Here is a 56,602-nt window from a genome sequence, read left to right on the forward strand (position 1 = left end):
ACTTCGGCCAATCGCCAGCTGTCTGGCAAAGGATCAGGCCACTTGATCAGGTCCAATTCATTTTCTTCGTGACTCATTTATTGCTCACCTCATCGACGCTATGAAACGGATCTTAGCTTTGTCGAGCTTGCCCGCGCCATTACGCGGAACATCTTCCAGCAGCATGATCTCCTTGGGCAGCTTGTAGCGAGCCACATGCGAGGTCGCGTAGTCGCGGATTTCCTCAACGGTCGGCTTCACTCCCGGCTTGCAGCTGATCACGGCAACCACTTTCTCACCCCACTGCTCATCCGGGCGGCCTATAACAGCCACATCGGTCAGCCCTGGGAAGCCAGCCAACGCACGCTCTACCTCTGCCGGGTAGATGTTCTCGCCGCCCGAGATGATCATGTCCTTCAGGCGGTCAACGACGTACAGGTAACCGTCTTCATCCCGGTATCCGATATCGCCGGAACGGAACCATCCATCGCAGAAAGCGGCTTCGGTTGCATCCGCGTTCTCCCAGTAGCCCCCGGTGATGTTCGGACCCTTGGCCCACATTTCACCTGTCTCGCCAGGGGTTTCCACATCCTGCAAGGTTGCAGGGTCCACGATGCGCACCTCGGTGTACGGCATTGGGATGCCGCATGACCCTGGCTTGCGGTGGGTGAATTCTGCTGGCAGATAGGTTGCGAATGGCGCAGTCTCCGTCAATCCCCAGGCCTGCTGTACATTCACGCCTTTGGCCCTGTACTGCTCCAGCAGCACCGGCGGAACCGGGGCGCCGGCGCAGATCAGAGTGCGAAGGCTGGAGATGTCGCACTTTTCGAACTCGTCGGTCTGTTGCATTGCGCCAAGCATCGCGGGCACCAAGAAGCTCTGGTTGATCTCGTACTCTTCGATGTCGCGCAGTGCCTGGCGGGGATCAAAAGTACGCCGAATGATGGTGCGGCCACCGCGCACGATGCTTCGAATGGTCAAGGCATTCAGCCCACCAATGTGGAACAACGGGGCTACAGCCAGATTGCTGTCTCCGCGGCGCGTGTCTACCAGCGAATCAACGTTCACTGAGTTCCACCAAACGTTGCCGTGGGTCAGTTGCACGCCCTTGGGCACCCCGGTAGTTCCCGAGGTGAACATCAAGATCCCCAGATCGGATTCGTGGCGTGCTACCGGATCGCCCAGCTCGGCGCCGCCGCCGGCAGCAAGGAATGCGCTGAGCATCTGGAAGTACTCTGGCACTTCGCGCTTGATGGGTGCCAGCTGGTCATTATCGACCATGATCAGCCCGGTGGTTTCACGCAGCTGATCGAGGCTGGGGATCAATTCGATGACCTCTTGGTGCCCGTTCTCGACGATGAGCACGTTGGGCCGGGAACGCTCCACTAGATCTTCGACTTCCAACGGTGCCAAGCGGAAGTTCAGTGGCTCGTAGACGGCACCAACCCACCATGTAGCGAGATTGATGATGAGGAAGTTGGCGCTGTTCAGGCCCAGATAGGCAACTCGGTCGTTTTCCTTGACGCCGCGGGCTACCAGCGCTTTGGCATAACCGCGGATTTCCTCCACCAGCTGCGCGTAGGTCCAGGTCCGATCTCCGTAGACCAGTGCTTCCTGGTTCGGGAAGAACTTTGCCTGGCGCACTACCCCGCTGGCGGCATTGATGTCGATGTCTTTCACAGCTTGTCTCCTCCTGCTGCACGGTCACCGAAACCACGGATGCCAATGCCGCCATCGGCTTGGATGATCTGTCCGGTGATATTGCTTGAATTCTTCTTCGAGGCCAGCAATACGTATGAACCTGTGAAATCGACTGGGTCGGTCGACGCGTCGTGCAGCGGAATCAGCGGATTATTGCCGGTGATGGTCGATTTGGCGAAGGATTCACTAATCGAGCGATCGGCCAGTCCTATGGATTCCGGGCCACGCAGGTCGGTATCCATGCCACCGACGGCTACGCCATTGACTCTCACCTTCGGGGAGAGCTCATAAGCCAGCTGGTTCACTAGGCCGCGGGCAGCAAACTTGCTGGCCGTGTAAACGGGTCCACCGCCTGCGGTGTAGAAGGATGCGTTGGACAGCGTCATGACAATGGAACCGCCACTGGCCACCAGATGGCGCCATGCGGCTTCAACGGTCAGCAGGTAGCCCTTGACGTTGATGGAGAACAACTCGTCGAAGGAATCCGAAAGCTGTTTTCCGTCCAACTTGGTCACCGGGCGGTTGTAATCCCAGATCCCCGCGTTCGGCACGAGGATGCTCAACTTGCCGAAGTGCTCAACGGCCTGCTCCACTGCGGCATGAAGGGCTCCGGAATCCCGCACGTCCGCGGAAATCGCCAGCATATTCTCCGGGGCCGCCGATTCCGCAACGACCTTCTCGAGCTTGTCCTGGTTGCGCCCGAGGATTGCGACCTTGGCGCCTTCTGCGAGGAAGCGAGCGGCCACCGCGCGTCCTATGCCGGAGCCTCCGCCGGTGATCAGGGCGACGTCGCCTGATAGCCAGCCGGCTGCGTTCTCTTTAGTGCTCACGAGTTGTTCTCCTGAAGATTTAGTAGAAGCGCGACCAGCCGTTTCCAGGTCGGCCACACTTCCAAGGCAAGGGTTTAGAAGAAAGTACTCAGGTTCTTCGCCTGCAGAACGTTCTGGTCGAAGAGCAGCTCGCGGCGTGCAACGCCGAAGCTTCCATCTTCACGCACGCGCACAATGTCGGTGCGGCCGCCGCAGTAGATATCGGTTTCGGTCTGCAAGCGATTGCGGTAGACCAAAAACGCGCAACGCACCGACAGTTCGTTTTCGCTGACCCAATGTGCGGTGACATTGGAAATCAGGTGGCGGGTGCGGGAAGGAGGATCTTCAGCCCACGCCATGCCTGAGTCGTAGCGGCGGATACGCCACGCCAGCGACTCCTTGGTTTCGTCGAAGTACGCTGCTTCGCCTTCGCGGCCGATAGCCAACGCAGCTTGGCGGCGCAGGCGGTTGGTGCGCAGCGGCGCGAAGTAGAACAAGTCCTCTTCAAAGATTTCCAACCAGTCGGCAAAGCGGCCATCATCTAGCAGTTCGGCTTCACGGAAGTAGAACTGGGAGATGCGATAGTGCAGTTCCGAATCAACCAACTCGCCAGCAAGCTCGAATTCGGGTCTCTGGCTACCTGCAATTGCTTTTTCAGTCATGGTTTTCCCTCAATTCCTATCGGCAAGCCCTAGCGGGCCAGCTTCTTCAGATCAATGGATGGGTCAGCCAGTTGCTGCGCGTTCACTGGCTTCTGCTTGTCGATGATCCGGCGGGCAGCGCGCACCATCAGACCACCGTCAATCGCTGCGCAACCAGCGAGCAGGCCTTGGTCGTCGATGCGGAACGCGGCGACGGGAATGCCGTCGAGTTCACGGGTCACCAAGATGCCTTCGCCGAGCATGGAGCCCACTCCTTCGACGTGCACGCCGTGGCGGTCCGACCAGAACCAGGAAGCGCCGTGCGATGGCAGATCTTGTCCGAGCAGGGCCGCGGCAACGGTAGTGCCGGTGTTCATGGCGTGTTCCCAGTGCTCTGCACGGCGCAGCAAAGTGCCATCTGGCAAGCGGGTGCGCGCGGTATCGCCGATGGCATAGACGTTCGGGTGGCTGGTGCGCTGGGACTCATCGACCAGGATGCCGTTGTCGGTGTCCAGCCCGCTGGCCGAAGCCAGTGCGGTGTCGGCAACAATGCCGATTCCCACCAGCACCACGTCGGCTTCGACCCTGCCCTTGTCCCTGAGCTCAATGGTGTGCACGCCAGCTCCATTGACGGTGATCTCGGTGGGGACTCCGGTGACGACCAAGACCCCGTTTTCGCCGTGCATTTGATGCAGGCGGGTAGCCAACACTTCGCCCACGGCCGGAACCAATGGCGGATCGATTGGATCAATCAGGGTCACGTCGGCACCGAGTCGCAGGGCCGAGGAGGCAACCTCAGCGCCGATCAGCCCCGCGCCAACGATAGCCAATCGAATACCTTCGCCAAGCACCGAACGCAGGTGATCCGCATCCTTCATCGTGCGCAGTTCGAGTACCGTGGGCAGTTGCCCGCCGGGGATTGGCAACCGGCGGGCGGTACCACCGGTAGCCAGGACAATCTTGTCGGCGTGCAGCTTCTGGCCATCGGAGAGCACCACCGATGGTGCGTCAGCATCCAGTTCGACAACCTTGGCGGTGATGACCTCGACGCTGTTCTCGGTGAACCAATCGGCGGCACTGAGCAGGATCTGCGTTGCATCGCGCTTGGCCAGCAAGTAGTCCTTGCTCAGCGGCGGACGGTCATAAGGCAGCCCCTCCGGGTCTACGATTGCCAGTTTGCCGGTGAAGCCCTTTTCGCGCAGCTGGCGGGCTGCGGTGAATCCCGCCATGCCTCCGCCTGCAATGATCACTGATTCCGGTGCCATGATCTTCCTGTTCGTTAGTCGTTCTTCGCGCGCCTATTTAGGCAATTGCGTCCACGTTCGGGTGCAGCAGCAATTCCTCGCCATTGACCTCGACCTTATGGGTTCGGGCAGCGATGGTTGCAGGCATGCACAGTGCGGTGCCTGCCTTGAGGCAGAACTTCGCCGAGTGAACTGGGCATTCGACCTCCGTACCTTCGATCCATCCGTCAGCCAATGAGGCATCCTCATGGGTGCACGTGTCGTCCAGTGCGTAGAAGTTTCCATCCTCGGCGTGGAAAATCGCAATGTCGTTGCCGGTGCCGTTCTCGTCGCCCGGAATAACCTTTGCTTCGCCTTCTTCGATGTCCTCAACGGAGCCGATGCTCAATGGGGTGCTCATGGTTACTTGTTCCTTTCGTGCCATGCCGGGGTGTTCATGATCTTGGCCCAGTGCTTGTAGAAAGCGCGGCCTGCGGCGTCCGAGTACAGTTCGCTGGTGGTGCCCGGGTAGACACCGTCTTCGCGTTCCGAACCGATGCCCATCTGGAAGTTCAGCGGGACGCGGTTGGTGACGAAGCCACCGGAGATGGCTTGGATTTCAGACCAGTTCTCTCCGTCATCTGCCTCGAAGATGCCCGAGGGGCCGAAGGTACGCAGATTGTACAGGCGCTGGGCGTCTTTCACATCGTCCGGCATCGATTTGTCGACCAGGACCCACGCCCAGACCTCGATCTTGTCCGGGCCTTTCGGGTGCCAAACGCGGATCGAACCGTTGACCGGAAGATAGGAGAAGTTCGGGAATACTGTGGCGTGACCGGTAGTCATCGGGCCTTCAACGGCTGCATCGCCGAGGCGTTCGCGCAGCATCTCGTAGTCGTAGTACTCATGTACCGGACGCGCATCGAAGCGGGACTTCGGGTGGGTCGGGAAACCAGCACCATGTCCGTTTTCGCTGACGAATTGGCGGCCCGGGGTGGCTGCGATGTCCGACTTTGGGCCTTTGCCAGTTGGCGAGAGGACCATCAGCGCCGATGCGTGGGACATGTTCACGTGGTACCAGTCGGTGGCGAACTGCTCGGCAGCGAGTTTCCAGTTGCCATCCAGTTCCCACTTCATCACACCGCCCATAACCTCGGTTCCTTCCGGGTCGCGGTCCAACATGGCATCCATGTAGTAACGCATATCGCCCAGGGCTTCCTCCAGCGGCTCAGCGTCGTGGTCCCAATTGCCGAAGAGCAGACCCTTGTATTCCTGGACGTTGGGAACCTCGATCAGGCTCCACTTATTCCTGTCGAAATCTTCCGGGTAGGCCTTCTCGTTAGGCACGGACTTCAATGCACCGGCCAGGTCGAAGGACCAGCCGTGGTAAGAGCAGGTGAACATCTTGGTGGCACCGGCGTCAGCGCGGCACAGTCGCACGCCGCGGTGTCGGCAGGAGTTCAGGTATGCGCGGATCTTCTTGGTCTTGTCCATGGTGACAATGATGGGATCTTCACCCATGAAGGTGGTGAAGAAGTCGCCTGGCTTCTTGAACTGGCTGGTATGCGCCAAGAAGAGCCAGCTGCTGGCGAAGATGCGTCGCTGCTCTTGGGCGTAGATTGCTGGTTCGCTGTAGATGGCACGGTCAATCAGACCGCCATCGGAGTCGACAAGGGAGCTGACATCAATGTTGCGATTCAGCTCTTGCGGGCGTTTCATGCGACCGATGGAAGCGTTGGCTTCCGGCTGTGTCGAACAGCTATCAGCGGATGGACAATTATCAGCGGTGCTCATCTGCATACCGTCCTTGCTCTGGTGTGGTGCCGCCTAAGCTCCGGCGACCTTGCTCGTGATCCATTGACACATGCGGGTAGCGAATAACGCCACCCTGCGTTCCGAACCATAAGAGCTCCCCCGATGTCAAGGGGCGGCGTGGCGGGGGTCACGATCTTCCAGGCATTCGCGTCTCAGGACCGTAAATCTGAGCAAAACAGCCCGCCGGACCCTGCGCCCCACGCACGCCGGAATCTTGACAGGGCTCCGTTCGAAATATTTCCAACCCCAAACTCAAGGCGTAGCCGCCAAGGTGCTCAAAAGCAGTCACTGCGATGCACTCCAACACTCACCAACGCCACCTGCTAGCCCCGACAGTCATCGGACGGCCATCTAAATCCGCAAGTAAAACGCAGATTTCAGCTCATCTTCAAGCTCACTCCTGGCGACAAGATCTCGCTACCGTTCCGGTGTGCGGAACGATGCTTGGCAAGTTTGCCGTAACTCACCTCACACTATTCAAAGCGCAACTACATGCCGGGGACTGCGCCCCCAAGCCTTTCATCGTCACCCTTTACGACACTCGGAGCTCGCAATGGATCAAGCATCGGCATCGGCCTCAAAGCCGACAACAACCAAGGAATCCCGTCGGGCGCTGATTTCCAGCTTCCTCGGATCGACTGTGGAGTACTACGACTTCCTGCTTTACGGCTCGGCCGCAGGCTTGGTCTTCCCGCACCTGTTCTTCTCGGACGAGATGGACCCGACCTTGGGCATGGTGCTTTCGTTCGTGATCTTGCTGGCTGGCTATGCCACCCGACCAATCGGCGGCGTGCTCTTCGGGCACTTCGGCGATCGGTTCGGCCGCAAGAACATGCTTTTCATTACGCTGATGATGATGGGCCTGGTTTCGGTGGGCATCGGTCTGATGCCAACCTACGACACCATTGGCTTCGCTGCACCGCTGATGCTGGTACTGCTGCGCGTAATCCAGGGTCTGGCCGTTGGCGGCGAATGGGCTGGCGCTACGCTCATGGCCGCCGAGCACGTTCAGGAAAAGAACCGCGGACTGGCAGCTTCGATCGCGGTAACCGGAGGTCCAACCGGTTCCGTTCTGGCAACCTTGATCCTCGGCCTGTTCGCAGGTTTGCCACAGGAGCAGTTCCTGTCCTGGGGCTGGCGCATTCCGTTCCTGCTCTCGGCCGCGCTGGTTATCATTGGCTTGTACATGCGTTACCGCGTAACTGAATCTCCTGACTTCGTAGAAGCCCAGAAGTCCGGGAAGATTCATACCGGTGTGCCAATTGTCCGCGTGCTGACCCAGTACCCGCTGTCTTCGCTGTACGGAATCCTTGCCGCTGCCGGCCCGCTGTTCATGCAGTCCCTGCTAGCTATATTCATGGTTCCCTACGTTGTCGAATCCGGTGCAGTTGATCGCCAGCAGGCGCTGATGATGCTCACCGCTTCCTCATTCGTTCATATCTTCGCAATTCCATTCTTTGCGGGCCTCTCGGACCGGTTCGGCCGACGTCCTGTGATGATGGTTGGCGCCGGTATTTCTATCGCATTGGTCTTCCCGATGTTCGCTTTGTTCAACTCCGGCAGCTTCTGGCTTATAGCGTTGGCATTCATGGTTGGCAACCCAATCATCCAGGCATCGATGTACGGCCCGATCGGCGCCTTCCTGGCCGAGAAGTTCGACACCCAGGACCGCTACACCGGCGTATCGCTGACCTTCCAGCTCGGCTCGCTGGTAGGTGCAGGTACTGCTCCGCTGATGGCTACCTGGTTGATAAATCTAGGCAACGGCGGCGGCACCAGTAACATCGCTTGGTACTTCATCTTGCTGATCGTTCTGGCTGGGCTGTCGGTCTACCTGTCCAAGGAAACCCGTAGCCGAACAGCACGCGCTACGCTGCGCGCCGAGGAAACCATCGACGACAAGGTTCTCGGCCAGTAATCCAATCAAACCGCAGATGGGACGGACCTGAACCCTCAGGTCTGTCCCATCGGCACGTTCGGCGCATCCGTTTTTTGGCAAGACGACGAAGTCTAGTGAAATCTGAATACTCGAACCACTGCCTGCACCCTACAGTTGTGTGCGGGCTCGTCCCTAGTTCAAGATCTTTAGGAGCAATCATGGCAATTCCGAACAGCGTAGAAGAGCTCGACGCTCTCGTTGACACTTTCCTCTCCCGTTTGGGTTTCGATGACATTGTCACCACCCTTGGCCTCGTGCCGCATGCCGCCGATGGCAAGAGCATCAGCCTGCGTATGCCTTTGAAAGATCCCCTGGCCCAGGCCAACGGCATGTTCTCGGCCGCCGCACAGTTCGGCGCGGCCGATATCACCGGAACTTTCTTGGCCATGGCGGCTTACGCAGACAGTGGCCAGTTCCCGCTGGCGGTGCAATCGAACCAGAACTACATGAGCAATTCCAAAGCAGATTTCGCCGTAGCGACCGCGCGTATCCTGCGCGGCGGCGGCTCCGTTGCGGTCACCGAGGTGACCGTGGCCGACAGCGAAGGCAAAGAGCTAATGCATTCGACGTTCACCTATGTCATCAAGGAACGCAAAGTAGGCAAGTAACCTGCTTCGTTCCGCTAGATGGAACGAGAGGGCGCATTGCTCAGGCAATGTTCCTATCGTGGAAATTAGGATTCCCGCCGTGCGCAACTTTCATCGTTGCCCGGCACCCGTGAGCAAGTTTGAAGGAGCCTCCCATGACTGAGACCGCAATTCCGCAGTACACCACCGACAAGTTCTTCGGTTTGGAAGACAAGTGGCTGCAAACCGCAGAAGGCGAGCTGACCCACTACCACGAGCTCGGTGATGGCACCCCCATCCTGTTCCTTCATGGTTCGGGCACCGGCGTCACCGCAGCAGCTAACTGGTGGCTTAATCTGCCGGAGCTGTCCGAATCCGGCCGCTGCATTGCGATTGATTCGGTGGGCTATGGCCAGACCATCGCCCCTGAAGGCATCCAGTACGGCATCAAGGAATGGGTCCGCCACGCGGTACGTACCCTGGATGCCCTGGGCATCGAGAAGACCTGGATCGTTGGCAACTCGTTAGGTGGCTGGCTCGCATTCCAATTCGCCATCGACTTCCCTGAGCGCCTACTCGGCGTGGTGTCCATGGGTACCGGCGGTGCCAAGCTCACCGGAGCTTTGAAGGGCCATTCCAACCCAGTGCTCACCGAGGAAGGCATCCGAAAGACCTTGGAAATGTTCGTAGTGGACAAGTCCCTGGTCACCGACGAATTGGTGTCCCTGCGCTACCAGTCGGCGCTGAACGATACCGCTTCGGAGCGCCTGGCGGACGTAGTCGCAGCCCGCGACCGCGACCGCACCGACCTGCCCTTGGACTTCGATGTCCTGTCCAAGCTGGAAATCCCGGTATTGCTGATCCATGGCGTCCAGGATGTAGTCATCCCGGTATCGCGCACCTGGGAACTGCTGAACTTGATTCCGAACGCCGATGCGCACATCTTCAGCCAGTGCGGCCACTGGTCCCAGGTGGAACGCGCCGAAGAATTCAACCAGGTAATTTCTTCCTATCTGGCACGCCACGCCTAATCGGCATAGTTTCCCAGTGGCGGTGTTTGCCCAAGTCAGCAGGCTTCGGCAAACACCGCCACTGTTGATTAACCCAGAAATCGCCTGATCCCTGAGACGAGCAGTACGTCACTTTGAACAGTATTCGCTCAGTGTTCCGACTGATGGAACGCGAGCTAGCTCAGACGTGAGATAGCGAGTGAAATAGAACATAGAACAAGCGACACGTATCGGTCTGCTTCTACCGCAAGGAGAACGTCATGCCACAGGCATTGCTCTGCATGTCCCACAGCCCGCTGCTGGAACACACCAATCCGCCAGCTGAGGTAAAAGCCGCAGTTGAAGAGGCCTTCGAGAAGGCTCGCGCCTTCGTCAAGGATTTCGATCCAGATCTGATTATCAACTTCGGTCCAGACCACTACAACGGTTTCTTCTACGACCTGATGCCGCCGTTCTGCATCGGCTACGAGGCGCTGGGCACCGGCGACTACAACTCGTGGGATGGACCGATCAACGTTCCAACCACCATCTCCCAGGACCTGGCAGAATATGTCATCTCCCAGGACATCGACACGGCCATCAGCCGCAAGATGGAAGTTGACCACGGTGCGGTGCAGCCCGTGGAAATCATGTACGGAAATCTGTCGGACAAGCCGATGATCCCCATTTTCGTGAACTCCGTGGCCCGCCCCTTCGTCAAGGTTTCCCGCGTTCGCAAGTTCGGCCAGGCTGTCGGCGAGTTCTTCAAGAACTCCGACAAGAAGGTCCTGTTCATCGGTTCGGGCGGGCTCTCCCATGATCCCCCTGTGCCGCAGATCGCCACCGCTACCGAGGAGCAGCGTGCTTTCCTCACCGATGGCCGCAAGCCGACGCCGGAGGCCCGTGCGGCACGCCAGCAGCGCACCATCGATACAGCCGTTGCTTTCGCCAAGGGAGAGGCCGACATCATGGATCTGAATCCGGAGTGGGACCAGGTGTTCCTGGAAATCTGCAAGTCCGGTGATGTCACCGGGTTCGACGCTCTGAATGCCGACGAAATGGATGCCGTAGCAGGCCATTCCTCGCACGAAGTTCGCACTTGGGTTGCCGCTTACTCGGCGCTCAAGGCCTGCGGTGACTACGAGGTCACCTACGAGTTCTACAAGCCAATCAAGGAATACATTGCCGGTTTCGGCGTAACGACAGCGGTGATCAAGTAATGACTCAAGCTCCTCAGGCAGGCGCAGCGGATTGGGCAAGCAACCATTCCTCCGAAGCCCCGCGCAGCGAACTAATCAAGCGACTCGCCAATGAACTTCTGGCCGCGACCGAGACCAGGGTCGCGGTTCCACCGTTGCGTGATCGTGTACTGGAAATGACCCTGGAAGATGCATACCAGGTTCAGGACGCGCAGTTGCAGCATCATGTGGCTAACGGCCGTGTGCTGGCAGGCCGCAAGGTCGGGTTGACTTCGCTGGCCATGCAGCAGCAGCTGGGCGTCGATTCGCCGGACTTCGGCTACTTCTTCGCTGACATGGTGCACCACGAAGACGCGTCCATCCCAGCAGGCAGCTTCATTTCGCCAAAGGTAGAACCAGAATTCGGTTTCGTGCTCAAGGAAACCCTGACCGGTCCGGGTATTACCCGCGAGCAGGCAGCTGCAGCGATCGGTGAAGTCTACGCAGCCATCGAGATCATCGATTCGCGAGTTGCCGATTGGAACATCAAGCTGGTGGACACCGTGGCTGATAACGCTTCCTGCGGGGCGATTGCCGTCGGCACCACCCCCTTGGATGTCGCGATCGAGGATCTGGCTGTTGTGGAATGCTCGCTGCTCATCGACGGCAAGATCGTTGCCAGCGGCAAGGGCGAAGCGGTCATGGGCGACCCGGTAGCCCCGCTGGCTTGGCTCGCGAATGTCCTCGGCGAACAGGGTGTAGCCCTGGAAGCCGGCCAGCTGATCCTGCCAGGCTCCTTCACCGGCGCCGTCCCGGTCGAGCAGAACACCAGCGCCACCGCGGATTTCGGTGCGCTCGGTTCCCTGACCATCAACTTCTCCTAGCAACGCGCGCCGTTGCCCCACGAACTCATTTTTGCCCAGTAGCTAAGGAAGCTCTCTCATGGCCAAGAAAACTGCCGCCATCGTCGGTTCCGGAAATATCGGTTCCGACCTCATGTTCAAGATCATGCGCCGCTCGACTAACGTCGAGGTCAAGTACATGATTGGTGTAGATCCAGCATCAGACGGCCTGGCTCGCGCCGCCCGCCTTGGCATAACCACTTCCGCCGAGGGCGTTGACTGGCTGCTAGCCCAGGAGGAGCTGCCGGACTTCGTTTTCGAATGCACCTCGGCCAAGGCCCACGAGGCCAACGCACCGAAGTACAAGGCCGCCGGCATCCACGCCATCGACCTGACCCCGGCTGCGGTTGGCCCCTACCTGGCTCCGGTGGTGAACCTGGATACGCTGACCGACACCATGAACGTCAACATGATCACCTGCGCCGGCCAAGCCACCACCCCGATCGTTGCCGCGGTGTCCTCCATCGTCCCGGTGGAGTACGCGGAAATCGTTGCTTCCATCGCGTCGAAGTCCGCCGGCCCGGGCACCCGTGCCAACGTGGACGAGTTCACCGAAACCACTGCCAAGGCCCTTGAGGTGGTTGGCGGTGCGAAGCGCGGCAAGGCAATCATCATCATCAACCCGGTGGAACCGCCGATGATGATGCGCAACACCATTTACTGCATGATTCCGGCAGAAGCTGCAGCACCCGGTGATACCCGGGAAGCGATCCGCGCCGCCATCGACAAGGCTGCCGAGCAGATCCGCGACTACGTCCCGGGCTATCAGCTGCGCCTGGAACCGCAGTTCGAGGAAGCCCGCGAGGACTGGGGCGGCTTTGGCCGCGTCGGCATCTGGGTCCAGGTAGCTGGCGCCGCGGATTACCTGCCAGAGTACGCAGGCAACTTGGACATCATTACCGCTGCAGCCACCCGCACCGCGGACCTGCTTTCAGAGAAGATCTACGCCGCGCGTTCCGCCGCGTCGGTGAACTAAGGAATAGGGGACGCAATCATGACTGCACCTATGGATACCGCTTTCGACATCCGCCTGACCGACACCACCCTGCGCGATGGATCGCACGCCATGAGCCACAAGTTCACCGAAGAGCATGTTCGCTCGGTGGTTCGCGCGCTGGATGACTCCCGTGTTGAGGTCATTGAAGTAACCCACGGCGATGGCCTGGGTGGCTCCTCCTTCAACTACGGCTTCTCGCTGACCCCGGAATTGGATCTGATCAAGGCCGCTGTGGACGAAGCCAAGCAGGCGAAGATCGCTGTGCTGATGCTGCCTGGGCTGGGCACCATCCACGACCTGAACCAGGCCCATGAGGTTGGGGCATCGGTAGCCCGCATCGCCACCCATTGCACCGAGGCGGACGTTTCGATCCAGCACTTCCAGCACGCACGCAAGCTGGGTATGGAGACCGTCGGCTTCCTGATGCTCAGCCACCGTATCACCCCCGAGGAACTGGCCAAGCAGGCACGCATCATGGCTGATGCAGGTTGCCAGTGCGTCTATGTGGTGGACTCTGCCGGCGCGCTGATCCTGGATGATGTCTCTGACCGCGTTTCCGCATTGGTTTCCGAACTGGGCAGCGACGCGCAGGTAGGCTTCCACGGCCACCAGAACATGAGCTTCGGTGTTGCCAACTCGGTGTACGCAGTGCGTGCCGGTGCCAAGCAAATCGATGGCACCTTGATGGCTCTGGGCGCAGGTGCAGGCAACTCCCCTACCGAAGTTCTGGCTGCCGCTTTCGACCGCCTTGAGATCAAGACCGGTGTCGACATCCAGGGCGTCATGGCTGCGGCTGAAGACGTCGTCAAGCCTTTCATCACCCGCATGCCGGTAATGGACCGAGCTTCGATCATGCAGGGCTATGCAGGCGTGTACTCCTCATTCCTGATCCACGCGGAACGAGCAGCAGATCGCTATGGCGTTCCTGCCTATCGCATCCTCGAAGAAGTTGGCAAGGCCGGATACGTTGGCGGCCAGGAAGACATGATTGTTGACGTGGCGGTGCAGTTGGCTGCGCAGAAGTAGGACGCCTCCGAATGCAACGGAAGCCGCAAAGTCTCGGACTGCGCGGCTTCCGTTTTCCGTTCTTGATGCTATGCGCTGAGGAAGGTCACGGTGATGCGCGCCGGGGTCTGCGCGTACACAGCATGCAGGACATTGGCTTCAACGAATATGCTGCCGCCAACGGCCAGCGGGTATTTGCGCCCTTCTACGGTGAACTCGATTTCGCCTTCAATGACCGAAACGATGATCGGGGTGCGGGCCACATGTTCTTTCAACTCTACATTCGCGTCAAAAGCAATTTCCGTGATCTGCGCTTTTTCGCCGGCGAAGATTCGTTTGGCCGCATATTTTCCTGGCTTCATCGGATTGCGCTCCGCATTGCCGGCCGCTGAAAACGAAATCAGTTCGGATTGTTCAGCAGCAGTATTTTCGTTCAAGGGAATTCCCGCTTTCCGGCGCATTTGTATCGACGTCGATTTACCTACCAGCATGCTCCTTTTGCCCTTCGGGAGCCAACGGCCGCCTGAAACCTGCAGTCCTCTGCACTGCAGCACGTCATGATGGCAGCTTCCGAATCCGGGAACCGATCGCTGGAAGCCGCACCCCGCAGCGCCATGCCCCTGTTTACACGGGGTTTTCCGTTCAAGAAGCGCGGTATACCCGGACTATGCCATGATCAGAGCGTGAATAAAGACGCTACCTCACCTTCTCGCACCGCAGGGTCGCAAACTTTAGCGCGCGGCCTGGCGATTCTCCGCTTGGTCACGGAAGCTTCCGATGGCTTGTCTCCTGCCGAGGTAGCCGCGGCAGCCGACGTGCACCGCACCGTGGCCTACCGGATTCTCAATACGTTGTGCGAAGCGCAGATGCTGCGCCGGGGATCTGATGGCCGCTACCGCGGCGCTGCCGGATTACTCCCCTTGGCCGAGGCTGGTCACCAGCACCTTCGCACCGCGGCTTTGCCGTTGCTGCGCGAAGCGGCCGATGAGTTGGGCATCACCGTTTCGCTATTGGTGCGCGAAGCAGATATCGCGGTGGCGCTCGCTGTGGTCTCGCCACGTCACGGCACCTATCACGTTGCCTTTTCCGAAGGCTCGCATCACCCCATTACGCAGGGGGCCGCGGGCCTGGCACTGCAGGCCGCCGAACCCGAGCGCGCCAACGATTCCGAGCAGATCCGCGATGTGCGCAAACTTGGCTATGCACAGACCTTCGGGCAAGTGGAAGAGAACATGCACGGCTTGGCTGTGCCCCTGAAGCTTGGTGCCGGGCAGCCTGTTGCCTGCCTGAATGCGATTACCGTTCGCGAGCAGCAAGCTGCGGATTCGGCCAAGACCCTGCAACGCATCGCGGCCGAACTGTCTCGGCTTATCCGCATCTGATCCACATTTCGGCAGCAAGCGTTCTGCCATGCGGAACGCCCGGTTGACCCACATCACAGACAGTGGTGTTATGGAACTCAAAAGCGGTGCACATACTGTTCAAAAGTGTGCGTTATTGACACAAAAGTGAGTTCTCAATGGCTGATTCCACACCCACCACCAGTGAAGTCCTGATTGTCGGCGCCGGTCCAACCGGCCTCATGCTCGCCAATATTCTTGGTGGCTACGGCCATTCGGTGACCGTGCTCGAAGCACGCGACACCCTGATCGACTATCCACGAGGCGTGGGGCTGGATGACGAGTCTCTGCGCACCATCCAAAGCATCGGCCTGGTTGAACAGGTCCGCCCGCACACAACCCCGCAGCACATCATGCGCCTGGTCAATGGCCGCGGCAAGAGCATCATCATCAATAACCCGCAAACCGATGAATTCGGCTGGGAACGCAAGCACGGATTCATCCAGCCAGAAGTAGACCGCGAGCTCTTCAACGGCCTGAGCCGATTCGCTAACGTCAACGTTCATTTCGGCCACGAAGTCCTGGACGTTGAAGAGTCCGCAGGCAGCGTTACCGCCGTTGCCCGGACTACCGACGCAGCAGGCAACGATACAGAGACTCGGTTCGAAGCCCAGTATCTCGTTGGTTGCGAAGGCGGCAAGTCCCCGACCCGCAAGCGTTTGGGCGTGAGCTTCGACGGCGAATCGCCATCCACTCGCTGGCTCGTGGTCGATGTAAACAACGACCCGTTGGGCACGCCAAACGTTTTCCTGGGCGCCGACCCGGAGCGCCCTTATGTTTCCATCGGATTGCCGCACGCAGTCCGCCGCTGGGAGTTCATGCTCCGAGACGATGAAACAGAAGAGCAGGCAACCGATCCCGAATTCGTGAACCAGATGCTGGCCTCCCACGTGCCGGATCCAAGCACCCTGAACTACATCCGGCGCCGCGTATTCACCCACCACGCCCGCGTGGCCGGCTCCTTCCGCAAAGGCCGGCAGATCATCGCCGGCGATGCCGCGCATCTAATGCCAGTGTGGATGGGGCAGGGTTGGAATTCCGGCATGCGCGATGCCACGAACCTGGGCTGGAAGCTGTCCACCATCCTCTCCGGCCAAGCCTCCGATAGGCTGCTCGACACCTTCACCGATGAGCGCCGCGACCACGCAAAGGCGATGGTGGATCTGTCGCTGACCATGGGCAAGATCATCAAGATCACCAATCCACTGGGTGTCATCGCCCGTGATACGGCATCCAGCGTGCTCAATCTCTTCCCATCCGTCAAGAGCTACTTCGCGGATATGCGCTTCAAGCCGATGCCGCGCTATGTCAAGGGCGTGCTGGCAGACCCGAGCACTAAGACTTCAGGGACCGCCAATGGCAAACTGACCAGCAAGCTGATTCCATTCACCACCGCGAACACTACGATTTCTCCAGTGGGCGTGCAGTTCATCCAGCCTAAGGTAAGCACCGACGAGCTGGGCACCGTGCTGCTCGACGAGGCTGTCGGCAAGTGGTGGACCTTGCTAGTCTGGGGCAACGATCCAGCAGATGTCTTGCCGGCGCGCACACTTGCCAAGCTCAAGGAGCTGGGAGCATGCCTGGTCGCCGTTGTTCCGGAAACCCAGTATGGATGGGCCAAGCGTGACATGCACGAGGGCACCCTGGTTCTCGCGGATGCCACTGGCCGCTTGAAGAAGTGGTTCGACGACCGCCCGACTCCAATGCTGCTGATCCGTCCTGACCGCTTCGTTGCCGGCGCTTGCCTGAACCAGGACGGGCCGCAAACTATTGATGCCGTCTTGGAAGCAATGAATTTCCAGAGCTCAGCGCGCTCCGTGAAAGATCCAGCACCTGCATTAGCAAACTAACACCAATAACGCGGGGCTTCACTGATCATTGGACCAGTGAAGCCCTGCACTTTTTGCCACGCAATGGCCTAGCGCCGCCGCACCTTGCGAACAATCAGCAAGATGACACTGGTAAGCATAGCCGTCGCCAAGCTGACCAGCAGCGGAGTCTGCCACGGAATTTCCAGGACACTTCCGGTGAATTGTTCCCAGAAGGAGCCGACGGTCTTCCAGCCAGTGGTCTTCGATCCAATAACTCTGGCCGCGCTTTCCACGACTGCCGGCATCATCCATTGGATAGCCAATGCGAAAACCCACATCAGCAGGTTCATGATCCTCGAGAACCCGACGAATCCCAAGATGAGGCCGAGGATCAGCGGCCCGGAATACCAAAGGTAAACGTAGTACGACTGGGCGCCCGCAACGAGCGATGCGATGATCTGCAGCCAATAGCTCACGCCTACAGTGAGCGTTGCATAGAAGAGCACCGCTATGGGCAGCCGCAATTTAGTGGCCAGGAAATACCAGGCTTGGCTGACCAGCAGCAGGCCACCGAAAACCCAAAGATGGCGAATCGAACCTGGGGAGAGTTCCCCGTCCAAGAGCCCCGGTTCGAATGCGTGGAGTCCTTGGAACCCCAGGCCCAAGAGTCCCAGGACCATGCCCACGGCAGTCACGATGGCAAAGCCGGTGCGGCTATATCCAATGCGTCGGGCAAACCAGCTGCCCCAGAGGGTGATCACGGAGAAAATCACCAGTAGCCCTTGGGCGTCGTCGCTGGCATGCGGGAGAATTGAGCGGTCTTCCTGACCGATCCATAACCACGGCAACACCACGATCGCAGTGATCAGCAATCCGGCGACCAATTGCATCCACCAGTTTTGCCAGACGCGCCTCATTGAACCCACTCTTACTCCTCGGTGTACCTACGCGCTCATTGTTCCAGAGCCAGAGCGAAGCATCGCGAATGCCGGCAGGCGTTTCCTCCAACTCGCTCGGAGCTTGTGATTCGAACGTCAGCGATTTTGGCAGAAATGCCAGATGGCCCGTGGGCATTCCACCCAACTGGAATGCCCGCGAGCCATCTGGACTATGTCTTCTACCTTGCCTTGGCGTGGGTGGCCAGGGCTCCTTGATCCCGTAAATGCAGATGGTTTACGTCATCAGGCGGTCCTCGTTGATTTCGGCGGTAACCTGTTCAACTTCATCTACCAACAGTGAACTACACATAGATCACACTGTGCAACAAGCGTGCTAACAATTAGTCAATATGATCAATCGGACAAGGAATATCTCGTTATTATTCACCATTTTGTCGTGAGATCTGAATCACAAATTTTTGATCAGGAAATGCGGCTGGGACTATTGACCTTGACGTTGCGTCAACCATTAGCGTGGTAGCCATGAAGGATTCAACTAGCCACGAGCCGGCAGTTCACCACTCGATTGCGCATGTCTCAAAATCCGCTGGCATCAGCAGCCGTACCTTGCGGCACTACGACCAGATCGGCTTGCTGAAACCTGACTACCTGTCCGCCAACGGCTACCGGTTCTACACCGACGGGCAGCTGGTCCGGCTCCAGCAGATTCTCCTGCTCAAGCAGCTGGGCATCAAGCTGGAGACCATCGCTGAAATCCTGGACGAGCAACGCGATGAACTGGTCGCGCTGAGCACCCACAAGGAACAGCTCCATAGGCAGCGTGCGGCGCTGGACCGGCAGATCGCGGCCTTGGAGCACAGCATTTCAACACTAACGACAGGAGGAAACATGGAACTGGAAAAGAGCTTTGACGGCTTCAACGAGCAGTACAAGCAAGAGGTCGCCGAACGCTGGGGCGCCGACGCGTATGAAGCATCGAATCGCTGGTGGCGTTCCAAAACCGGGGACCAGCAAAACGCATTCATGGAAGAGGTGAGAATGCTCAATCAGGATTGGATTATGGCGGGCAAGAATTCCGTCCCAGCGGACAGCTTCGAAGCCCAGGAATTAGCGGCTCGACATGTGCGCTGGCTCCAGAGCGCCAAGGGCACCCCGCTGGATTCCGGCGATCCGGCACAGCACAAGGCATATATCTGCAATCTCGGCGAGATGTATGTCGCTGATCCGCGGTTTGCAAAGAACTACGGCGGATACGCGGAGCTGGTTCGCGACGCATTGCGGATCTTTGCAGAACGGGCTATCGAGCTGGACTAGGCCGTGGCTGTTCCCGATGGACTCGGGAACAGCCAAGGTCAGCGCATTCAGCTCTGGGACTCGTTCGCGATATCGTCGCGGGCCTGCGCATAGCGTTCTTGGATATAGTTCTCCAGTGCAACGCGTTCCACGCGCCACATGCCCCGCCCGCCAATTTGGATGGCCGGCAGCTCGCCGCTTTTCACCAAAGCGCGGACCTGGGGCAGCTTCACATTCAGTTCCTCTGCCACGTCTTCCAACCGCAAAAACCTCATATCAACAGGTTACTGTGATTAGCGCCCATTTGATCTCAGCCTGGTTATTTTGTGGATAAAAGATGGCTTTTCGCCCGAGCATTCGCCCTGTTGACCCCAGTAGCCGACTTTCACGCAATAATATCGGCCAATCCGCGCAACACATTTGGGATTCACTGGTCATATTGACTAAAATCTAGGTTGGTACTTATGCACGCGCAACACAACCTGTCTCAGGAGACCACCACATGAATTCGGATACGTATCAGCTCGATGAAACCGACCGGCGTATCCTTCTGGCACTCGATGCGGATCCGCGTGTGCCGATCATGATGCTGGCGCAGCAGCTGGGCCTGGCCCGCGGCACCGTGCAGACTCGTTTGGAACGCTTGGCCCATTCAGGTGCGTTGCGCCCGAACACCGCGCGAATCCTCCCTGCGTCCATGGGCCGTGGCGTCAGCGCTTTCGTTAGCGCTGAATTGAACCAGGCCAGCTTGAATGAGGCCATCGCCGCACTGCGCCAGATTCCCGAGGTTCTGGAATGCGTCGCGCCGGCGGGAGACACGGACCTGTTGATTCGTGTGGCCGCGACTGACCCGGATGACCTGTACCGGGTCAGTGAAGAGATCCGCCTCTGCCCGGGCATAACCCGCACTTCCACCTCGATGATCCTGCGCGATGTCATCCCATTCCGCACTACCGAGCTGCTCAAGAAGCTGAGCCAGGACTAGCTCCCAGTATGTTGGAGTCCAATGCGTAAACGCCGTTGCCGGCACCGCAAGGTGGCCGGCAGCGGCGTTTGGCATTATGGCCTGTTTGGAACTTCTTCGAGAATGGCAGCGGGCAGATACTTGGCCGAGCGGTACACCTGCATCATGGATAGCAGGCAGAGCACGGCAAGCAGGCCAATGAATAGAGCAGGATGAGCGACCGTGCGCCACAGTGCAAAGAATGTCGGGAAGCTGAACCCGATGAAACAGCACATGTAGAACCGGCCGGTCAATTTGCCGACGTCGGCGCCGCCGGCAAGATCCAATACCTGGCTTAGCCCGGCAACCAGCAAAATGCCATTGGCCGAACCGGCTATGGCGAATGCGATAATTCCCAAGAATTCTGAGCCGCTCAGCGACACTGCGATCATCATGAGCAGTGCAGCCAGCGAGGTAGCCAGTCCAGCCATGAGCAGCTTGATCTTGCCCAAGTCATTGAATCTCTTGACGAATGGCTGGATCAAGGTGCCCATGCCCATGGTGACCGCGACTGCCAAGGTGGTGTAGAACAGGCTGGATTCACCGGCGCCGTTGCTCAGCGCCGGAACCACGGCAAACCCTGTTGCCGCCATGCCAAAGACCCATGGGGCTGCGGGCAAGACGATGCGGTAGAACCGCTGGAGGTTTGCCGGAGTCGTCACGTCGGCCTCCAGGTGATGCCCTGCCCGGTCAGTGACTCGGTCTTCTCGGGTGAAGAACATCAACAGCAACCAGGAAAGCGCCGCGGCGGCATGGACGATGTATGCCAGTTCCGGGCTGCCGCTGGTCCCGACAATTGCCCCTGAAATGACCGGTCCCAGCGCGAAGCCCAAGGACGTGCACAGCGCGGCGCGAGTCGCGCCGGCAGCTCCCGGGCTAAGCAGCTTCACCCAGCTGGTGATGGCAACCATGGCCAGGCCCATGCCCAAGCCGGTCAGGATGCGTCCCGCATAGAGACCGGACTCGTGAACCGATCCGAAGATGAGCCCGAGGGATCCCAGAATGGAGCAGGCCAGGGCAAGCAGCGAAAATGGCTTGCGCCCGAACTTGTCCGCCAGCGGTCCGCCGAAAGCCAACGCCGGGATCATGCCCGCCAGGTAGCTGCCCATGACCAGCATGGCCTCGAACTCACTGAGTTCGCGGAATTGCTGGTACCAATTGATCAGCGATACGTATTGATTGGCGCACCAACCAGTGAGCACAAGGCATACGCCCGGAAGCCACCACGGAGTTGCCTTTCGGGTGGTGATGCGAACAGTGATTTCTACCGCTCCAACTCGTGGAACAGTTCACGGACGCGATCAGCAATTTCATCGCGGATCATGTTCATTCGTTCGGCACCGGTGATGCCGTCTTCACTGGGTTCGTAGGTGACCCAGCGTTCGGTCTTGATGGAGGGATCGAATTGCGGATTCGCATCGGAGCCAAGGATTACCACGCGGTCAACTTGCTCGACGACGCGAGGGTCGATGGCCTTGGGCGTGCCCTGCGACATGTCTGCGCCGGCCTGCGAGAGCGATTCAACCGCTTCGTGGTTGATGCCTGAACCTGGGTTGGTTCCAGCCGAGTAGCTGGTAACTTTCCCTTCAGAAATGTAGTCCATCAATGCGGCCGCCATTTGCGATTTGCCTGCATTGCGGGAGCAGATGAAAAGTACCGAGTTAGCCATGAACCTATTGAACCATTTGCGCGCCGGTTAGGGGCCTTTGGACGAGAAGGTTGCGAAGCAGGCAAAGACCTGCCTTTGGCGAAAGCAAACAACACTCCCACTGTAGCTAAAAGTGGCGGAATTGGCTACGGTTGGAAATACTCAGCCCAAGGCAATAGGAGAAAACGTTGCTTGCTCTACATAAGAAGATGATTGTATCCGGCGTCGTCATCGTGTTGGCAGGCGTTCTCATCAGCAGCATCTTGCCAGTCCTGGCGATGTGGAGCTTCGAATCCGGTTTTGGAAGCAGCCCTTTGGGCAGCGCGCCGCTGGCTTTCCTTAATTCATTGATCCAAAGCGCGCTCATCCCCTTCGGCGCCGTGCTGGCCGCCATCGGCGTGGCCAAGCACATGACCCGGGCCGACGCCGCCGACTAGCGGCAAGATAGCTCCTGCGGCGGCACCGAACACGAAGGACCACCCGCGATTCGTTCGCGAGTGGTCCTTCTGGTTCGTTGCGCCGGTCCTACTTCAGCAGCTTGTAGGTCTTGATGGTTTCTCCCTTGAAGAACGCCGGGTGGCGCACCCGCATCCACAGCATGATGCCAACGCCCAGCAGCAGCACGCCGACCCCGAGGATGAACACCATGCCCACTCCCCCGATATTGGAGCCCGAACCGTAGTCCGGATTCATGGATTCGATGGCGGTGGCAAAGAACATCACCAGCAAGACGACGCCACCTGCCAACGGCGCCAAGAACTTGCAGAAGAAGTTCCTGGCATTGGCAAATAGTTCACCGCGGAAGTACCAGACGCAGGCCAATGCGGTCAGCCCGTAGTAGAAGCAGATCATCAGGCCCAGCGCGGTGATCGTATCCCACAAAGCGTTCTCCGAAAGCAGCCGGGTGACGACGTAGAACACGGCAGCGGCAGCAGCGGAGGCGAAAGTCGCCACCGACGGGGACATGAAGCGCGCGGAGATCTTCGCGAAGCTGGAGGGCAGCGCCTTGTAGTAGCCCATGGCCAGCAAGGTGCGTGCCGGCGAAACCATGGTGGATTGCAGCGAGGCCGCGGAGGAGGACAAGATGGCCAAGGACATCAGCATCGCCAGCGGGCCCATGACCGGACCGGAAAGCACCGCGAAAATTGATTCCTGGTTCTCCGGGTTGCCTGCGCCCAGGCCCGTGGTGCCCACCCCGGCCCAGTAGATCACCCCGAGGGATACGGCCAGGTACAACGCGATGATCACCAGCACCGTCCAGGTGGCACCGCGTCCGGGGACCTTCTTCGGATCGGTGGTTTCCTCGTTCATGGTCAGGGTGACATCCCAGCCCCAGAAAACGAAGATGGACAGCGAGATGCCCGCGGCGAAGGCCGAGAAGGTATCGATGCCGGCCGGATTGAACATCTGCCAGGTGATGGGTGTCGGATCATTGGGCTGGCTGGAGGTCAGGGCCATGACCGCGAAGAGCAGCAGCACCGCCACCTGGAACCCGACCAGCACGTACTGGAAGACCTTCGTGGCGTTCATGCCCCGGTAGGAGATCCAGGCGGCCACCGCAATGAACACCAGCGTGGTGGGGATGTTGACCCACAGGTTGCCGGTCAGCTCCGCAATCCATGGCTGGCCGGTGAGCTGGGCAATCAGGATATAGAAGAAGTCCACGGCCACTGCCGCCAGGTTGGAGAGCACAATCACCGTCGCAGCGATCAGGCCCCAGCCTCCCATCCAGCCGATCATCGGGCCGAAGGCACGCGTCGCCCAGGTGAAGGAGGTGCCCGAATCGGGCATGGCGCTGTTCAGCTCGCGGTAGCCCAAGGCCACCAGCAGCATCGGCAGGAATCCGGCCAGCAGGATCGCAGGCAGGCTGGTGCCGACTTCGGCCACCGTGGCGCCGAGGCCTGCGGTGAGGGTGTAGGCCGGGGCGATGCAGGAGATGCCGATAACGACAAGCCCCAGAACGCCAACGGTGCCCTTGGACAGTCCTTTTTCGTGCAGTCCGCTCTCGGAGCGTGCAGGCGGCGATGCCTGCCTCAGGTCGTGCGACATGGTGGTTACCTTAAACAATTAGCGAGGTGTGAGTGCGTCGGCCAGAAGTACCGAGCCACCTTCCGTCAGGGGTCAGATGGGCACCGTCCGCGTGCTTCGCGACGGCAAGTGCCCGGGGAACAAGGATCGTGCAAGAATGACGCGCTGCCTTCTAGCTGGCAGCCTCGAGGGTCGGGATGACGCCCATCGGGACGTTGAGCTGGCCCAGGATCCGCTGGGCCTTGGGGCCGATGAACAATCGGCGCGGGGCGGCCAGCCGGGCCGATCCCAGCAGTGCCAGGTCCCCGTCCTGCCAGGACAGCTGGGCGGCCGCTTCGTCCAGGCCGCGCCCGGAGACCACCTCGACTACCGCCTCCAGGCCCAGGGAACCGGTCAGTTCCTGCAGGTAGCTGCGGGTTTGGGCCAGATGGTCATCCAGCTCCAGCCGGGGGTCGGCCAGATCCATATGGGAGACCAGCGTGGCCACGCGCAGCGGCAGTCCGCAGGCGGCGGCGATCCGCGCCGAGAGGCCGATGACTTCCCGTGCCCCCGGGCGGTCCCCCACGAATGCGGTCAGCCTGGTGATCTTCCCGCCGGCTGCGCGCAGCGTGGCCAAGGAGGCCGGCGAGGACATGAACACGGCCATCGGCGAGGAATGCAGCAGCGCATTGGCGATCGCCCCGGGACTGAAGAATCCGGCGCGGTGGCGCTTGCGGCCGCCCAGCACGATCCCGTGCGCCCCGAATTCCTCGCCCAGGCCGATGAGCCCCTCGGCCACCGAGGGCACGGAACGGGCTACCACCGAGGTGGCGATTCCTTCCGGCACCAGGGCCAGGGCCTGCGCCGCCCAGCGGTCCACCTGGTCGGAGAGGATGGAGGAGAACCCATGGTCCCCGCCGGGGTAGACCGCGTTGAACGGGGTGGCGGCAGGCAGCACGATGGCGACCCGCAAGGACGCGTCGCGGGTACCGGCCACCAGGGCGCTGGCCAGTTCGATGGCTTCGGCACCGCGCTGGTCCGCGGTGTAACCTACGAGCAATTTCATGGTCTAGGCACTGGCCTTTTCCTTGGACGGGGTCAGCGTGGCAACGCCATCGTAGCTCTGGTCGTAGGCGGTGCCATCCAGTGCGGCGATGATGCGCGCGGCCGAGCGGCGGCCCATGCGCACCGCGCCGTCCACGTGCTGGAAGCCTTCGCCGGCCAGATCCGAGGAGGAGAAGTAGATCGGTCCGACATTCTCGTTCTGCGACGGGCCGAAGCGGTGCAGCCCGCCCAGGTCGTAGCTGGTGGCGTAGGCGCCGCGGGTCCATTCCTCGGCGGCGAAGTCCGAGAGGTAGAAGACCTTGGGATCCAGTGCCTTCTCGCCCAGGTAGCCGGCCATGGCCTTGAGGATCACCGCGCGGCGCTGTTCCTCGTCCAGTTCCCACATGGCGTCGGCCTTCAGATCCGAGATGAAGCCGACCAGTGTGCCGGTTTCCTCCCCGGCATAGGTGTTGTCGTAGAGCTCCTGGACCAGGCTGCTCGGGCCGAAGCAGGTGCCCGACAGGCCCTCTTCGCGCCAGAACGGGGTGTCGTAGACGGCGTGGACCTTGATGACCAGGCCCATGGACTGGTGCTGGTGGGTGATCTGCTGCTTGCGCGGCAGCGCCGGGACGTAGGAAATGCGCGAGTACAGGTTCGGCGGTACCGCCAGCACGGCCTTCTTCGCCGAGACGGTCACGGTGCTCCCGTGGGCCACCACCCCGCCATCGAACCATTCGAGCTTGAGCACGGGGTTGTCCAGGAAGACGGTCTGCTGGCCCAGCTTCTCGGCCAGCGTCTTGGATACGCCCTGCATGGTGCCCACGATGCGCCGGTCCAGGATGAAGTCCTCGTCCACCAGGTTGTCGAAGGAGCCGGCCGAGGACGCCATGAGCACCGCCTGCAGCGCGGAGAAGGTGTGCGCCGGCTTGGTCAGCATGCCCCCGGCAATGAACAGGCCCACGTTGTTGCAGGCCAGCTCGTCGGCACAGTGCTGGCGCAGGAAGTGGTGGAAGGAGATCTGGTCCAGCTCCTGGGCCTGAGGGTGCTCCCACGGCTTGTCCGGGTCCATTTCGGCGGCCAGCTGGTTCATGAGTTCTACCAGCTTGTCCATTTCGGCCACGGTGCTGGCGGCCACCGGGAAGTCCTCGCCCTCATAGGCGATCCGCTCGCCTTCCCCGGTGAGGTAGACGCTCTTGCCCGCCTTGTAGCGTTCGAAGGTCTCGATGCCAAGTTCATTGATCAGCGAGTAGAGGCCGGTCTGGTCGGGGCTGATCCACTGGCCGCCGATCTCGATGGTCGCGCCGTCCATGACGTCGGTCCAGGTGCGCCCGCCGACGCGGTCGCGGGCTTCGAGCACCGCGACGGACTTGCCGGCCTTGCTCAGCTCATAGGCTGCTGTCAGTCCCGATGGCCCTGCACCGATGACGACGACGTCGCGTTCCAGATGTTGCATGATCGACTCCCTTGCACATTTAAATGAATAAGGTTCATTTACCTGTCATATAGCATAGGGTACGAAGATCCAGTTGTGAAGCACCCCACGTCAGGAAGAGGTCCGCATGAGTGAAACGGAAGCCAGGCGAGCCGGGCGCCCGCGCAAGGCGGTGCTGAATCGGGAGCGCATTACCGAGCACGCGCTGGAACTTGTTTCCGGGGACGGCTACGAGTCCCTGACCATGCAGCGGCTGGCAAAATCCCTGGGCGTCTCTCCATCGGCCCTCTACAACCACGTCGATTCCAAGCACGACCTCCTGCAGTGGATCCAGGAACTGGTCATGGCCGATATAGACACCTCGGTATTCGACCAAGCCGATACCAAGCAGGCTTTGCTTCAATGGGCTACGAGCTACCGGAACGTCTTCGCGCGGCACATTCCCCTGATTCCGGTCATCGCGGTACTGCCCGTCTCCGATTCGCCGCGCACCTTGGGAATGTACGAGCGCGTTGCCGAAGCGCTGGCAGACTTCGGCATGGCAGAGAACGAGATTGTTCCGACGATTGTCGCACTGGAATCATTCATCTTCGGCTCGGCCATGGATACGGCCGCTCCGCATGACATTTTCGACACCAGCAATCACCAGGATCTCACTCCGCATTTCACCCAGGCTGTGGCCGCGCAACGCCGATCAGAGCTTGATACCAGCGACGATTCGTTCCAGCGCGGGTTGTCGGCTCTCGTTGCCGGCTTGCTGGCGAACGGAAGCTGAGCATGGGCTATCCGGAGCAGCGGCCGCCGAAGAAGGGGCTTAGCGCCAAGCAATGGGCAGCTATTGCTCTGGTGATCCTCGCGGTGGTCTTCATGCTGCAGAACCTGGCCTTCGTCCGCGTTGAATTCTTCTTGATCCATTCCACGGCTCCGCTGTGGCTTGTCCTGCTCGTTACCCTGGCCGCGGGGTATGCCATCGGGTGGTTCTCCAGACGGCGAGGCTAGTCGTCGAGGATTGCCCACTCCCCTACCTGCTCGTTATCCGAGTCGTAGACATCTTCCTGGGCGCCGGCAACGATCGGATACATCGTGATGCTCGTCGACCAGTCGCGCAGAATCTTCTGCAGCTCCTCCAATGGCTTGAGCTGCATGTTCTCGGTATCGAAGTTAACTTCCAAAACAAAACGCATGGCCTGCTCCCGTCCTTCCCGTTGCCGCCATCCTATGCCCGCCGGGCAAGAAATACGAGACTTGCCGCAAGCCCGGCCTCGGAGTAAGCATCTGGTCCGGAAACAGGAAAACGGGATCCCGAGTTGCCTCGGAATCCCGTTTTCCTGGAAATGCTTGCGAGAGCTACTGGCTTGCGCCCATGTAGCTCAGCGACTGGAGAGCTTCATTGCCGCCGACCTTGTACAAAGCCAAGACCAGGCCGCCGAAGACGATGCCCATGATGGCAGAAAAGCCGAGCGAGATCTTGACCAGCGAACGAACTTCGCCGCGGCTGACCTCGGCTTCATCGTTGAGGTAGCGAGCCGCGCCCTGGGTGAAGCTGGCTGCCGGGGTCAATGCGGGAACCGGTGCCGTGAGCAGGTTCGAGGCCGTATCGGTGGCTCCACCGCGCAGATGGGCAACAGTGGTGCGGTTCTTCCGATCCTGGCGGAGCTTGACGATGTTGGCGCCGTGGCGTGCCAAGAGGATGTCTTCACCGAGTGGGATCGAGGCCATTGTTGTTGCTCCTAAAGAATTAACGCTGCTGCATTTCCAGTCATATCCATCATTTCCGACCATTTATCTATTGAGAAGTGGTTTGTTCAGAACCCCACATGCCCCTGTGATGCAATCCGCATGATTCAGGGGTTAAATCGGCTTTTCTGGTGACCGGGGACATAGTTTCCCGGAATTGCGCGAGGTTAATTACCTGCCTGCATTCCGCTGGCACTTGCCGTTTATTCCCGACGCCATTTCCCGGTTCATCAGCTTTGGATAAAGACGGGGCCAGCGGCCGCCCAAGGGCCCTTGACGCGGCTGAGCCCCAGTCCGGAAATGGACTGGGGCTCAGCATCGTCAGCGCATGGGTGCAAACCCTATGCGGTCTTCAGGTCCTGCCCATCCTGCTTGCGCTGGCGCTTGGCCGCGCGGATCTGCAGTACCAGATCGTGGTTCGACAGGTCTTCCGGCGAGGCAACGCCGCGCTTCCGGGCCTTGGCAACCAGGGCCTGGCGGATTTCTGCCTGGTGGGTGCGCTTGTACCGGATCACCAGCACAACGGTTGCGATGGCCAGAACAATCAAGGTCACCAGTGCGGTGACAACAGTTGCGTCAAAATGCATTATCTTCTCGACCTCCCCATTCTTTCAGTCGCAGCTGCGGTGGGGTCCGTTGCTTGTCTGGAGAACCGATCCCCAGCTGCCAACGGGCCGCAGCCATGCCAAGAGAAGAACATCAAGTTTAGCATGTTTCTTCGACCAACGCAGGGCTGCGGGTTGTTCCTGCGAACATGGGCGAGATGGAAATCGGTCAAGAATGGGGCCTAGTACTCTCCGCTGCCGTGGCCGTGTTCGAATACCAGGGAGGTTTGGGTGGTGGCCACGGCCGGATTGGCCGAGAGGTTATCGAGCACGAACTGGCGCACATCCGAAGAATTGCGCACCGCTACGTGCAGGACGAAGTCGTCAGCGCCGCCCAGGAAGAACAGCTGTCGCACCCCCGGTTTGCTGCGCATGTCAGTAGCGAAGTTCGACATCAGGTGACGGGCTCCGGGACGGATTTTCACGAAGATCAGCGCTTCGAGCTCCCGGCCCAGAACCTGCGGATCCACTTCGATGGTGAAGCGCGAAATCACTCCCGAATCGCGCAAGGCATTCAACCGCGCCAGGCAGGTGGACGGTGCTATGCCCAGCTCCTCTGCCAGGGAGTTGTTGGTCCGCCGGGAGTTCTTCGTCAGCAACGCCAGCAGTTTGCGGTCTATGCCATCAAGCTGCGTTGCACGGCTCTCCCGCCCGGATTCGTTCATCGACATTCAGCCGCACCTGCTCCTCATTATCGCGGTTCGCTGGATTCATCATACGGCCCGGTTGGCGTCCCCTTGGCGTTTTTCCGCCACCAGTTCCCGGTGCCGCACCGTTTCCGTTCCGCTCGGTGCGCGACGCTGGGGAATGCTTCGTCCAGGACCTACGGAACGCTCTTGATCTGGCGTACCAGCACGGCGCCGAGGAGGCTGATCACCACAGAGCACAGGAACAGGGTCGGGTAGCCGCCGAACCAGCTCACCGCCAGCCAGGCGATCAGCGGGGCGACCACCTGCGGCAGCGAGTTGGCAATGTTGATCATGCCCAGGTCCTTGCCGCGCGAATCGGCGTTCGGCAATACCTGGGTCAGCAGCGCAAAGTCCACCGCCAGGTAGGCGCCGAAGCCGATGCCCAGGAGCACTGCGGCGACAATGGCGGTGGCGAAGGACGTTGCCGTCGCCAGCACGCCGGCCGCGGCGGCAACGATGACCGAAGAGATGATGACGTACTTCTTGCGCTTGCCGTCCTTGTCCGAGAGCTTGCCGGAGATCACCGAAGAGAAGATCACGCAGAAGGCGTAGATCGCGGTCAGCACCAGCACTCCCTGGGCCGGTTCTGGATGCTTGATGGCATCTTGCAGGAAGAACAGCAGGTAGACCAGGCACAGCTGGCAACCGAGATACAGCAAGAAGCGGGTCAGCCAGGCCCATCCGAAGTCGGCATGCTTGACCGGGTTGATCCAGAAGCTGCGCACGAATTCCAGCGGCTTGACAGGCTCCAGTGCTCCCTTGGGCAGCGGAACATCCTGGCGCATCAGCACGAACGGAATGGAGCAAATGGCCACGGCGGTAGCGACGATGGCGTAGCCGAAGACCAGATTGCTCGCAGCGACCATGCCGATCACGGCACCGATCAGCGAACCGCAGGTTTGGCCCAAGGCCACCAGCCCGCCAACCATGCCGCGCTGCTCTACCGGCACCTTGTCCGGGATGGCCGCGAAGATCGCAGCCAGCGCGGCGTTGCCGGCAGCTTGCATCAGCGCCCAGCCGATGACCAGCGTACTCACGGTTTGCGAGGTCGACATCAGCAGCAGGGCCAGCGCAGCGCAGATAGTTCCAAAGAACACCCACGGGATGCGGCGCCCGAATTTCGATGTGCTGCGGTCGCTGAGCGCGCCGAACAGCGGGTTGGCTACCAGCGAGACGGCCGCGCCGACGCCGGTGACCAGCGAGAGAATCGCGTTCTTCTGGCTGGCATCCAGTTGTTCGGCGTGCAATCCGAGCAGTACCTGGATCGGTGCGAAGAAGCCGACATTGATGCCGATATGGACAATGACAACCGCAGCGATCCAGCCAGGGCCAACCCGTTTGGTGGGCGTCTGCAGGGCCGCGGGAACCTTCAGTGGTTCGGCTGCATTCATAAGTTTCTTACCGGCCTAACTCGCGCGGACCCGTCATGGGGTCCTTCAATTGTTCAATGCTTGGGGTGGCTGATTTCGCAATGAGCCGTCTCACGGCCTTGGCCATCAGGCCGCCATCGATCATCGAAGCGGACACCAATGAGCCCTTGGCGTCGAGCCCGAAGACCGTCTGGATCTTGCCTCGCCGGTTCAGGCGCGTCACGGTGCTGGCGGCCTGGTTGAAGTCGCCCACGGTTTCCACGTGCATTTCGTGGCGGTCGCTCCAGAACCAGGGCACCGAACGCTTCGGTGCGGCTGTGCCCATGATTGTTGCCGCCGCTTGGGCGGCATCTTCCATGGCAGCTTCCCAGTGCACCGCACGGGGCTGGTTTTCCGCCCGGGCGACGTCGCCGATAGCCAGCACCTGGGGGCAGCTGGCAGAACGCTGCTGCGCGTCGACCACGATCCCGTCGTCGACTTCCAGGCCCAGCTGCTCGGCGAGCGCAGTTTCGGGTTCGACGCCGATGGCTGCCACGATCAGCTCCGCATCATGGCGCTGGCCATTGGCCAGTGCATAGTTGGGGCCGAGCTCTGTCACCGCACCAGTCAAGGTGGCAATGCCGTGGTTGGCATGATCCGCGTGCAGCTGTTCGGCAAGTTCGTGGCCCAGCACGTGGGCAAGAGGTGCGTCGGAGCTGGAAATCAAGGTGACTTGCGCCCCGGACATCTTGGCGGTGGACGCGAACTCGGCCCCTACCAGCCCCGCTCCGATGACAAGCACCCGCTGGCCGAACATCCCCGATTCCAGGACGTCGGATATGCGGGCGGCGTCAGCTGCGCTGTGCAGGCTGAGCGCATGGTGCCCGCCGGGAACATCCAATGCCTTGGGCGTGGTGCCGGTAGCCAGCACAACCCAGTCGTCAGCGGATTGCGGCAGTTGCAGGCTTTGGACATCTTCCTGGATCAGGCCGACGCCATGGTGCTGGTACCAGGACACCGGTGCGAACGGTTCAACCTGCAGGGACTTGCTCAGCGGCGGACGATCATAGGGCAGGCCCTGGGCATCGCTGATCTTGATGGATCCGGCGTACTGCTGCTGCACCAGGTGCCGGGCCAGTGCATACCCCGCGACCCCGCCTCCGATGATGTGCACGGAAGGCATTTAGATTTCAAGCTCCAAGAAGCCGTCCACGACGTCCACCTTGTAGGTCCGGGCGTCCACGGTGGCTGGCATGCATTGCACCTTGCCGGTTTTCAGGTCGAAGGTCGAGGAGTGGATGGGGCATTCGATGCTGCAGTCTTCGAGCCAGCCGTCGGAAAGCGAAGCGACCTCGTGGGTGCATTCATCCTGCAGCGCGTAGAAGTTGCCGTCTTCGGCGTGGAAGATCGCGATGTCTTCGCTTGCGCCGCTGTCTTTGGCTTCAACCAGCAGCGATTCGCCTTCGGGGACAAGATCTACGGGACCGACTCGGAAACTCACGATGACTCCTTAATAATCACGACGTTCTCCACTAATCTTGTCACCTATTGATTGCCTGCGCCTATTTGATGGCCAGTTATCACCGCTGCCCACGTCTTATGGCTGGGCGCGAAAGCGCGATACGAGGCCTTGCAAGGCGTGGTCCGCTGGCAGGAGGGCCAATGCACGGGCTCCGTCCAGCCCATTTCCCGGCGAATCCTGGACTTGCGCGGCAGGGACCAGCAGGTGCAGCTCCCGCACGAAGCTGCTTCTGGCGAATTCGCCGGCGAGCACTCCCCCGATGGCTGCGACCGGAATCGCTCCGGCCTGTTGTTCCAGCCTCGCGCGGCGCAATGCTGTTGCTGCGGAGCTGGCCAGTTCTGCACCGGCGAGCGCGCAGATCCGCGCCGCCATTTCATCGGTCGCGGCCAACTGGGCAACCCTCTGCGCAAAGGAGGCGACGATGGCCACCCTGTCCGGCATCGCTTGCAAGTCAATATACGCTTCGGAGAGATCGGGCCAGCGCTTCGCGAGTTCCCCGGTCAGCGCGGTAGCTGGCCCGCGGCCGTCAAAGCCGCGCATGGCCGCGTTCATTGCCTTCTGGCCAATCCAATAGCCGCTGCCGGCATCACCCATGATGTGGCCCCATCCATCAACTCGGGCCACCGAGCAGGGGCCTACCGCCAAGGTGACGACACCGGTACCGGCTGCAACGACAGCGCCGTGGCGTTCTCCCAGCGCTCCGAGATAGCTGGTCACCGAATCGTGGGCCAGCGCAATATGGGAAATAGCGCTGGATCCGATGAGGTCGTAGAGCTGCCGTGCATCATGTTCGGCTTTCACCAGGCCTGTGGTGCCTACGCTCACGGTGCTGCACTCCCATCCGGCGGCAGCGGCAGCTTGGTTAATGGCGCGTGCCAGTTGGGGCAGGACGGGTTCATGGGTTTGCACACCGGGAAGCGCTAATTCTGCAGTTTCGCCATCCTGCTCGAATCTCAGCTTGATTCCGGTCTGCCCGCCGTCTACTGCCAAAAGTCCAGATGCCATTTTTCCATTCCTCTTGCACTTAGTTTTCAGGATACTTTGTGCTCCCCGCATTGGCCGCAGAGCTGGCGGGGTTCGACCTGCAATCCGCAGGTGCCGCAAACCGATCACCGGCAAGGTCGAGCCAGCAGCTTTGCGGCCCAGAACTGCGGGCACCGCGGTGTGGTTGCCTCTGGCAATGGATGGAAGAAAGCAGGAACCCAATGGCAATTCACCTCTGCGGGATTCCAGCTGATTGGCAGCACCCTTCCGATAGGCCATGCTCTGGAAAGTTCAACGGCCGCTGGCGACTCGCATCCCGGTTACTGGTGCACTCGCGACTCGTCGCACGCAAATGGCTGGAGAGGCTTGCTTGGGCGCAGATCACGACCGAACAAGGTTATGAGGCATCTGGAAGCCCTGGTTCAAACCGCAGCCCTGTACGGCACGCGCCGTGGCGAATTCAAGGATTGCACCGCGCAGAGAGTTGAAGGAGGAGCAGAATGAACTTTCCCTCGAACGCGCAAAGGCCGTTGCAATCCCCGGGATCCAGGGATTGCAACGACCGCAAGAACGATGGTTGATTCTCGTTCAGCTATTGGGCTACCGCAGTTTCGATTTCCTTGAAGGCATTCTGCGCCGCGTCGCTTACGCTCTGGCGCTCGAAGAACACTTCCATTTCATAACGGTAGAGGACATCCTGAACCGCACTGAACCCCATTGGCGGGATTGGTTCCGTGCTCTGAAGTTCGGGTTTCAAGCTCGTCACGAATTCTGCAGAAGAAGCTTCGATTGAATCCAATTTTGAGACGACTTGTTCCCGCACTTCGGTGTTCGAAGGTAACCCGCGGTCCATCTGGTTCAGCGCGCCAGCTTCTTGCGAATTCACCATGAAGTCAACAAATCTCTTGACCTCTTCCGGGTGTTCGGTGCGAGCATACCCCGACATCATCATTGACGACTTGTGCCAAAGACCATTGTCCTCAGCCTTGCCGGTGTGGCTTGGCAGTCGCAGCGGAACCAAGTCCGAACCAACCGCTGTGGAAAGGCCTCCCAACTGGTTGCTCCACCACATGCCGAAGGCTGCCACTCCCGTGCCTGTCATAGAACGGTCTGGACCTGCATTCTGGTTTTCCGCCAGGACCGAGGCCTTTGGATAAGAACCGTTATCCATCAAGTCCTTGTGGTGCTGGAAGTACTTGGCCAGATCGTCAGGCGAGAATCCGAGTGATCCATCCGAGCTCGTCAGATTCTTCTTGTCTTGACGCAACCAGGTCTGCAACCCGGCCGGTTCGTTCGGGGCTTCGGCTCCATATTTGCCGTCGAGCTTCTGGCTCACCGTCTCGGTGATCGTCCGGTAGTCATCCCACGTCCAGGTCTTGTCATCTGGAACTTCCAGGCCAGCTTCGGCTAAGACTTTTGGATTGGCGGTCAATGTGAAGGAATTGATTCCGGTGGTAATGCCGACAAGGCCGGCATCGGTCGTACCGTTTTGAACGGCAACGTCTTCGAACTTGGAAACATCTACGCCTTCGAGGTCCAGCAATGCGCCGCGGTCCGCGTATTCGCGAAGGTACTTGTCGTCCATCTGGATAATGTCCGGAGCATCGTTGGAGGCAACCTGTGTTGCGAGCTTGTCCCAGTAGCCGCTCCAGTCGGAGTACTCGCCTTGGACATCGATGTCCGGGTTGGCCGCTTCGAAAGCCTCAATAATTTCATTGGTTGCCTGGGCCCGCGAATCCGAGCCCCACCATGAGAAACGAAGCTGGATCTTCCCGTCCTCACCGTCGGCAGCGCTGCTACCGCCACAGCCAGTGAGGGCCAGAGCGGCTACCGCCACAACTGCAACTGATTTGCTTAGCCGCAGACCGAATTTCCGTCCAGTTTTTCTCGTGCATACCTGCTGAGTCATGAAAATCTTCCTTGGGTGGGGTGGTGATGCGAGGCCATCCTGCAAGCAACACCTGGTTTTTCATTGTGGAAAGCGCTTGCCAAACAATCTAGGTGTGATTGCGGTCACTGGTCAAGGGGTTTCGGGAATCAAGTCAGTTAGTTTTCGCATGGCACGATTCCCAATGAACATCACTACTGGCCGTCAGCCAGCTGCGTGGACTCGCGCAGGACCGGCACACCGGAAACCACAATCTTCCGCAGTTCGCCGTGGTTCAGCGCCATCTCACCAGCCCATTTTCCGATTTCTTCCAGAGGAAGTCGAGCAGTGCTGACAGTGGGCGTAATGTCGATAAGGGTCGGGATGTCGTCGAATCCCACCACAGCGATATCTTCGGGAATACGCAAGCGGTTCTCGCGAATCGCCCGAATGGCACCCAGGGCCATGACATCCGAAACGCAGAACACGCACACCCGATGGACACCGCCTGCCGACTTCTGCCGCTTGAGGTAATCGCTCATTGCAACATAGGCCCCCTCGCGCGAGAAGGGGCCGCTGATAACTTCCTCTGCATCCAGGCCACTGCGCTTCAGCTTCTCCAGGAACCCGTTGGAACGGTCCCTTGATGTCAGCAGATTCGCTTCCCCGGCCAATACGACAAACCTGCGGTGGCCGGCACTGATCAACTCGGCCGCCAGGTGCTCGGCAGTTGCCTCGTTGTCGATTTGTATGCCGCCCATATCGGTCATAGGCTGGCCGATAATCATGACCTGGCCGCCGTTTTCCTGATAATTCTCGATCAGTTTCAGCAACTGCCCATTCTCGCCCAAACTGCGCGATCCCGACAGGATGATAGCGTCCGTCCGTTGCGACATGAATGCCTGAACGGCTTCGATTTCCCGCTCGGGATCGTACTCCGTGCTGGCCAAAAGCAGCTGGACACCGCTATCACCAAGAGAGCGCTGCACTCCCCGGGCGATGGTAGAGAAGTAGGGGTCGGCTATGTCCCTGACCACCAAGCCGATCAGCTTCGTGGTGGATCTGGCAAGCGCTTGCGCTTGGGCATTGGGGAAGTATCCGAGCTTTTCAGCCGCAGCACGCACTTTATCCGAGATTTCCACAGCCGGCTTGCGCGCTGACCCATTGAGCACTCGCGAAGCGGTCGCCAGGGAAACTCCGGCTTCATTAGCCACATCAGTTAGTCGAACAGCCATCTGAAATCCTTATCATTCTCTGCAACTTGGCACAAGCTTATCTTTCGCGAACGTGATGGTTGACACTCCAATTACACCTCACTATCGTGGAAAGCGCATTCCCATTCTATTCCCTTACGCATTCCCCGTTTTGAGGAGACCCCAGTGACAGAAACAAAAGTTCTACGCATCGCCATGAACGGCATCACCGGCCGCATGGGATACCGCCAGCACTTGCTGCGTTCGATCCTTCCTATCCGAGACCAGGGAGGAATCACTCTCGGGGACGGTTCGAAGCTGACCGTTGAACCGATCCTCGTTGGACGTAACGAAGCGAAGCTGCGCGAACTTGCGCAGAAGCACCAGGTTGAGCACTACAGCACCGATCTTGACTCCCTGATTGATGACCCGAGTGTCGACATCATTTTCGACGCGTCCATGACTTCCTTGCGTTACGAAACGCTGTCGAAAGCCATCGGGGCAGGCAAGCATATCTTCACCGAGAAACCGACCGCTGAAACCCTCGAAGAGGCCGTGGATCTCGCCCGTCAGGCACAGGCCAAGGGAATTACCGCCGGCGTCGTGCACGACAAGCTCTACTTGCCGGGCCTGGTGAAGTTACGCCGTTTGGTCGACGAAGGCTTCTTCGGACGCATTCTCTCAATGCGCGGCGAGTTCGGCTACTGGGTATTCGAGGGAGACATCCAGGAAGCGCAGCGGCCTTCCTGGAACTACCGTCTTGCGGATGGCGGATCGATGACCACCGACATGTACTGCCACTGGAACTACGTCCTTGAAGGAATCATCGGCAAGGTCAAGTCCGTCACCTCGGCCACGGCAACCCACATCCCTACCCGCTGGGACGAACGAGGCGAAGCCTACGAAGCCACCGCAGATGATGCGGCCTACGGCATCTTCGAACTCGAAACTCCTTCCGGCGATGCAGTAATTGCGCAGATCAACTCCTCGTGGGCAGTGCGCGTCTACCGCGATGAACTGGTGGAATTCCAGATCGACGGCACCCACGGTTCCGCCGTCGCGGGATTGAACAAGTGCGTTGCCCAGCAGCGCGCCCACACTCCGAAGCCTGTTTGGAACCCCGATTTGCCAGTCACTGAGTCGTTCCGCGACCAGTGGATGGAAGTTCCGGCCAATGCCGACCTGGATAACGGCTTCAAGCTGCAGTGGGAAGATTTCTTGGCCGACGTCGCAGTGGGACGCGAACACCAGTATGGCCTGCTTTCGGCCGCTCGCGGTGTCCAGCTAGCGGCTTTGGGATTGCAGTCAGCCGCCGAACGACGCACCCTCGATATCCCGGAGATCACGCTATGAGCTACGCATCCTTGCCCGAATTGACACTCATTGACGAAAACGGGCAGAACTTTTCCTATCGGTTGAAAGGCCCCGGCGAATTCCAGCGGCCGTCTGCCCCGCTTTCCTCGCGCAAGGCCTATGCCGCAGCCCATGTCATCCCCCTCATGGGAGCAGACAATACGCCTGGCGCACCGGCAAGCATCGATTGGGATGCAACGCTGGCCTACCGCCACGAGCTATGGTCCTACGGGCTGGGTGTCGCCGATGCGATGGATACGGCGCAGCGAGGCATGGGGCTGGACTACGCGGCTACCTGCGAGTTGATCAGGCGATCGGCGATCGAAGCGGCCGGGGTTCTCCAGAAGAACAGCTACCCGGCCTTGGCTGGGCTCACCGTCAGGGATATTCTCGCCTGCGGTGTCGGCACGGACCAGCTGTCGGCAGACACTGTCCAGCCGGGCCAGCTGGCAGAAGTCACCAACGCTTATTTGGAGATGCTGCGCCTTGTTGAAGATTCAGGTTCGAAGTCGATCTTGATGTGCTCCCGGGCCCTGGTCAAGGCTGCGCGCACCTCGCAGGATTATCTGGACGTGTATGCGACTTTGCTCGATGCTGCCAAGCAGCCAGTGATCCTGCATTGGCTTGGAGACATGTTCGATCCACAGTTGAGCGGCTACTGGGGAACACAGGATTTGGCAGAAGCCACCGGGGTTTTCCAGTCCATTCTGGAGCAGCACGCGTCGAAAATCGACGGCGTCAAAGTCTCTTTGCTCAATGCCGAGCATGAGAAGCAGCTTCGTGCCGCATTGCCAGCTGGAGTGCGCCTCTACACTGGAGACGATTTCAACTATCCCGAGCTGATTCACGGTGACGGGCAACTGCATTCCGATGCGTTGCTGGGAATTTTCGCCGCCATCTATCCCGCTGCGTCAACGGCCCTGCAGGCTTTCGATGCAGGCGACGCAGAACGCGGCCGGAAGATCCTGGACTCCACCAGAGAGCTGGGATTGCATATTTTCAGCGCCCCAACTTTCTACTACAAGACCGGGATTGCCTTCCTTTCGTGGCTCAATGGGCACCAAAGCGGTTTCCAGATGATCGGCGGGCTGCACGCCGGACGTTCACTGCCGCACTTGGTGCGCACATTCGTTCTCGCTGATGGCGCTGGCCTGTTGCAAAACCCTGATCTGGCTGCTGAGCGAATGGAACAGCTCCTGGCAATTTCTGGAATCAAAACTACAACTTCGTCCCTGACAGGTGTGTCATGACATTCGAACTATCGCTTAATACCGGCACTACCCCGAATCTCAGCCTCCACGAAGCCGCCGAAGCTGCAGCGCAGGCGGGCCTGAGCCATATTGGTCCGTGGCGGCATTTGCTTGCCGAGGCCGGTGGCGCTGGGCCAGCAGCCCAGATCATCGCTGGGGCAGGGCTCAAAGCCAGCACCTTGTGCCGTGGCGGCTTTCTCACTGCACCTTCTGCCGAAGCCCAAGCTGCCGCGCTGGCATCGAACCGGCAGGCCATCGAGGAAGCTGCCGTCATCGGCGCCAATGAATTGATCATGGTCGTGGGCGGCTTGCCGTCGGCCGCGCATATTCTGGGCGGCACCGGAGATCCAGCAGACAAGAACATTGTCGCGGCTCGCGATCGCGTCGCGCGCGGCTTGGAAGAGCTGGTTCCCATCGCCCTGGAACACGGCGTTCGGCTGGTGCTAGAACCGTTGCATCCAATGTATGCCGCCGACCGAGCGGTGCTTTCCACACTCGGACAGGCCCTGGACTTGGCCAGTCCTTATCCAACCAAGGCCGTAGGCGTTGTTGTTGACACCTTCCATGTGTTCTGGGATCCGCAGTTGCAGCAGCAGATCCAGCGGGCAGGCCTTGAGCATCGCCTGGCCAGCTACCAGATCTGTGATTTCAATCTGCCGATTGCCAGCAATGCACTGCAATCCAGAGGCATGATGGGCGACGGCCATATCGATTTCTCGGCGATTTCCCGATGGGTGTCACAGGCCGGATACCGAGGTCCAGTTGAAGTCGAGATCTTCAATGACGAGATCAACCAGCAGGATTCCGCGCTGACCTTGGCAACCATGTCCCAGCGCTACGAAACTCTCGTACTGCCCCACCTTGAGCAAGCTGCGGGCGTTCAGCCGGCCAGCGCATTAAACTGATCTGAATTCGAATATCTCTGAAGGAACACGATGAATCAGCAAGCCACCGCAGCGGGATCTGGAACGACTAGTGCCCTGGCAGCGCCAACTGCTCCTGCGGTGGTGCTGATTGGTCTGAACGGATTCGGACGCCAGCATCTGGCAAATATCCATCGACTCGCAGCCGAGGAGAAAATCACGTTCCTTGCCGGCATCGATCCGGTCGACCCCGGGAAAGAGATTCGCGGCAAGGACACGCACGTGTTCGCCGACTTTGATGCTTTCCTCAGCTCCGGATTAACCCCGGACATCATCATTATTTCAACGCCGATCAGTACGCATGCCGACCTGGCGATGAGGGCCTTGCGTACGGGTGCAGATCTCTACCTCGAAAAACCGCCGACAGCGACCCTGGATCAGTATTCACGCCTGCTGCAAGCCGCGGCCGATGCTGGCGCCCACGTGCAGGTAGGGTTCCAGGCCCTTGGCTCGACAGCCTTGAAAACCATAGATGGGTTCTTCGCCGATAACGCGAAGAACTCTCCCATCGGGGCCCTTCGTGCGGTGGGTGCCAGTGGAAATTGGCTCCGCACCACGGGCTACTATGAACGTTCGCCTTGGGCAGGACATCGGAAACTCGACGGCGTCGAGATTGCCGACGGTGTAGTGACCAATCCCCTGGCCCACGCGGTCGCCAGCGCCTTGCACATCGCCGGAGCGCGCAAAGCCCAGGATGTCGCCCATCTGGCCACCGAGCTGTATCACGCCCACAGCATCGAAGCAGACGATACCTCCGTGGTGCGCGTGCAAATGAGCACCGGAATCCCCGTCATTGCCGCGCTGACCGTTTGCGCCAGTGAACAGCAGGATCCATGGATCACCATCTATGGCACCGAAGGCACCGCAACCTTGTACTACACCCGTGATGAGCTGCTGGTTCGACCCAACCCGGACTTGGGGCTTCCAGAATCTTCTGAAGTTTTCGGACGAGTCAACCTTCTCGAGAACCTCGTCGAGGTGCGCAACGGCAGCGAAACCGAACTCTTGAGCTCTTTGGCGTCGGCCGGTGCTTTCATGCGCGTTCTCGAGCAGATACGGACCTCGGATACTCCAACTCAGATCGCAGAAGTGCAGGTTATCCCTGCCGGGGATGGAGCAGATTTCCACCCAGTGATACCGAACATCGAACGATTCATCGACCGAGCGGTGGCGGCGCAGTCCAGTTTCTCTTCACTCGGAGCGCCTTGGGCCTTGCCAGCGAAAACCAGTGGCTCGTTGTCGCTGATCCATCCCGCAACGGGGAAGCAGCGCACCCTTGCGGAGTTGCGGACGGGAGAAGATATTTCCCGCACCAATTCACCGCGTCCCTTCTTGGATAACCTGAAGACCTTCAACGGAGTTGTGGTCAGTGAGCAGCAACCGCTTGACCACACCTGGCATCTAGGTGTCGGGGTTGCATTGCAAGATGTGAACGGGACCAATTTCTGGGGAGGGCGCACCTACACCCGCGACGCCTCACGCTACATATGGCGTGCGGACCATGGACATATCCGCACAGCGTCCAATGCGTTCGCCCGCAATGGCAGCGCTTTGGATTCGCAGCTTGAATGGGTCAGCCACGAACAGGAAATCCTGCTGGATGAGCACCGTTCGATTGAGCTCAATGCATTTGAGGACCACGAAAGCGCCATCACCGGCTGGAGCCTGGATTTCAGTTTCAGGCTCTCGGCGCGCGAACGCCAGGTGTCGCTTGGCTCTCCGGGTACCAACGGCCGTCACAACGGCGGCTACGGAGGTTTCTTCTGGCGTCTGCCTCCAATCGCTGATCCACAGATTTTTACCCCATCGGCTTCCGGGGAATCGCAAGTCCACGGTGTGCACAGTCCATGGCTCGCCTTCAGTGCCACGTTCTCCTCGGACTCGGTGGCTTTGGCTGATCTTGCTGAAGGCCACGGGGATGCCACCATCATTTTCTGCAGTGAGCATGATGACCCATGGTTTGTTCGCAGTTCTGGATATCCGGGTGTCGGCAGTTCGCTGGCCTGGTCTACACCGGTTGTGCTGGACCCTCAGGAAGCGATAACCCGCCAAGTTCGAGTACTCGTGGTTGATGGGAGGGTCCCGGTGCAGACCGTGGCCCTGCTAGCCCGAAAATACGGTTCAGGTTCCAAGGAAGGCTGATTGTGCCCACCACCGCCACTCATGAATACGCAAAGAAGCATGCCCAACTGGTCGAGCTCATCAGAAGCCGCGATGGGCAGTATCTGCTTCTCTCAACCCCCGCTTCGCTTGCCTGGCTCTTGGGCGGTGCCCGCACGCACGTATCTCTTGCGGCACCACCCATTGCCAGGGTTCTGGTTCATGCCCAGGGGTGCGAGCTTGCCACGTCCGTGAGCGAAGCTGCACGGATCCAGCGAGAAGAGCTCGGCAACGTGGAACAAGTTTCGGTGCATGTCACCGCCTGGTACCAGGATCTCGACAATGTCCGAGAATGGTTTCCAGCGGCGAGCGGACAAAAGATCCTCAGCGAGCGGGAAATCGAGTCCGATTTGCGAGCCCTTCGCTCAGCACTCAATGAAACTGAGATTAATAGGTATCGCGCTCTTTGCCGCGACACGGCTGCGCTCATGACCCAAGTGCTGTCGGCCGCCCGTAGCGATGATTCCGAGTTCGACGTGGCAGCCAAGCTGACAGCTGGAGCCGTCGTCCAAGGAGACGAAGTGCTCGTTGCCTTGGTCAGCGGCGATTCACGTGCCGCAGCCCGGCACCCCCTGCCCACCGCGGCCCCGCTCGGAGGCAAAGCCATGGCAGTGCTGTGCGTAAGACGTCATGGGCTCATTGCCAACATCACCAGGTGGGTGCGATTCGGTGCGCCGACGCCTCAGGAACTCTCTGGAGAAGACGACATCCTGGCTGTCGAGGCAGATATCCTTGCGGCAATTCGCCCTGGCGGCGTTCTCGGTGAATTATTGCCCGTCATCCAGGAATCCTACCCGGAGCATGGTTTCGATGCCGGGGAATGGTCGTTGCATCATCAAGGCGGCATTGCCGGCTACAACGGACGAGATCCCCGGCTCACCCCAGGAGCAACTGATCTCTTCCAGTTGAACCAGGCTTTTGCGTTCAATCCCAGTGCAGCACGCGATGGTCTGGCGTTCAAAGTTGAGGACACCATGCTGCTGACCGAGTCCGGGGATTTTGAGGTTCTCACCTTCGATCCGCTCTGGCCCTCAAACCTGGTTAACGGTTTGCCACGGCCGGCAGTACTTCAACGCTAAGCGCACCCCTAAACAATTATTGGCTGGGAAATCCTTTTGAGGTTTCCCAGCCAATAATTTTATGTACCGATGCCTTTTATACGGTGGCCTTCAATTCCGAGCGCCAGCTGCGTTTCGGTTCCCAGCCAAGGACATCTCGCGCTTTCTGGATACTGAAGGCAGGGCTATCCGTGGTGAGTCCCGCTGCGACGTCCTCGAGCTCCGGATAAATCTCTGGGATCAGCTCTGCGAGCGGACGCGTTGCCATGGCATCCTTTGCACCAACGAAGAACACCGAGCCATTCTCTACGCGGTCAAACCGTTCAAGCAGTACCAGCAGGAAATCTGCCACGTCCCGCGCATCAACGTAATTGAATAGCGCAGGCGCTGACAAGCGAGGATCTTGTAGGCGCTCAGCAACAGTGTGTCCCTGCTGCGTTGGAGCGCCGGCCCACTCTTCCTCTGCGATCACATAGCAGGGCCTGAAGGAAGCGAACTTCACCGAACTTGCCGGTCCCATTTTCGCTGCGAACATGGCGGCAATCTGCTCGGCTACGAATTTGGAAAGCCCATAAGCATGCCATGGCTTGGGAACTTCGTTTTCATCAAGAGGCAGCTTCTCCGGCACCCATCCGCCCGGAGAACCATAGCCCATTATTGATGGGCTGGAGGCCAGCACGACCCTGGTAGCACCGGCCTCCACTGCCGCCGAGGTGACGTTATGGGCAATGGTCGCGTTCGTGTGCAGAAGCACCTCTTCCGGGGCCATGAAAGGAACAGCCATTGCCGCGAGGGACACCACCGCTTGCGGAGCAAGCTGCTCGAATAGCGCATGCGTAGCCTTCGCATCCATCAGATCGATGCAGTGATACTCCACGCCATCGAGAGGTTCTTCCGGAATCTGCCTGTCAAGAGAGATCACTTCATGCCCTGCGTGAGAAAACCCCGCGAGCACGGCACGGCCTAAACGCCCTGCTCCCCCGGTGATGACGACTTTTTCACCCATGGCTCCGTTTACACCTTGACCTTCGGTTGAAACGAAATGTCCACGCCCAGGCCAGCACTCCCGACGTCCACGAGCTGCCTGGTTTCCAGCGATTGATTTCCGCAAATCCCGACAGCAATGGCGCGCACACCGTCGATGAATCCGGCTTGCCGCGCATATCCATCCTCGTTGGCTCCGCGGAAGAGCTCTTCGAGCAGGAGCTTGTCGCCGCCACCATGCGATCCATTCGAGTTTTCGATCTGAATCTCCACTGCTTCTTCCCAATGCCGCTGCAAAAGCAATCTCTCGCCTTTCGACCTGGCATTGCCGCTCTGGCCATCATTGCTATATGAAGGATCCACCGGATGCCCGCCGGCCGCGGGCAGTACTGCTGCCCGTTCGACAACGTCCAGTTCCAGGCGTCCTTCCGTCCCGTTCACCGCAACCCGGTATCCTTCCCATGGGCTGTGCGCGTTCAGGGAATATGAAAGCACCGGTCCGTTTTGATACTCAGCAGTCAGGCTCAAATTGTCTTCGATGGTGATCTCGCCATTGAAGACTCCCTGGTCTCGGCGGTACCCATCAAAGTGTTCGTTCTCTAGATAGAGCTTTTCCAACCGCTCATCGCTGCGAAGATCCAAATCAAACGGATCCTTATCGCTTAGCCCGTGGGTACCGCGTTCGTTGGCTTGGCGGCCCCTGAACTCTGCGTTGTCGGGCCCGTAGAACTTCAGCCCTCCTGTTGCAAAGACCTTCTGCGGTGAATCGTCGAGCCACCAATTGACCAGATCGAAATGATGGCTGGACTTATGGATTAGCAAGCCGCCAGAGTTTTCCTTGAGTCGATGCCATCGGCGAAAGTAGTCTGCTCCGTGAACGGTATCCAGCATCCAGTTGAAGTCCACGGATGTGACTTGGCCGATTTTCCCATCGTCGATGGCCTTCTTCAGGGCTGTATTCCGAGGAGAATAACGGTAGTTAAACGTGACCACGATTTCATGGCCGCTTTCTTCCACCGCCCGAGCTATACGAGCGGTGCTCGGCGCATCAATTGTTAGTGGTTTCTCAACTATCACATCGGCGCCGGCATACAGAGCGGTGCAGATCAGCTCAGCATGCGTGTAGTCCGGGCTCGTGATGATTACCCGGTCAATGTGGCGTTCTCGAATGACTTTGGCCAAGTCTTGCGGGTCAAAGGACCCAACCTTCTCGCCGAAGGTCTGTTCAACTACGTCTTGGTAGTACTCGATTCGCCCCTGGTTGGTATCTGCCAATGCGACAAGTTCAGCGACGTCGCTATGTTCACCGAAGATAGCAGTCAGGTACATTTCGCATCGGTTCCCTGTGCCGATCAGTACGTAGCTGGTGCGTGATGAGCTTCCCATGCGGTTTCTCCTACGATAAGTTTCTGGCGCTTGTGTCTGGTATCGGTCGAGGCCACTGGCCTAGCGCTGTTGTCCTAGGCCAGTGGCATATTCCTGCTATTTGATACCAGTAGTTGCGATGCCCTTGACCAGGTATTTCTGCCCGAAGAGGAAGGCAAGGAATACAGGGACCAACGTGACGATCGACATTGCGAACAGTGCGCCCCAGTTGGATTCTCCGGTGGAGTCTATGAATGCGTTGAGCGCAACTTGCACGGTGTAATTACTCGGGTTGGTGAGGTAGATCAGTGAGGTAAAGAAGTCGCTCCAGGTCCAGATGAACGTGAAGATTGCCGTAGTTGCCAAGGCTGGAACCATAAGCGGCAGGATGATCTGCAGGAAGATCCGTGGATGGCCGGCGCCATCGATTCGGGCTGCTTCATCCATATCCTTAGGGATTCCTCGGATGAATTGGATCATCAGGAAGATGAAGAACCCGTCCGTGGCAAGCAGTTTCGGAACGATGATTGGCCAGAAGGTATTGACCCAGCCGATCTGAGAAAACATGATGTACTGCGGAACGATAATCACGTGGATCGGCAGCATGATGGTCATCAGCATCAGCGCGAACATAATCTTCTTGAACTTGAAGTCAAGCCTGGCAAATGCGTATGCCGCCATGGAGCAGGACACCAAGTTGCCAAGGATGCATCCCAAAACCAAAATCGCAGAGTTCATCAAGTACTTGCTGAAAGGTTCAGACAGCGCGTTCCAACCGCTGGGGTAATTATTCCAGTCCACCTGGGAAATAACCAAACCGGCCTCGCGGAAGATCAGGTCGTTCGGGCGGAAGGAGCTAGCTACCATCCACAGCAATGGATAGATCATGACTCCGGCACCCAGGATCAGCAGCGCATGCTTTAGCAATGAGCGCATTGAAACCTTGAACTTCGGGCTCTTACCCTTTACGGTCTTGCCTCGTTCATCAGTACCGCCAACCGGCGGCTTTTTTCCGAGAAGTTCTTCCTCATCAAGCACGAGTTCTTGCGGTGACCCACCGCGTACTTGCGAATCTGAAAGTGAAGTTTGATTAGTCATCGTAAAACACCCAATACTTAGAAACGAAGAAGTTCACAGCGGTAAATGCACCAACTATGAGCACCAGGAGCCATGCCATGGCTGAGGCATAACCCATATCGAACTGTTTGAATCCTTGCTGGTACAGGTAGAGCGTGAAGAACATGGTGGAATCGGCAGGACCGCCCGATCCATTGGACACGATGAAAGCTTGAGTGAAGTTCTGGAAGGCCCCAATGATCTGCAGGACCAGGTTGAAGAAAATAATGGGGCTAATCATCGGCAACGTGATACTCAGGAACTGCCGCCATTTGCTCGCCCCATCAATGGAGGCTGCTTCGTAATACATCATGGGAACTTGACGCAGACCTGCAAGGAAGATCACCATCGGTGAGCCGAAGGTCCACACGTTGAGCAAGATCAGGCTTCCAAGTGACGTGTTTGGATCGGAGATCCATCCAATGCCTTGGATACCGACCAATTCCAAGAGCTGATTCACCAGGCCGGTGGTACCGAAAATCTGCTTCCACAGCACTGCGATTGCAACTGAGGAACCCAGCATGGAAGGCAGGTAGAAAATTGAGCGGTAAAAAGAGAGCCCGCGCATTCCCCGGTCAAGCAAGATTGCTACGGCGAGGGCCACTGCCAGCTGCAACGGAACACCGATCAAAACGTAGGTGAACGTGACCCGCAATGAATTATGCAGCCGCTGGTCGTCGAGCATCCGTTCAATGTTCTCAAACCCTGAAAAGGACGGAGCCTGCAAAAGGTTGTAGTCCGTAAACGCAAGATACAGCGACATGGCCATGGGCCCCAGGGTGATAAGGAATAACCCGATCGTCCACGGAATGAGGAAGATATGCGCTGCCTTGTTGTCCTTGGGAGGGACTTTGCGGCCATTGTTCTTGCTGAGGTTCTGCAGTTCGGCAATGGCGCTCATTGACCACTACCTCCTTTCGACGAAACGCGAAGGCAGCCCTTACGAATCGGGACCGACATGAGTGACTCCTTGCTAGAAGCGCTTGGTGAAGATGATTCGAAATCGACTTCAGGAATGCGCTTTCCAATCTCTATTCCTCAACGCTAAACTAAACACCAACGTGAGGTCAACCACACTGGCGAGATAGGTTTGAGGAATCGCCTCGGAGCCACCGCTGGACGCCATCACACGGTGCGAACAGTCGCTGGATGCGTCCATATGAAAATAGGAGATCAGTAAAATGTCGCAGGCCAAAGACGGTTTAAGTGACACTATCGTGTCAATAGAGCTCTATTGGATATCACTGCCTTTTGATGCCGCGCGGCGAAGCCAGGAAGATTCCAATGCGGAATCAATCGATACTTTCAATGCATCATCACGCACGTTGACCCAGATGGAATCATTAATGGTGAAGGTGCAAACCGCGGATGGGTTCACCGGCTGGGGCGAAGCCTTCGGCCACAAATCCAATCCCGCGACATGGGCTGCCCTTGAACAGATCGTGGCCCCCTTTTTCTTGGGGCGTTCATCGGCCCTCGACGGGAGCATTGCCTCGGCCGAATATGCATTCCACGCCTTCGGGCGCACCGGACCCATTCACTTCGCACTATCCGCAGTGGACATCGCTCTTTGGGATATAGCGGCACGTCGTGCAGGACAGACGCTGCGGGAATTCATCAATATCGATGCCCGCCATGAAATCAATGCCTACGCGTCTTTGGTCCACTATGCCGAGGATCCGCAGGAGGTTGCTTTTCATCTTTCCAGGGCTTTGGAACACGGATTCAAGGCGTTCAAAATCCATGAGTCCTCGATTCCAGCCATCAAGGCCGCACGGCAGGCCGTGGGCTCCCACCCGCTGATGGTCGATGTCAATTGCAAGTGGCATCATCCAGCCGAAGCCGGGTCGTCGATTGCTGCCATGGCGGACCTGGAGCTGCTGTGGATCGAAGAACCGATCTTCCCGCCAGATGATTCGCAATCACTAGCCGCCCTCAATGCTCGTTTCGGCAACGTCTCCGGTGGAGAAAACCATTCAGGGGTCCAGGGGCTGACCTCGGATATGGAACTCGGCGCCCTGCAGTTTGCCCAGCCTAGCGTCGGAAAGATTGGCGGACTCAGCGCCATGCTCAAAATTCGCGAGGCGGGTCAACGGCTTAATGTCCATGTGGTGCCACACTGCTTCTACTACGGTCCGGCCCTCCTGGCCACCGCGCAGCTGATCGCCGCAGACCAGGAAGTCCAGCTTGCCAACGGGTCACTCCGTCCGGAATTGGAAATCCCCTTCCTCGGTTGGGAAACCCAGCTCCACCCTTGGCATGCGCCGCATCAGGGGAAGCTCACTAACGAGGGTACGATCCGTCTGCCAACGGAAGCCGGGCTCGGTTTCACTCCGGATCCAGTCGTTCTTGAAAACCATGCCCTCAAGCATCTGGTCTTGACCACTGCGCCTTGCGAAGGGTAAATGATCCGGCAAGGCAATAGCCGCTTCAAGCATTGCGGACAGCCCGCGATTGCCTGGAGCCCCGCCGTCCAGACGGGAACCTGCCGTGGTTTCAAGCACCCGAGCGGCAGCTCCGGGCGCATTCGACCACAGAGAAGAAAGGGGCAGCAGGCCACCGAAGAAAACACTCGAAAAATCACTTGTGTAATAAGTTTCTTACTTATAGGATAAGTAATTAAATGAGCTTACCCCCACAGTGATCCCAACAGGAGATTCCCGCCATGACCTATACCCCCGACGCCATCCGCCACGTCAAGCTTTCAACGGCCCGGTTGCCGCTGGCCACACCGATCTCCGATGCGAAAGTTTTCACCGGTCGTCAGAAGCCAATGACCGAGGTGGTCTTCCTCTTCGCGGAGATCACCACGGAACAGGGCCATGAGGGTTTCGGGTTCTCCTACTCCAAGCGGGCTGGCGGTCCTGCACAGTACGCCCATGCCAAGGAAGTCGCACAAGCGATGATTGGCGAAGATCCAAGTGACATCGCCAAGTTGTACACCAAGCTCCTCTGGGCCGGCGCTTCGGTGGGCCGCTCTGGTGTGGCGACCCAGGCGTTGGCCGCACTTGATATCGCGCTCTACGACATGAAAGCCAAGCGCGCGGGGCTTCCGCTAGCCAAGTTCCTCGGCTCCCACCGCGATTCGGTGCGCACCTACAATACTTCCGGCGGCTTCTTGAACGCCAGCATCGAGGAGGTCAAGGATCGGGCTACCCAGTCCATCGAGGAAGGGATCGGCGGCATCAAGATCAAGGTCGGCCTGCCGGACAGCGCCGAAGACCTGCGCCGCGTTGCCGCAGTGCGCGAGCATATTGGCCCGGATTTCCCGCTCATGGTCGACGCCAACCAGCAATGGGACCGCGCTACCGCATTGCGCATGGGGCGCAGGCTCGAGGAGTTCAACCTCGTCTGGATCGAAGAACCGCTGGATGCCTACGATGCTGAAGGCCATGCGGCCCTGACCGCTGCCCTGGATACGCCAATAGCCACAGGAGAGATGCTTGCTTCGGTATCCGAGCACGAACGCCTGATTGCCGCACGCGCCTGCGACATCATCCAGCCTGACGCTCCCCGGGTCGGTGGCATCACCCAGTTCCAGAGACTGGCAACTTTCGCTGACCAGGCTGGGCTGGATCTGGCACCGCACTTCGCAATGGAAATCCACTTGCATCTGGCAGCAGCGTACCCACGCGAGCCTTGGGTGGAGCACTTCGACTGGCTCGACCCGCTGTTCAATGAGCACTTGGAAACCAAGGACGGCCGGATGATCGTTCCGAACAGGCCAGGGCTCGGCTTCACCCTGAGCGACCAGGCCCGCGCGTGGACCACCGAAACCGCGCAATTCGGCACCGCCTGAGTCCCCATGACTGGACCTTCGCGCCGGAACCGCCTGCCAGGCGGTTCCGGCGCTTATCCTTTAAGCATGCACAACGCCAAACCCAATCTGGCATCGGCCTTGGTCGGGCACCTGCGCGCGCAGATCAGCGGCGGGGCCATTCCTCCGGGACAGAAGCTGCCCAGCGAGAACGAGCTGATCGCCGAGCACGGGGTATCGCGCACCGTGGTCCGCGAGGCCATCACCCGGCTGCAGGCCGAAGGGCTGGTCTACACGCGGCGCGGCGCGGGCAGCTTCGCTTTGACTCCTCCACCGCCCGCCGAGCCTGCCGCTCAAGCACTGGTTCCGCGGACCGTCGAGGAACGCCGCCAGTTGATCGAGTACCGGGTGGGTTTCGAGACCGAGGCCGCCGCCGTCGCGGCCCGCTCCCGCACCGCGCAGGATTTGTCCGCAATGGACCAGGCCCTGCGGGGCTTCGAGGCCGCAGCGGGCAATGCGGCGGTGAGCATGAGCTGCGATTTCGAGTTCCACCTGGCCGTGGCCAGGGCTACCGGCAATCCCTACTTCGGCCAGGCTGTGGAGAATTTCGGTCCCTCCATGATCGCGATGCCGCGCGGCCGGCTGGATTCGGCCGACACGATCACCGCCGACCGGCTGGGTTCGGTGGCCGCAGAGCACCGCACCGTGCGTGATGCCATTGCCTCCGGCGACCCGCACATGGCGGCCGCGGCCATGCGCATGCATTTGGGCAACTCCATGCTGCGGCTGCAATCCGAAGCGGGGCTCGGCCCCGCGCTTTAGGGCCGGGACGCGGAAAAGACCTCCGGCTGGCCGTGGCAGCTGCCATCAGCTCCATGTCGCCGAGAGGTCTTTCCTTCAAAGTTCCGTACCGGGCCTAGGTGATCACCAGGTCCAGTGCGAAGACCCCGAGCAACCCGAGTACCGCCAACGTCGTGGTGTAGGTGGTGCGCACCGCGAGCGCCTGCCCGACATTGAGGTTGAAATACTCCTTGAACATCCAGAAGCCCGGGTCGTTCACGTGGCTGAAGGCGATCGAGCCGCAGGCGGTGGCCAGCACCATCAGCTCAGGCGACGCTCCGGTGGCCGCGACCAGCGGTGCAGCGATGCCGGCGGCGGTCGATACCGCCACCGTAGCTGATCCCAGCGCGATGCGCAGGATCACCGCAATGATCCAGGCGAGGAACAGCGGGCTGAGATTCCACCCCGCAGTGGTGTCCGCAATGTAGTCGGCAATGCCGGCGGAAACCAGCACCTGCTTGAAGGCGCCGCCGGCGCCGATGACCAGCAGGATCATGGCCATGGCCCGTGCGGCCTCGCTCATCGACTTGGCGACCTGCGCCATGGAACGGTTGTTCAGCGGGCCGAAGGCGGCAATCGCCACCAGCAGGGCGATCAGCAACGCAATTTCCGCAGAGCCCAGCAGCGCGAGCACATCGTCGGCCTCTTTGCTCAGCGTCACGGTCATGCGCAGGATTTCCGAACCGGCAATCAGCACGATGGGCAGCAGCGCCACCAGGAAGGACAAGGCGCCCGAGGGCAGCTCGTCGTCGGCGAAGTCCTTTTCCGCGAGCAGCCCCGAGGGCATCTGCGGGTTCATCTGCCGCACGAAGGACAGCCGCGGCCAGGCCATCGCAATGGCCACACCGGCCGGAATGGCAATGAGCAGGCCGTAGGCCAGCGTCAATCCGACCGATGCGTTGTACAGCCCGGCCACTGCGGTCGGACCCGGGTGCGGGGGCAGGAAGGAATGCATGGTGGACAGCGAGATGGACATGGGCAGGCCCACCCACAGCAGGTTGACCTTGGTGGCGCGCACCAGGGTGAAGGCGACCGGCACCAGGATCACGAACGCGACCTCGTAGAACATGGTCACGCCGATCAGCATCGCGGAAATGATCATGGCCCACTGCACGCCACGCTCGCCGAAGACCGAGAGGATCTTGCGGGCAATGCGCTGCGCCGCCCCGGCGTCGCCCATGACGCGGCCAATCATGGCGCCTAGGCCGATGACGACGGCGGTGCTTCCCAGCTGCCCGCCCAGGCCCTCGGTGATGATCTCCGGGATGTCAGCGATGCCCGCGGGCTCGCCGTCCACGCTCAGCGATCCGGTGGCGACGGCCCAGAAGGCCACGAGGGTGGCGACGAGGATCAGGGCGATGAATCCGTTGAGCTTGAACCTCATCATGAGGATCAGCAGCACGACTACCGCCAGCGCTACGACAAGCAGGGGCATAAAGGGGCTCCGATCTGGGGAATACTTTGGAAAGGGTGGAATCTCGGCATCGCGGGTGGCGGCGGGGGCTTGGGTTTACGTGAGCTGCCGCATATCGCCATGTGCCTGTAGTCACGTTAGTAAGCCGGGATCGCTCCCGTCCAAGACTCGATCCGCATGTTTTGATACCCAGCCGGCATCGCGTTGCGTGCCCGGGTGGCGGCCATCCCCGCGATCCCGCGACATTCCGGCACTCCGCGCCCGGTAGCGCATTCGGCTCGGCGTTTCGGCACTCCCCGGGAACCGTGCATTGAGTGACGAGCCTCACAGTAGTTGACGCGCTGCAACCATTGAGGAGCCACCGGACCGTGGACGCGCAAAGGCCGCGGAAGGCTTCCGTTGAAGCCTTCCGCGGCCCTTGGCAGCGGTGCGGTAGCGGGTCAGCCGGCCTTGACGGCCAGCACCGGATGCTGCGCCTGCAGCAGGATTCGCTGGGCGTGCGAGCCCATGATGAACTTGCCCACCTGGCTGCGCTGGCGCAGCCCGATGACGATCAAGGACACCTCGTGCTTCTCGGCCAGCCCGAGGAACTCCTCGGTCAGGTCATCACGGTAGCTGGACTCCACGATGCGAGCCTCGACTCCCGCCGCGGCGGCAGCTAACAGTACGCGTTCCAGGTCCTCGGGCGAAGCGGTGTGCTTGTCCACCAGCGACCCCTCGCGCGAGGAGTTCACGATCAGCAACGGTTCGGCGCGCAGCTTCGCCTCGATGATGGCCGCGTCGACGGCGGCCTGCCCTACTGGGGTGGGGACGTATCCCACGATGATGCTCATGCGTTTTCCTTTTCCTTTACGGCCTGCACGGCCACCAAGCGGTTCTTGCGCTGATCGATGGCGGACTTGATCATCGGCCACACGGCCACGAACACGAACACCACCAGCAGCGTTGCGGAGATGGGTCGGGACAGGAAGCCCGAGGGGTCGCCTTCCAGCACCAGCAGGGATCGGCGCAGGTTGGATTCCAGCAGGCTGCCCAGCACGAACGCCAGCACCAGCGGGCCGGGCTCGAAACCGAATTTCTTCATCAGGTAGCCCACGGCGCCGAACATGACCACCAGCATCACGTCGAACATGGAGTTGCGGATGGTGTACGCGCCCAGCAGGGTAATCAACGCGGTGATCGGCGCCAGGATCGCGGCGCGGATGCGCAGGATCCGCACGAATACCCCGATCAGCGGGATCGACATGATCAGCAGCAGGATGTTGCCGATATACATCGAGTTCACCACGCCCCAGAACAATTCCGGGTCATTGGAGATCAGCTGCGGGCCGGGGGTGACCCCCTGGATCAGCAACGCCCCGAAGATGATCGCCATCGTCGCATTCGCAGGAATGCCCAGAGTCAGCAATGGGATGAACGAGCTGGTCGCCGCCGCATTGTTCGCGGTTTCCGGTCCGGCGACACCCTCGATCGCCCCCTTGCCGAAGCGCGTAGGGTCCTTGGCGGTCTTCTTCTCCAGCGCGTAGGAGGCCAGCGAGGAGATCGTCGCGCCGCCGCCGGGCAAGATGCCCAGGAAGAAGCCGAGCACCGACCCGCGGCCGATCGCCCCGGAGGCCTGCTTCAGGTCCTGGCGCCGCGGCCACACGTTGGCCACCTTCAGCGGGGCGGACACGGCCCGGTGCCGCTCCTCCAGGTTGTAGAGGATCTCGCCCACGCCGAACAGGCCCATGGCGATCGGCACGAAGTCGATCCCGTCGGCCAGCGACAGGTTGCCGAAGGTGAAGCGCTCGGCCCCGGTGAAGCCATCGCGACCCACCGTGGCCAGGAACAGGCCCAACGCCGCGGCGATGATCGCCTTGATCTTGGAGCCTCCGGAGATGGTGGCCACCAGCAAGATGCCCAGCAGCGCCAGCGCCGTGTACTCCGGCGGGCCGAAGTCCAGCGCGAAACTGGCCACCAGCGGAGCCAGGAAGGTCAGACCCACAATGGCGATCGTGCCGCCAATAAACGAGCCGATGGCGGCAATGCCCAGTGCGGTGCCGGCCCGGCCCTGCTTGGCCATGACATAGCCGTCGAAGACCGTCACCACCGAGCTGGCCTCGCCGGGAAGGCGCAGCAGCACCGAGGTGATCGTGCCGCCGTACTGGGCACCGTAGAAGATGCCGGCCAGCATGATGATGGCGGTCACCGGCTCGACACCGTAGGTCAACGGCAGCAGGATCGCGATCGTGGCCGCCGGGCCCAGGCCCGGCAGCACGCCGATCAGCATGCCAATGACAACGCCGAGCAGGCAATACAAGAGGTTTGTGGGGTCCAGGACGGTGCCGAAGCCGTCCAGGACTGGTCCGAAGAAGTCCATGGGAGTCAACCTTTAATTGCGACTTAGAACAGTCGGGGAATCGTGGTGCCGAGCGCGGCAATGAAGATGGCGTAGAAGGCCACGACCACCAGCACCGAATACAAGGCGGCAGAGCGCCAGCGCTCACCGCCCAGCCAGCGCATCCACACGAAGCACAGCAGCAGCGCGGGAATCTCGAAGCCGATCAGCGGCATGAGCACCACCATCAGGATCAGGGTGGCGAAACCAATGACGGTGTACCAGCTCATGGCACTGAACTTCTCCCCGTCCTGCCCGCCGCGCCTGCCCACGATGAGCTGCACCACGGCCATGACGGCGGCAATCAGCGTGACGATGAAGGGCCACATCCCGGCGCTGGGCGCCGCGGGGGTGCCCAGCCCCAGGCCAACGGACAGCGCCATGCCGGCGCAGCCCAGCGCGAGCACCACCAGGCTGGAGGCAAGGTTCGCCACCGGTCCGGCCGGTTCCGGGGACTCGGCTTCCCACTGGGCGGCGAGTTCCTCCGGGGTCAGCGCCTCGGGCGACGAATCGTCCTCGGGCTGCACCGGGCCGGATTTCGCGCGGGGCGCGGCGGGCACCGGCGGGCGTTCAACGTGTTTGGCTTGCATGATGTCCTCCTGTGCTTGAAGTGTTCCGGATCAGCTGGCTGCCGGGAGGCTACTTGCCGGCCAGCGAGATGTCGTACTCATCGGTCAGTTCCTTGTACTTCGCGGCCAGCTCATTCCATTCGGCGGTGACTTCCTCGCCGGAAATCTCGTTCGGAGTCAGCATGTTCTTCTCGTTGAACGAGGTGTAGGTGTCCGTGGCTACCGCGTCCTTGATGGAGGCCACCAGCTTCTGCTTGGCGTCATCGCTCAGGCCCTTCGGGGCTGCGATGGCGCGGTACTGGGAGACCGGGACTTCATAGCCTGCCTCGATGGCGGTGGGCACATCGGGAAGGAACTCATTGCGCTCGGAGGAGAAGACCACGATCGGGGTGACGGTGCCGGCGTCGATCTGCGGCTTGGCTTCGCCCAGCTGCACCGTGGAGACCTGTACCTGGTCGCCCATGACGGCGGTCAGTGCCGGGGAACCCGAGTCGAATGGTACTGTGGTGCCTTCGATGCCCGCCTGGGCCAGGATCAGTTCCTGGGCCAGCTGCGAGCCGGTGCCCACGCCGGTAGTGCCGAAGGACAGCTTCTTGCCGCTGTTCTTGATGTCATCGAAGTTCTCCATCCCCGACTTGGTGCTGGCTACCATGACGTAGTCATCCTGACTCAGTCCCATGAGGACATCGAGGTCATCGAGCGAAACCGCCTCGTCCGCGGATACCGCCAGCGGGGTAATGGTGATCAACGAGGCGTTGAGCAGCACGAGGTTCTGCCCGTCCGGGGCCATGGCCGCCACTTCTTCGGTGGCCAGCGCGCCGTTGGCGCCCGGCTTGTTCACCACGGGCAGGGCCACGCCCAGGGAATCCGCCATGCCGTCCGCCGCGGCGCGCGCGATCAGGTCGGTGGAGCCGCCAGGCGCCTGGCCGACGGTCAGGGTGATGGGGCCGCTGGGGAATTCGGCGGAGGCCGAGCCCCCGCCGACGTTGCCGCCGCAGGCGGAAAGCGCTAGTACCGCGCCAGTGGCCGAGAGGGCGAGCAGCGAGCGGCGAGTCAAGCGATTTTTCATGGGAAGTTCTCCTGTGGTGTCGAGTGTGGGACCCCGGCCGAGGCCTCGAGTGAGACAGCTCACCTTGCTGGTCTTGGAGTCAAGCGTAGAAACTTGAAGTGATGCATGTCCAAGGTTGAATGTGCATAGAATGATTCCAG

The 56,602-nt window shown here is 60.0% G+C and carries 56 protein-coding genes (1 of these 56 running past the window's edge); 22 read left to right on the forward strand and 34 right to left on the reverse strand.

What is annotated here, in order from left to right; all coding sequences use genetic code 11:
* The 7 genes from ACFVHU_RS06005 to ACFVHU_RS06035 all read right to left on the reverse strand — a co-directional run.
* A protein-coding gene (locus tag ACFVHU_RS06005; protein ID WP_388023107.1) for a hypothetical protein crosses the window boundary here: on the reverse strand, positions 1-77 show its 5' end (the start). It extends 391 nt beyond the left edge of the window; the window shows 77 of its 468 coding nt (coding positions 1-77); it begins with the start codon at positions 75-77; its stop codon lies beyond the left edge, outside the window.
* Positions 78-84: 7 nt separating this feature from the next.
* The gene (locus tag ACFVHU_RS06010) at positions 85-1,659 is read right to left on the reverse strand and encodes a long-chain fatty acid--CoA ligase (RefSeq protein ID WP_388023110.1); all 1,575 of its coding nucleotides are present in this window, start codon (positions 1,657-1,659) and stop codon (positions 85-87) included.
* Positions 1,656-2,510 carry an SDR family NAD(P)-dependent oxidoreductase gene (locus ACFVHU_RS06015; protein ID WP_388023112.1) on the reverse strand — a complete coding sequence of 285 codons (855 nt, stop codon included), beginning with the start codon at positions 2,508-2,510 and terminating at the stop codon, positions 1,656-1,658. The genes ACFVHU_RS06010 and ACFVHU_RS06015 overlap by 4 nt, the downstream gene beginning before the upstream one ends.
* Positions 2,511-2,584: 74 nt before the next feature.
* The gene (locus ACFVHU_RS06020) at positions 2,585-3,151 is read right to left on the reverse strand and encodes an aromatic-ring-hydroxylating dioxygenase subunit beta (RefSeq protein ID WP_388023115.1); all 567 of its coding nucleotides are present in this window, start codon (positions 3,149-3,151) and stop codon (positions 2,585-2,587) included.
* 29 nt (positions 3,152-3,180) lie between these two features.
* Positions 3,181-4,395, reverse strand: coding sequence for an NAD(P)/FAD-dependent oxidoreductase (locus ACFVHU_RS06025; protein WP_388023118.1), 1,215 nt, complete (start codon positions 4,393-4,395; stop codon positions 3,181-3,183).
* Between the two features lie 37 nt (positions 4,396-4,432).
* Entirely contained in the window at positions 4,433-4,774 is a 342-nt protein-coding gene (locus tag ACFVHU_RS06030; RefSeq protein ID WP_388023120.1) for a bifunctional 3-phenylpropionate/cinnamic acid dioxygenase ferredoxin subunit, read from the reverse strand.
* Positions 4,775-4,776: 2 nt separating this feature from the next.
* A complete protein-coding gene (locus tag ACFVHU_RS06035) occupies positions 4,777-6,072 on the reverse strand; it encodes an aromatic ring-hydroxylating dioxygenase subunit alpha (RefSeq protein ID WP_388023122.1) in 1,296 nt (431 codons plus the stop codon).
* Positions 6,073-6,721: 649 nt separating this feature from the next.
* Between ACFVHU_RS06035 and ACFVHU_RS06040 the strand changes: the two genes are divergently transcribed.
* The 7 genes from ACFVHU_RS06040 (at position 6,722) to dmpG (ending at position 13,765) form a co-directional block, all read left to right on the forward strand.
* Positions 6,722-8,086 carry an MFS transporter gene (locus ACFVHU_RS06040; RefSeq protein ID WP_388023125.1) on the forward strand — a complete coding sequence of 455 codons (1,365 nt, stop codon included), beginning with the start codon at positions 6,722-6,724 and terminating at the stop codon, positions 8,084-8,086.
* A 179-nt stretch (positions 8,087-8,265) separates the two neighbouring features.
* On the forward strand, positions 8,266-8,715 hold the full coding sequence (locus ACFVHU_RS06045; protein WP_388023127.1) for a PaaI family thioesterase: 450 nt from the start codon (positions 8,266-8,268) through the stop codon (positions 8,713-8,715).
* 134 nt (positions 8,716-8,849) lie between these two features.
* A complete protein-coding gene (locus tag ACFVHU_RS06050) occupies positions 8,850-9,704 on the forward strand; it encodes an alpha/beta fold hydrolase (protein WP_388023130.1) in 855 nt (284 codons plus the stop codon).
* Between the two features lie 239 nt (positions 9,705-9,943).
* On the forward strand, positions 9,944-10,882 hold the full coding sequence (locus ACFVHU_RS06055; protein WP_388023133.1) for a 3-carboxyethylcatechol 2,3-dioxygenase: 939 nt from the start codon (positions 9,944-9,946) through the stop codon (positions 10,880-10,882).
* Positions 10,882-11,724, forward strand: coding sequence for a 2-keto-4-pentenoate hydratase (locus ACFVHU_RS06060; protein ID WP_388023136.1), 843 nt, complete (start codon positions 10,882-10,884; stop codon positions 11,722-11,724). The genes ACFVHU_RS06055 and ACFVHU_RS06060 overlap by 1 nt, the downstream gene beginning before the upstream one ends.
* Before the next feature lie 58 nt (positions 11,725-11,782).
* Positions 11,783-12,718 carry an acetaldehyde dehydrogenase (acetylating) gene (locus ACFVHU_RS06065; protein ID WP_388023138.1) on the forward strand — a complete coding sequence of 312 codons (936 nt, stop codon included), beginning with the start codon at positions 11,783-11,785 and terminating at the stop codon, positions 12,716-12,718.
* An 18-nt stretch (positions 12,719-12,736) separates the two neighbouring features.
* Complete coding sequence (dmpG, locus tag ACFVHU_RS06070; protein ID WP_388023141.1) at positions 12,737-13,765, forward strand: 4-hydroxy-2-oxovalerate aldolase; 1,029 nt, start codon at positions 12,737-12,739, stop codon at positions 13,763-13,765.
* Positions 13,766-13,833: 68 nt separating this feature from the next.
* Here dmpG and ACFVHU_RS06075 read toward each other — a convergent pair whose 3' ends face one another.
* Complete coding sequence (locus ACFVHU_RS06075) at positions 13,834-14,181, reverse strand: cupin domain-containing protein (RefSeq protein WP_388023143.1); 348 nt, start codon at positions 14,179-14,181, stop codon at positions 13,834-13,836.
* Positions 14,182-14,427: 246 nt separating this feature from the next.
* Here ACFVHU_RS06075 and ACFVHU_RS06080 point away from each other — a divergent pair, with 246 nt between their 5' ends.
* Together ACFVHU_RS06080 and ACFVHU_RS06085 are read left to right on the forward strand one after the other, a co-directional pair.
* Positions 14,428-15,126, forward strand: coding sequence for an IclR family transcriptional regulator (locus tag ACFVHU_RS06080; protein ID WP_388023145.1), 699 nt, complete (start codon positions 14,428-14,430; stop codon positions 15,124-15,126).
* Positions 15,127-15,263: 137 nt separating this feature from the next.
* Positions 15,264-16,994: a bifunctional 3-(3-hydroxy-phenyl)propionate/3-hydroxycinnamic acid hydroxylase gene (locus ACFVHU_RS06085; RefSeq protein WP_388023147.1), complete on the forward strand. Its 1,731-nt coding sequence runs from the start codon at positions 15,264-15,266 to the stop codon at positions 16,992-16,994.
* Positions 16,995-17,062: 68 nt separating this feature from the next.
* Here the strand turns inward: ACFVHU_RS06085 and ACFVHU_RS06090 are convergent, their stop codons facing one another.
* Positions 17,063-17,872, reverse strand: a complete 810-nt coding sequence (locus tag ACFVHU_RS06090) for a hypothetical protein (protein ID WP_105661965.1) — start codon at positions 17,870-17,872, stop codon at positions 17,063-17,065.
* A 504-nt stretch (positions 17,873-18,376) separates the two neighbouring features.
* Here ACFVHU_RS06090 and ACFVHU_RS06095 point away from each other — a divergent pair.
* Entirely contained in the window at positions 18,377-19,168 is a 792-nt protein-coding gene (locus tag ACFVHU_RS06095) for a MerR family transcriptional regulator (RefSeq protein ID WP_388023150.1), read from the forward strand.
* Between the two features lie 47 nt (positions 19,169-19,215).
* Here ACFVHU_RS06095 and ACFVHU_RS06100 read toward each other — a convergent pair whose 3' ends face one another.
* Positions 19,216-19,422 (reverse strand): helix-turn-helix domain-containing protein, encoded by a 207-nt coding sequence (locus ACFVHU_RS06100; protein ID WP_105656318.1) that lies wholly within the window; start codon positions 19,420-19,422, stop codon positions 19,216-19,218.
* Between the two features lie 227 nt (positions 19,423-19,649).
* On the opposite strand from ACFVHU_RS06100, the gene ACFVHU_RS06105 reads away from it, so the two are divergent.
* The gene (locus tag ACFVHU_RS06105; RefSeq protein ID WP_105656317.1) at positions 19,650-20,132 is read left to right on the forward strand and encodes an Lrp/AsnC family transcriptional regulator; all 483 of its coding nucleotides are present in this window, start codon (positions 19,650-19,652) and stop codon (positions 20,130-20,132) included.
* A gap of 74 nt (positions 20,133-20,206) precedes the next feature.
* On the opposite strand, the gene ACFVHU_RS06110 is transcribed toward ACFVHU_RS06105, so the two are convergent.
* The gene (locus ACFVHU_RS06110) at positions 20,207-21,352 is read right to left on the reverse strand and encodes an MFS transporter (protein WP_388023154.1); all 1,146 of its coding nucleotides are present in this window, start codon (positions 21,350-21,352) and stop codon (positions 20,207-20,209) included.
* A 62-nt stretch (positions 21,353-21,414) separates the two neighbouring features.
* The gene (locus tag ACFVHU_RS06115; protein ID WP_105656315.1) at positions 21,415-21,819 is read right to left on the reverse strand and encodes a low molecular weight phosphatase family protein; all 405 of its coding nucleotides are present in this window, start codon (positions 21,817-21,819) and stop codon (positions 21,415-21,417) included.
* A 167-nt stretch (positions 21,820-21,986) separates the two neighbouring features.
* On the opposite strand from ACFVHU_RS06115, the gene ACFVHU_RS06120 reads away from it, so the two are divergent.
* Entirely contained in the window at positions 21,987-22,235 is a 249-nt protein-coding gene (locus tag ACFVHU_RS06120) for a hypothetical protein (protein WP_146112217.1), read from the forward strand.
* A gap of 88 nt (positions 22,236-22,323) precedes the next feature.
* Here the strand turns inward: ACFVHU_RS06120 and ACFVHU_RS06125 are convergent, their stop codons facing one another.
* The 3 genes from ACFVHU_RS06125 to ACFVHU_RS06135 form a co-directional block, all read right to left on the reverse strand.
* Positions 22,324-23,847 carry an APC family permease gene (locus ACFVHU_RS06125; RefSeq protein WP_105656313.1) on the reverse strand — a complete coding sequence of 508 codons (1,524 nt, stop codon included), beginning with the start codon at positions 23,845-23,847 and terminating at the stop codon, positions 22,324-22,326.
* 151 nt (positions 23,848-23,998) lie between these two features.
* The gene (locus tag ACFVHU_RS06130) at positions 23,999-24,871 is read right to left on the reverse strand and encodes a universal stress protein (protein WP_388023159.1); all 873 of its coding nucleotides are present in this window, start codon (positions 24,869-24,871) and stop codon (positions 23,999-24,001) included.
* 3 nt (positions 24,872-24,874) lie between these two features.
* Positions 24,875-26,302, reverse strand: a complete 1,428-nt coding sequence (locus ACFVHU_RS06135; RefSeq protein WP_388023162.1) for a flavin monoamine oxidase family protein — start codon at positions 26,300-26,302, stop codon at positions 24,875-24,877.
* A 106-nt stretch (positions 26,303-26,408) separates the two neighbouring features.
* Here ACFVHU_RS06135 and ACFVHU_RS06140 point away from each other — a divergent pair, with 106 nt between their 5' ends.
* Both ACFVHU_RS06140 and ACFVHU_RS06145 read left to right on the forward strand, forming a co-directional pair.
* Positions 26,409-27,056, forward strand: a complete 648-nt coding sequence (locus ACFVHU_RS06140; RefSeq protein ID WP_105656310.1) for a TetR/AcrR family transcriptional regulator — start codon at positions 26,409-26,411, stop codon at positions 27,054-27,056.
* A gap of 2 nt (positions 27,057-27,058) precedes the next feature.
* Positions 27,059-27,280, forward strand: coding sequence for a LapA family protein (locus ACFVHU_RS06145; protein WP_332487549.1), 222 nt, complete (start codon positions 27,059-27,061; stop codon positions 27,278-27,280).
* Here ACFVHU_RS06145 and ACFVHU_RS06150 read toward each other — a convergent pair.
* The 10 genes from ACFVHU_RS06150 to ACFVHU_RS06195 form a co-directional block, all read right to left on the reverse strand.
* Entirely contained in the window at positions 27,277-27,465 is a 189-nt protein-coding gene (locus ACFVHU_RS06150) for a hypothetical protein (RefSeq protein WP_332487547.1), read from the reverse strand. The two genes, ACFVHU_RS06145 and ACFVHU_RS06150, sit on opposite strands and share 4 nt — an antisense overlap.
* Before the next feature lie 163 nt (positions 27,466-27,628).
* Complete coding sequence (locus tag ACFVHU_RS06155; RefSeq protein ID WP_105656308.1) at positions 27,629-28,000, reverse strand: hypothetical protein; 372 nt, start codon at positions 27,998-28,000, stop codon at positions 27,629-27,631.
* A gap of 359 nt (positions 28,001-28,359) precedes the next feature.
* Complete coding sequence (locus ACFVHU_RS06160) at positions 28,360-28,605, reverse strand: hypothetical protein (RefSeq protein ID WP_105656307.1); 246 nt, start codon at positions 28,603-28,605, stop codon at positions 28,360-28,362.
* Between the two features lie 200 nt (positions 28,606-28,805).
* The gene (locus tag ACFVHU_RS06165) at positions 28,806-29,294 is read right to left on the reverse strand and encodes an Lrp/AsnC family transcriptional regulator (protein ID WP_105661972.1); all 489 of its coding nucleotides are present in this window, start codon (positions 29,292-29,294) and stop codon (positions 28,806-28,808) included.
* A gap of 152 nt (positions 29,295-29,446) precedes the next feature.
* The gene (locus ACFVHU_RS06170; RefSeq protein ID WP_332487544.1) at positions 29,447-30,703 is read right to left on the reverse strand and encodes an MFS transporter; all 1,257 of its coding nucleotides are present in this window, start codon (positions 30,701-30,703) and stop codon (positions 29,447-29,449) included.
* A gap of 7 nt (positions 30,704-30,710) precedes the next feature.
* Positions 30,711-31,844, reverse strand: coding sequence for an NAD(P)/FAD-dependent oxidoreductase (locus tag ACFVHU_RS06175; RefSeq protein ID WP_388023170.1), 1,134 nt, complete (start codon positions 31,842-31,844; stop codon positions 30,711-30,713).
* On the reverse strand, positions 31,845-32,162 hold the full coding sequence (locus ACFVHU_RS06180; RefSeq protein ID WP_105656303.1) for a bifunctional 3-phenylpropionate/cinnamic acid dioxygenase ferredoxin subunit: 318 nt from the start codon (positions 32,160-32,162) through the stop codon (positions 31,845-31,847).
* Positions 32,163-32,258: 96 nt separating this feature from the next.
* Positions 32,259-33,188: an N-acetylglucosamine kinase gene (locus ACFVHU_RS06185; protein WP_388023173.1), complete on the reverse strand. Its 930-nt coding sequence runs from the start codon at positions 33,186-33,188 to the stop codon at positions 32,259-32,261.
* Positions 33,189-33,759: 571 nt separating this feature from the next.
* Positions 33,760-35,076, reverse strand: coding sequence for an ABC transporter substrate-binding protein (locus tag ACFVHU_RS06190; RefSeq protein WP_105661977.1), 1,317 nt, complete (start codon positions 35,074-35,076; stop codon positions 33,760-33,762).
* Positions 35,077-35,249: 173 nt separating this feature from the next.
* Positions 35,250-36,269 (reverse strand): LacI family DNA-binding transcriptional regulator, encoded by a 1,020-nt coding sequence (locus ACFVHU_RS06195; RefSeq protein ID WP_105656299.1) that lies wholly within the window; start codon positions 36,267-36,269, stop codon positions 35,250-35,252.
* Positions 36,270-36,443: 174 nt separating this feature from the next.
* Here ACFVHU_RS06195 and ACFVHU_RS06200 point away from each other — a divergent pair, with 174 nt between their 5' ends.
* From ACFVHU_RS06200 to ACFVHU_RS06220, 5 genes are read left to right on the forward strand one after another with little or no spacing between them, the layout of a single operon-like run.
* Entirely contained in the window at positions 36,444-37,580 is a 1,137-nt protein-coding gene (locus tag ACFVHU_RS06200; protein WP_388023790.1) for a Gfo/Idh/MocA family protein, read from the forward strand.
* Between the two features lie 11 nt (positions 37,581-37,591).
* On the forward strand, positions 37,592-38,830 hold the full coding sequence (locus ACFVHU_RS06205) for a dihydrodipicolinate synthase family protein (protein WP_388023793.1): 1,239 nt from the start codon (positions 37,592-37,594) through the stop codon (positions 38,828-38,830).
* Positions 38,827-39,735 (forward strand): sugar phosphate isomerase/epimerase, encoded by a 909-nt coding sequence (locus ACFVHU_RS06210; RefSeq protein ID WP_105661980.1) that lies wholly within the window; start codon positions 38,827-38,829, stop codon positions 39,733-39,735. Before ACFVHU_RS06205 ends, ACFVHU_RS06210 begins: the two co-directional genes overlap by 4 nt.
* A 30-nt stretch (positions 39,736-39,765) precedes the next feature.
* Complete coding sequence (locus ACFVHU_RS06215; RefSeq protein WP_388023176.1) at positions 39,766-41,895, forward strand: DUF6807 family protein; 2,130 nt, start codon at positions 39,766-39,768, stop codon at positions 41,893-41,895.
* A 2-nt stretch (positions 41,896-41,897) separates the two neighbouring features.
* Positions 41,898-42,992, forward strand: a complete 1,095-nt coding sequence (locus tag ACFVHU_RS06220) for a M24 family metallopeptidase (RefSeq protein WP_388023178.1) — start codon at positions 41,898-41,900, stop codon at positions 42,990-42,992.
* A 76-nt stretch (positions 42,993-43,068) separates the two neighbouring features.
* On the opposite strand, the gene ACFVHU_RS06225 is transcribed toward ACFVHU_RS06220, so the two are convergent.
* From ACFVHU_RS06225 to ACFVHU_RS06240, 4 genes are all read right to left on the reverse strand, one after another.
* Positions 43,069-43,977 (reverse strand): NAD(P)-dependent oxidoreductase, encoded by a 909-nt coding sequence (locus ACFVHU_RS06225; RefSeq protein ID WP_105656293.1) that lies wholly within the window; start codon positions 43,975-43,977, stop codon positions 43,069-43,071.
* Between the two features lie 8 nt (positions 43,978-43,985).
* Positions 43,986-45,341, reverse strand: coding sequence for a Gfo/Idh/MocA family protein (locus tag ACFVHU_RS06230; RefSeq protein WP_105656292.1), 1,356 nt, complete (start codon positions 45,339-45,341; stop codon positions 43,986-43,988).
* Between the two features lie 96 nt (positions 45,342-45,437).
* Positions 45,438-46,418: a carbohydrate ABC transporter permease gene (locus tag ACFVHU_RS06235; protein ID WP_388023182.1), complete on the reverse strand. Its 981-nt coding sequence runs from the start codon at positions 46,416-46,418 to the stop codon at positions 45,438-45,440.
* Positions 46,411-47,337 (reverse strand): carbohydrate ABC transporter permease, encoded by a 927-nt coding sequence (locus ACFVHU_RS06240; protein WP_105656291.1) that lies wholly within the window; start codon positions 47,335-47,337, stop codon positions 46,411-46,413. Before ACFVHU_RS06240 ends, ACFVHU_RS06235 begins: the two co-directional genes overlap by 8 nt.
* A gap of 280 nt (positions 47,338-47,617) precedes the next feature.
* On the opposite strand from ACFVHU_RS06240, the gene ACFVHU_RS06245 reads away from it, so the two are divergent.
* The 3 genes from ACFVHU_RS06245 to ACFVHU_RS06255 all read left to right on the forward strand — a co-directional run bounded on the left by ACFVHU_RS06245 (position 47,618) and on the right by ACFVHU_RS06255 (position 51,015).
* Entirely contained in the window at positions 47,618-48,841 is a 1,224-nt protein-coding gene (locus ACFVHU_RS06245; RefSeq protein ID WP_388023185.1) for a mandelate racemase/muconate lactonizing enzyme family protein, read from the forward strand.
* A gap of 260 nt (positions 48,842-49,101) precedes the next feature.
* Complete coding sequence (locus ACFVHU_RS06250; RefSeq protein WP_105656289.1) at positions 49,102-50,235, forward strand: mandelate racemase/muconate lactonizing enzyme family protein; 1,134 nt, start codon at positions 49,102-49,104, stop codon at positions 50,233-50,235.
* Between the two features lie 66 nt (positions 50,236-50,301).
* A complete protein-coding gene (locus tag ACFVHU_RS06255) occupies positions 50,302-51,015 on the forward strand; it encodes a FadR/GntR family transcriptional regulator (protein WP_133834028.1) in 714 nt (237 codons plus the stop codon).
* A 94-nt stretch (positions 51,016-51,109) separates the two neighbouring features.
* Here the strand turns inward: ACFVHU_RS06255 and ACFVHU_RS06260 are convergent, their stop codons facing one another.
* The 5 genes from ACFVHU_RS06260 to ACFVHU_RS06280 form a co-directional block, all read right to left on the reverse strand.
* Complete coding sequence (locus tag ACFVHU_RS06260) at positions 51,110-52,468, reverse strand: gluconate:H+ symporter (protein ID WP_388023189.1); 1,359 nt, start codon at positions 52,466-52,468, stop codon at positions 51,110-51,112.
* A gap of 419 nt (positions 52,469-52,887) precedes the next feature.
* Positions 52,888-53,280 (reverse strand): universal stress protein, encoded by a 393-nt coding sequence (locus ACFVHU_RS06265; RefSeq protein WP_105656286.1) that lies wholly within the window; start codon positions 53,278-53,280, stop codon positions 52,888-52,890.
* Entirely contained in the window at positions 53,277-54,806 is a 1,530-nt protein-coding gene (locus ACFVHU_RS06270) for a tripartite tricarboxylate transporter permease (protein ID WP_105656285.1), read from the reverse strand. Before ACFVHU_RS06270 ends, ACFVHU_RS06265 begins: the two co-directional genes overlap by 4 nt.
* Positions 54,807-54,829: 23 nt before the next feature.
* Entirely contained in the window at positions 54,830-55,414 is a 585-nt protein-coding gene (locus ACFVHU_RS06275) for a tripartite tricarboxylate transporter TctB family protein (RefSeq protein WP_388023191.1), read from the reverse strand.
* Positions 55,415-55,463: 49 nt separating this feature from the next.
* Complete coding sequence (locus tag ACFVHU_RS06280) at positions 55,464-56,462, reverse strand: tripartite tricarboxylate transporter substrate binding protein (protein WP_105661987.1); 999 nt, start codon at positions 56,460-56,462, stop codon at positions 55,464-55,466.
* Positions 56,463-56,602: the final 140 nt, after the last annotated feature.

The organism is Glutamicibacter sp. NPDC127525 (genome assembly GCF_042672105.1).
Lineage (GTDB): Bacteria > Actinomycetota > Actinomycetes > Actinomycetales > Micrococcaceae > Glutamicibacter.

Coding starts and splice junctions, on each gene's coding strand:
- dmpG (WP_388023141.1), top strand. CDS start 12,737: ATGACTGCACCTATGGATACCGCTTTCGACATCCGCCTGACCGACACC.
- ACFVHU_RS06250 (WP_105656289.1), top strand. CDS start 49,102: ATGACCTATACCCCCGACGCCATCCGCCACGTCAAGCTTTCAACGGCC.
- ACFVHU_RS06190 (WP_105661977.1), bottom strand. CDS start 35,076: ATGACTCAGCAGGTATGCACGAGAAAAACTGGACGGAAATTCGGTCTG.
- ACFVHU_RS06275 (WP_388023191.1), bottom strand. CDS start 55,414: ATGCAAGCCAAACACGTTGAACGCCCGCCGGTGCCCGCCGCGCCCCGC.
- ACFVHU_RS06155 (WP_105656308.1), bottom strand. CDS start 28,000: ATGGCCTCGATCCCACTCGGTGAAGACATCCTCTTGGCACGCCACGGC.
- ACFVHU_RS06115 (WP_105656315.1), bottom strand. CDS start 21,819: ATGGCTAACTCGGTACTTTTCATCTGCTCCCGCAATGCAGGCAAATCG.
- ACFVHU_RS06215 (WP_388023176.1), top strand. CDS start 39,766: ATGAATCAGCAAGCCACCGCAGCGGGATCTGGAACGACTAGTGCCCTG.
- ACFVHU_RS06040 (WP_388023125.1), top strand. CDS start 6,722: ATGGATCAAGCATCGGCATCGGCCTCAAAGCCGACAACAACCAAGGAA.
- ACFVHU_RS06105 (WP_105656317.1), top strand. CDS start 19,650: ATGAATTCGGATACGTATCAGCTCGATGAAACCGACCGGCGTATCCTT.
- ACFVHU_RS06145 (WP_332487549.1), top strand. CDS start 27,059: ATGGGCTATCCGGAGCAGCGGCCGCCGAAGAAGGGGCTTAGCGCCAAG.
- ACFVHU_RS06140 (WP_105656310.1), top strand. CDS start 26,409: ATGAGTGAAACGGAAGCCAGGCGAGCCGGGCGCCCGCGCAAGGCGGTG.
- ACFVHU_RS06160 (WP_105656307.1), bottom strand. CDS start 28,605: ATGCATTTTGACGCAACTGTTGTCACCGCACTGGTGACCTTGATTGTT.
- ACFVHU_RS06130 (WP_388023159.1), bottom strand. CDS start 24,871: ATGAAATTGCTCGTAGGTTACACCGCGGACCAGCGCGGTGCCGAAGCC.
- ACFVHU_RS06210 (WP_105661980.1), top strand. CDS start 38,827: ATGACATTCGAACTATCGCTTAATACCGGCACTACCCCGAATCTCAGC.
- ACFVHU_RS06270 (WP_105656285.1), bottom strand. CDS start 54,806: ATGGACTTCTTCGGACCAGTCCTGGACGGCTTCGGCACCGTCCTGGAC.
- ACFVHU_RS06280 (WP_105661987.1), bottom strand. CDS start 56,462: ATGAAAAATCGCTTGACTCGCCGCTCGCTGCTCGCCCTCTCGGCCACT.
- ACFVHU_RS06185 (WP_388023173.1), bottom strand. CDS start 33,188: ATGGCATCTGGACTTTTGGCAGTAGACGGCGGGCAGACCGGAATCAAG.
- ACFVHU_RS06260 (WP_388023189.1), bottom strand. CDS start 52,468: ATGCCCCTGCTTGTCGTAGCGCTGGCGGTAGTCGTGCTGCTGATCCTC.
- ACFVHU_RS06150 (WP_332487547.1), bottom strand. CDS start 27,465: ATGCGTTTTGTTTTGGAAGTTAACTTCGATACCGAGAACATGCAGCTC.
- ACFVHU_RS06265 (WP_105656286.1), bottom strand. CDS start 53,280: ATGAGCATCATCGTGGGATACGTCCCCACCCCAGTAGGGCAGGCCGCC.
- ACFVHU_RS06090 (WP_105661965.1), bottom strand. CDS start 17,872: ATGAGGCGCGTCTGGCAAAACTGGTGGATGCAATTGGTCGCCGGATTG.
- ACFVHU_RS06245 (WP_388023185.1), top strand. CDS start 47,618: ATGTCGCAGGCCAAAGACGGTTTAAGTGACACTATCGTGTCAATAGAG.
- ACFVHU_RS06050 (WP_388023130.1), top strand. CDS start 8,850: ATGACTGAGACCGCAATTCCGCAGTACACCACCGACAAGTTCTTCGGT.
- ACFVHU_RS06170 (WP_332487544.1), bottom strand. CDS start 30,703: ATGAATGCAGCCGAACCACTGAAGGTTCCCGCGGCCCTGCAGACGCCC.
- ACFVHU_RS06125 (WP_105656313.1), bottom strand. CDS start 23,847: ATGTCGCACGACCTGAGGCAGGCATCGCCGCCTGCACGCTCCGAGAGC.
- ACFVHU_RS06085 (WP_388023147.1), top strand. CDS start 15,264: ATGGCTGATTCCACACCCACCACCAGTGAAGTCCTGATTGTCGGCGCC.
- ACFVHU_RS06030 (WP_388023120.1), bottom strand. CDS start 4,774: ATGAGCACCCCATTGAGCATCGGCTCCGTTGAGGACATCGAAGAAGGC.
- ACFVHU_RS06100 (WP_105656318.1), bottom strand. CDS start 19,422: ATGAGGTTTTTGCGGTTGGAAGACGTGGCAGAGGAACTGAATGTGAAG.
- ACFVHU_RS06200 (WP_388023790.1), top strand. CDS start 36,444: ATGAACGGCATCACCGGCCGCATGGGATACCGCCAGCACTTGCTGCGT.
- ACFVHU_RS06095 (WP_388023150.1), top strand. CDS start 18,377: ATGAAGGATTCAACTAGCCACGAGCCGGCAGTTCACCACTCGATTGCG.
- ACFVHU_RS06255 (WP_133834028.1), top strand. CDS start 50,302: ATGCACAACGCCAAACCCAATCTGGCATCGGCCTTGGTCGGGCACCTG.
- ACFVHU_RS06230 (WP_105656292.1), bottom strand. CDS start 45,341: ATGGGAAGCTCATCACGCACCAGCTACGTACTGATCGGCACAGGGAAC.
- ACFVHU_RS06065 (WP_388023138.1), top strand. CDS start 11,783: ATGGCCAAGAAAACTGCCGCCATCGTCGGTTCCGGAAATATCGGTTCC.
- ACFVHU_RS06045 (WP_388023127.1), top strand. CDS start 8,266: ATGGCAATTCCGAACAGCGTAGAAGAGCTCGACGCTCTCGTTGACACT.
- ACFVHU_RS06235 (WP_388023182.1), bottom strand. CDS start 46,418: ATGACTAATCAAACTTCACTTTCAGATTCGCAAGTACGCGGTGGGTCA.
- ACFVHU_RS06020 (WP_388023115.1), bottom strand. CDS start 3,151: ATGACTGAAAAAGCAATTGCAGGTAGCCAGAGACCCGAATTCGAGCTT.
- ACFVHU_RS06060 (WP_388023136.1), top strand. CDS start 10,882: ATGACTCAAGCTCCTCAGGCAGGCGCAGCGGATTGGGCAAGCAACCAT.
- ACFVHU_RS06135 (WP_388023162.1), bottom strand. CDS start 26,302: ATGCAACATCTGGAACGCGACGTCGTCGTCATCGGTGCAGGGCCATCG.
- ACFVHU_RS06175 (WP_388023170.1), bottom strand. CDS start 31,844: ATGCCTTCCGTGCACATCATCGGAGGCGGGGTCGCGGGGTATGCACTG.
- ACFVHU_RS06035 (WP_388023122.1), bottom strand. CDS start 6,072: ATGAAACGCCCGCAAGAGCTGAATCGCAACATTGATGTCAGCTCCCTT.
- ACFVHU_RS06240 (WP_105656291.1), bottom strand. CDS start 47,337: ATGAGCGCCATTGCCGAACTGCAGAACCTCAGCAAGAACAATGGCCGC.
- ACFVHU_RS06195 (WP_105656299.1), bottom strand. CDS start 36,269: ATGGCTGTTCGACTAACTGATGTGGCTAATGAAGCCGGAGTTTCCCTG.
- ACFVHU_RS06055 (WP_388023133.1), top strand. CDS start 9,944: ATGCCACAGGCATTGCTCTGCATGTCCCACAGCCCGCTGCTGGAACAC.
- ACFVHU_RS06025 (WP_388023118.1), bottom strand. CDS start 4,395: ATGGCACCGGAATCAGTGATCATTGCAGGCGGAGGCATGGCGGGATTC.
- ACFVHU_RS06225 (WP_105656293.1), bottom strand. CDS start 43,977: ATGGGTGAAAAAGTCGTCATCACCGGGGGAGCAGGGCGTTTAGGCCGT.
- ACFVHU_RS06165 (WP_105661972.1), bottom strand. CDS start 29,294: ATGTCGATGAACGAATCCGGGCGGGAGAGCCGTGCAACGCAGCTTGAT.